Raw genomic sequence first — 56455 nt, 5'->3', positions numbered from 1 at the left:
ATACCATCGAGCAGCGCCAGGGTTTGAAAGTGGCCTGTCTGGAAGAGATTGCCTACTACAACGGTTGGATTAGTGCCGATCAATTGCGGAGTCAGGCACAGACACTCGGTAAAACCGGTTACGGTCAATATTTAAGCAAGCTCCTGCCTCCTGCTGGAAATAAGGAAAATGCCCCGCCGAAAACCTCGAATTGATTGCATGTCGATTCGGGGCAGACACAAGCGCAGTTTCAGGATGAATATAAAGGGGAATTGAGTGAATAAATCCAGGGTGCTTGTGACAGGTGCAAGCGGATTTGTAGGGCGTGCGCTGAGCGAAAAACTGCTGGCGAGTGAAAGTTTCCTCCCTGTTTGCGCTGTTCGTGACCTGGCTTCGGGACCCTTGCAGGCCGAGCGAATTGTTTACGAGTTGGAAAGTGGGCTTTCGGTTGAGGCGATGCGTGGCGTCGACACTATCATTCATGCCGCTGCGCGCGTACATGTCATGAAGGCGGCGCAGTCCGATGATCTGACTGCGTTTCGCAAGGCAAATGTCGAAGGCACTTTGAAGCTCGCGCGCAGTGCTGCGCAGGCGGGGGTTCGACGGTTCATTTTTATCAGCTCGGTCAAGGTCAACGGTGAGCAGACCCTTCCCGGTAAACCTTATCTGGCCACTGATGTGCCCGCACCAGTAGATGCATACGGCATTTCCAAGTCGGAAGCGGAAACCGCGTTGCGCGATTTGGCCGCAGAGACCGGACTGGAAGTCGTGATTATTCGACCGCCCCTGGTCTATGGGCCTGGTGTGAAGGCCAACTTTCAAAAGATGCTGGGTTGGGTTGATTCCAGGCTGCCATTGCCGTTCGGCTCGATTACCAATCAGCGCAGTCTCGTTGCGCTGGAGAATCTGCTGGACCTGATCGTGCATTGCATCAGGCATCCGGGTGCGCCGGGCAACACCTTTCTTGTCAGTGACGGCGCAGATTTGTCCACGACTCAATTGCTTCAGGGCGTGGCTCGAGCGCTGGGCGTGCGTTCGGCATTGGTACCCGTTCCTCAGCGGCTGTTAGCCGCCGGGCTGATCCTTCTGGGTCGGCGAGCGCTGGCGACACGCTTGTGTGGGTCGCTGCAGGTCGATATCAGGCACACCTGCGAACTGTTGGGATGGGCGCCGCCGGTTGGAAGTCAGCAGGCGTTGGATCGTGTAGCCAAAGACTATCTGGAAACTAAAAAGAAATGAGTTGGTTATTGCTGGTTGGGGTATTCCTCGCTTCTTGGTCGCTCACGTTCGTCCTGCGCAGCTACGCACTGCGCAACAAACTCATGGATGTACCCACTGCGCGCAGTTCCCACAGCATCCCGACGCCCAGAGGCGGCGGTGTTGCCATCGTGGTTTCATTTTTGGCGGCGTTGTCGGTCTGTGTGCTGACTGGAGTGTTGCCTCAAGGGCAGTTCATTGGTTTGTTTGGTGCGGGTATCGCTGTCGCCCTGATTGGTTTTGCCGATGATCATGGGCACATTGCCGCGCGCTGGCGATTGCTTGGGCATTTTGCTGCGGCTATCTGGATTCTGATTTGTTTTGGTGGGTTGGCCCCGCTGGATATGTTCGGTTTCAAAATCGACCTCGGATGGTTTGGGGCGGTTCTGGCATCGATTTATCTGGTCTGGGTGCTCAATCTCTACAATTTCATGGATGGCATTGATGGCATCGCCGGCGCCGTGGCGATTTGCGTGACGGTGGCCGGAGCCATTCTGTATTGGTTGTGTGGGTTCACTCAGGAAGTCTGGGCGCCGCTGCTGCTCGCGAGTGCCTGTGCCGGATTTCTGGTCTGGAATTTCCCGCCAGCGAAGATTTTCATGGGCGATGCAGGGAGTGGTTTTCTCGGCATAGTGCTCGCAGGCATGGCGCTTCAGGCTGGCTGGGTCGAGCCGCAACTATTCTGGAGCTGGCTGATATTGATGGGGGTGTTCATCGTTGATGCCACCTACACCATGCTGCACCGACTGATTCGTGGCGAGAAAATCTACGAGGCTCATCGCAGTCATGCCTATCAATATGCTTCTCGCCAACACCTCAGCCACAAGAAGGTAACGGTGGCGGTCATTCTGATCAACGTCCTTTGGCTGACGCCTCTGGCTTTTTGGGTGGGGAAGGGCGGAATGGATGGCGTAAGCGGCCTTTTGCTCGCCTATCTGCCATTGATTGTGCTCGCGATCCGATACAGCGCTGGCAAAGCGGAAGCTTGACTGGGAGCGACGGGCTTGGCCGCCTATTCTTAAAGCGCTGCAATGGGTGTAACCACCGTGCAACACGGTGTGCTGCATGAATGGCAAGCGGTCGCCCGGCGCTCAATAATGGAAAATTGTATGGTAAACTTCGCTGGTTTTTATAAGGTGATGGCATAAGGCTAGCAGCTGGTGCGATTTTTTCCTTGTAAGACCCCGGCAGCGCCGCTGCCGGCATGGGTTTGTGTGTGTATTCGGCAGTACCTCTTTGCAGGCGTACTCGAAGCCTGAACCGCATTTCCTGGGCTGCATGGATGAACAGCGGGTTCCTGGCAGGCGTTTCCGGGGCGTGATTGACCTGAGTTCTGGTGTTTCCGGAGCCGGGTCGATTTTTTTGGTTACCGGATTTGCCGAGGGGGCTCTGCCTCGCATTGAGTAGAGATTCGCGATACGCCCTCCTTTGGAAGCAGCGCATCAAGACGTCCAACTGATGAGTAGGAACCAGGTCACGAACAGCAGTTCTGGCCTGGGAAGTGAGGAGTAAGGTAATGAAAGTTTTGGTGTTGGGTGTTTCCGGAATGCTGGGTAACGCAGCCTACCGAGTCTTGTCCGCTAACCCCGAGTTGAGGGTTTTCGGTACGGCTCGAAGTGAAGGTGCCCGCAAGTTTTTTTCACCGGCCTTGGCCGAGAACATCGTACTGGGCGTTGATGTCGAAAGTCAGGACTCTCTTATCAAGGCTTTCGGTACGGTCCGTCCCGATGTCGTGATCAACTGCGTAGGTCTGGTCAAGCAACTGTCCGATGCCAACGATCCACTGATGGCCGTGCCGATCAATACGCTGCTCCCGCATCGTCTTGCCGCATTGTGCAAGGCCGGTGGCGCCCGACTGGTGCACATCAGTACCGATTGTGTCTTTTCCGGGAAGAAGGGCGGCTATCTCGAATCCGATTTTCCGGATGCCTATGACCTCTATGGTCGCTCCAAATTGTTGGGCGAAGTGGATTATCCACACGCGATTACTTTGCGCACATCGATCATCGGTCGCGAATTGTCCGGCGCCCGCAGCCTTGTCGGCTGGTTCCTCGCGCAGCAAGGCAAGGTTGACGGTTTTACCGGTGCCGTGTTCTCCGGTCTGCCGACCATGGAGCTGGCGCGAGTGATCAACGAGTTCGTCCTGCCACGACCGCACTTGCACGGCTTGTACCATGTAGCCGCCAAACCGATTAATAAGTACGACTTGCTAAAGCTTGTAGCGAGCACTTATGGGAAAGACACGGAGATTGTCCCTTCCGATAGGCTGACAATTGATCGTTCGTTGAATGCAGACCGTTTTGCGGAGGCGACAGGCTACGTTGCCCCGGAATGGCCTGTATTGATCAAAAACATGCATGACTTCAATTAAGCGCAAGGTTTAGACAATGTTTGATAATAAAGTATTGATGATTACCGGTGGCACAGGCTCATTCGGTAATGCTGTTCTTAATCGTTTTTTGAAAACCGACGTCAAAGAAATCCGTATTTTCAGTCGTGACGAGAAAAAACAAGAGGATATGCGGATTGCGCTGAACAATCCGAAGCTCAAGTTCTACATTGGTGACGTTCGCAACTTCGACAGCATTCGTGGCGCGATGAAGGGCGTTGACTACGTTTTTCACGCAGCAGCATTGAAACAGGTCCCATCGTGCGAGTTTTACCCGATGGAAGCTGTGCGCACCAACGTACTCGGTACCGAAAACGTCATGCAGGCAGCGATCGAGAACAATGTCGAGCGCGTTATCGTGCTCAGCACGGACAAGGCTGTCTACCCGATCAATGCGATGGGCATTTCCAAGGCAATGATGGAAAAGCTCATGGTTGCCAAGGCGCGCATGCAGTCGGAAGGCGAAACCGTTTTCTGCGCTACCCGTTACGGCAACGTCATGGCTTCCCGCGGCTCGGTAATTCCGCTGTTTATCGAGCAACTGCGCGATGGCAAGCCGATCACCATCACCGATCCGACCATGACGCGCTTCCTGATGTCCCTGGAAGACTCCGTCGATCTGGTACTGCATGCATTCGAACACGGCGAACAGGGCGATATCTTCGTTCAGAAAGCGCCTGCATCGACCATTGAAGTGCTCGCACAGGCACTTAAAGAACTGTTCCAGAAAGACAACGAAATTCGCATCATCGGCACTCGTCACGGTGAAAAACTGTTCGAGTCGCTGGTTGCACGTGAAGAGTTGGCGAAAGCCGAAGACATGGGTCAGTACTACCGTGTGCCGGCCGACAATCGCGATCTGAACTACGCAAAGTACTTCGTGGAAGGCGAGGCCGAGGTTTCCGCGCTCGAAGATTACACTTCCCACAATACCGAGCGCCTGGATATCGAAGGCGTGAAGAAGTTGCTGTTGAAGCTTTCCTACATTCAGGAGCAACTTAATGCTTAAGGTAATGACGATTGTCGGGACCCGTCCTGAACTGATCAAGATGTCGCGTGTGATCGCCGAATTTGACGAGCACACGAAGCATATCCTCGTCCACACCGGGCAAAACTTCGACTACGAGTTGAACGAGGTATTTTTCGAGGAAATGGGTATCCGCAAGCCGGATCACTTCCTCGGGGCCGTCGGCGCCAACGCCGCGCAAACCATCGCACGCGTCATCGAGAAAGCCGATGAAGTGCTGGAAGCCGAGAAGCCGGACGCCTTGATGCTCTACGGCGATACCAATTCCTGCCTGGCCGTCATTGCTGCCAAACGCAGAAAAATCCCCGTCTTCCACATGGAGGCCGGTAACCGCTGCTTCGACCAGCGTGTTCCGGAAGAGCTGAACCGCAAGGTTCTCGACCATTTGAGCGACATCAATCTGGTGTTGACCGAGCATGCTCGTCGCTATCTGCTCGACGAAGGCATTCCACCGGATCGCATCATCAAATCCGGCTCCCACATGGAAGAAGTGCTTAATCACTTCATGCCACAGATCGAGGCATCGCCGATTCTCGACGAGCTGGGTCTGAAGTCGAAGCAATTCTTCGTCGTGAGCACTCACCGCGAAGAAAACGTCGACACGCCGGCAAACCTGCAGGATCTGCTGGACACCCTGAAGGCGCTGGTTGAAACCTACGACATGCCGGTTATCGTTTCCACCCACCCGCGTACTCGTCAGCGTCTGGAGGCTCTGGGCCTGGACGGCCTGGATTCGCGAATCCGGTTCCTCAAGCCGTTCGGTTTCTTTGCCTACATCAAGCTGCAGAAGGAAGCGTTCTGCATCCTGTCCGACAGCGGCACCATCACCGAAGAAGCTTCGCTGCTCGGTTTGACCGCAGTGACCATCCGCAACGCCCACGAGCGTCCGGAAGGCATGGACCAGGGCACGCTGATCATGAGCGGCCTGAAGTCGGAGCGGGTTCTCGATGCCGTGCGTATCGTGACCAGCCAGGATCAGGCAGGTGCCGTGCGTCGCGTGGTTCCAGACTACGAAGGTGGCCTGGTATCGCAGAAAGTTTTGCGAATTGTTTTGAGTTATACAGATTTTATCAATCGGACTGTTTGGTCGAAGTAAACGTGGGGGCATCTACTCCTGCTGTACATGTGACGTTGTAGATGCCCTGGTTTTTTGTTTGATGAGTTTGTACCGATCAACACTGATTAATAATCAGCTCGGCAAGCGGTAGTGTTTGTTAAAGCTTGTTAGATGCTAAAGGATGAAGAAACGTGAATACGACTGTCGATGCAAGTGTTGTCTGGTGTGATCGGGATGAGTTCCATAACAAAGCTGCCGGTTTTATCAAGTCCGTATCCACAGTCCTCGATATCGGTTGTGGCATCCGCCCGCAACAGTACATCACCCCGGAATTGTTGATCTGTGTCGAGCCGCACCTTGAGTACGTTGAAGTGCTCAAGACAAGCCTCAAGGACGCGAACGCAGTCATTATCCCTCTGGACGCCAGCAAGGCGTTGGCCGGGATGCCGGATCGCTCGATCGATTCGATTTTTCTCATCGACGTTATCGAGCACATGGACAAAGACGTGGGCGCTCAAGTGCTGCTTGAGTGTCAACGTGTAGCGCGTCAGCAAGTCATTATCTTCACTCCCTTAGGCTTCATGCCTCAGGAAATTCACGCTGGCGATGTGGATGGCTGGAACCTTCACGGCGGTGAGTGGCAGGATCATAAATCCGGTTGGTACCCTGAAGAGTTCGCTGGCTGGGATGTCATTGCCTGCAAGCATCTTCATCTGCGGGATTACCTCGGACAGGACATTACTCCTCCGTACGGCGGTTTCTACGCTGTTAAAAATATCCAGAAAGTGGCCAATCACTTCAACGATCTTTATTCCAATGATGTGGTGGAGAGTCAAACTTCTAACCTGCCTTGGTTGCTGGAGTCCTTTCCGCTTCTGGGTGAAAAGGTCGTGGCCCGTGACATCAGCACCAGCCATCTGAAATGTGGGATTGCATCCTGTCAGCGCACGACTGAGCTGTTCATAGAGCTCGGTGCAACCGAGCCTCAGGATGTCATTTTCGCGAAGGCCGCTCAGGAAAAATCTGAAGCGCTATTGCGAGAGACTCGTCAGCACAACGAACGTATCAAGGCGTTCTCCGAGCAATTCGCACGTTTGAATGACTTGGGGGCCGAATTCGCTGGTTTGTCTGCTCAGGCTGCAGAGTTGTCTGCTCAGGCTGCAGAGTTGTCTGCGAAGAGCGAAGAGCTTGCATTCAAAGAGAGTCAAATTCAGGCAAGAGAGAATGAACTCCAGCAACAGGCAACTGCATTGTCTGCACGCGCCGAGCAGTTAAACGCTTTGGAACGAGGCATTACTGAAAGCCTGTGTTGCAAGGTCAGCCGTAAAGTAAGAGCTCTGTTTAAATGAAAGTTCTTCAGGTCAATGGCTACGAGTCCCCTGGTCGTCGCTTTAATGGTCTTTCCATTACGCCGCTGCTAAAAAAATACGATGTCGAGTCTCGGCATCTTATTTGGGAAAAGGACACTCAGAACCCGGACGTGCTGACGTTCGAGGGGAAAAATACAAGGAAAATCAACCGGATCCTCAATCGGGTTGAGCGTTTGACCTCGATGCAATCAGTGCTTTACACGAATGCCAAGCAGATGATGAAAATGCCAGCGTTCGAGGAAGCGGATGTGCTGCACCTGCACATTATCCACTCGGGCTATCTGAGCCTGGGCGACTTGCCCGAGATCACTCGGCGCAAGCCTACAGTGTGGACACTGCATGACCCGTGGGCGATGACAGGTCATTGCGTCTATCCGTTCGAGTGCAAACGCTGGATGACCGGTTGTGGCAAGTGCCCCGACCTGGATATCCACTTCCCGCTGTTGATGGACACCACACGTTTTTTGTTTCAGTACAAAAAACGTGCGTACAACAAATCGAAGTTCGATGTCATCGTGGCCTCCAAGTGGATGCGCGATATGGTCGAGGCTTCTCCTCTTTTCGAGGATGTTGATATCCATCAGGTGCCTTTTGGCCTGGATCTGGACTTTTTCAATCCGAATGCTTCGCCGGATGCACGCAAGCGCTTCGGCATTCCCGATGATGCCTTGGTCATTTGTTTCCGGGCGGTCGATAACCAGTTTAAAGGCTTGCCTTACATCATCCAGGCGCTGGAGCGCATCAGCGCCAACCAGCCGGTATGTCTGTTGACTCTCAACAGCAAAGGTTTGATGGAGCAATTCAAGGATCGATTCCAGCTTGTTGAGTTGGGTTGGACCAATGATGAAGAACTGGCCCGTGATGCGTTCGTTGCATCCGACATCTTCCTCATGCCTTCGATTGTGGAAGCCTTTGGCGTCATGGCCATTGAAGCGTTCGCCTGCGGCAAGCCGGTGATCGTGTTCGAAGGCACATCGTTGCCGGAAGTGACGTTTGCACCGGAAGTCGGGGTGTCGGTGCCGATGCACGATGGCGAAGGGCTTTATCGCGCTCTGCAGCATCTGATCGACAATCCGGCGGAGCGTGAAGAACGCGGTCGCAAGGGACGAGAGATCGCCGAAAAGCATTATGGCGACGACTTGTACGCACAGCGGCTGGCGGAGATCTATAAAACGGTTGCTGCTAAATGAAAGTACTGCTTTTAACTGATATACCACCGTGCCGTAACTTTACAGCAGGTCTGGTGCTGGATCGGTTGGTCGGCTTTTTGCCCAAGGATCAGGTTGCCATCTGCGCAGTGGTTAACCCTGCGCTGAACCCGGAGATTCCTGCGGAGCTCGACGAAGTCCCCAAGCTTCTTCTTCGCAAGCCGCGGGAAGCCGCGGTACGTGTATTGCCGCGCAAGGCCGGGATTCTCTCGGCTTTTCCGTTCGAGCTGGTCCAGGCCAATCGTGTTCAACGCGAGCTGCTTCCGCAGATCGTCGAATTTGCCAAAACGCAGAAAGTCGATGCTGTGTGGGTTGTTCTGCAAGGGCAGACCATGGTGCGCCTGGCTCGCCAGGTGACCCAGGCACTCAATGTGCCACTCCTGACTCAGGTCTGGGACCCGTTCGGCTGGTGGCTGCAAGCGAATCTCATCGACGGTTTTACCCGTCGCCGCTTGCTCAAGGAGTTCGACCAGGTCATCAAAGGCAGTGCGTCCTGTGCGACCGCATCGTGGGCGATGTCCGAGAATTACACGAACAAATACCGTGTCGTGAATGCTCCGGTGATTGCGGGGTTGCCTCGTGAACTGGCCTTGCAGCCGGCTACGAAAGTGCATGATCGCGATGAGTTCATCATTGCCATGGCCGGTCAGTTCTACGCGCAGACGGAATGGGAATGCCTGCAACATGCATTGAATGCCTGTAACTGGAAAGTTGCAGGCAAGCGTATTCGTGTGCGGGTGATGGGGGGCGCGTTCAAGGTGTTTACCCAAAGTCCTTCGAATTTCGAGTATCTGGGCTGGCAAACTCAGGACGAGACGATTCGACTGCTGGCCGATTCTGATCTTCTCTACATGCCTTACTGGTTCTCCGGTGAGTACCACGAAGAGTCGAGCAACAGTTTTCCATCGAAGCTTGTTACTTATTTCGCTTCAGGCCGGCCGGTGTTTTGTCATGCGCCGAGTTACGCCTCTCCGGCGAAGTACATCAAGGCCAATGATGCCGGTTTCCTGTGCGAGTCGCTGGATACCTCCGTCATCATCAGTCAGTTGGAAAGGGCTGTGCAGGACAGCGAGGCTTACGCTCGTTTTGCCGCCAACGGCTATTCATGCTTCATGAAGGATTTCACGCTGGAGCGCATGAAAGAGTCATTTCTTGCGTTTCTGGGAAATCACACCAAAGCATCAATAGGGCTTTCTAATTGAGTCAGAATATCTTTACTGCTCATTTCCGGCATTTCGATCTCATCAAGCAACTCATCAAACGCGATGTGGACATGCGATTCAAGGGCGCCCTGCTGGGTGTCCTGTGGCCGCTGATCACGCCGCTGCTGACGTTGGCGATGTACGCGGTGGTGTTCGGATATTTCCTGCCTTCTCGCTGGCCTGGCGTTGAGGGAATTACCGGTTTTGCATTAATGCTGTTTCCCGGTCTGATTGTCTTTACGTTCTTTGCCGAATGCGTAAACCGTGCGCCCAACCTGATTACTTCGAATCCCAACTTCGTCAAGAAAGTGGTGTTTCCGGTCGAGTTGCTGGTCTGGGTACCTATCGGCTCGGCGGTTTTTCAGTTGTGCCTCAGTATCGTCGCATGGGCGGCCATTGCACTGTTCGTCAACGGCAGCCTTCAGTGGACCATCGTGTTTCTGCCAGTCGTCATTGCGCCGCTGGTGCTTTGCCTGTTGGGCATTACCTGGTTCCTGAGCGCGCTTGGAGTGTTCCTGAGAGATATTGCGCAACTGACGATCGTCATCACCCAGGCATTGATGTTCTTCTCGCCGGTTCTGTATCCGCTCGACAAGCTGCCGCAGTGGGCCAGTCACCTGATCATGCTCAATCCGCTGTCGTTCATTGTTGAACAGGCGCGGTTGGTGATGATCAACGGCGCGATTCCCAATTTTCCGGGCCTGTTGATCTACACCTGCGTCAGTCTGGTCGTTTGCTGGCTCGGCCTGCGTTTCTTCAGATCTGTCAGACACGGCTTTGCGGACGTTTTATGAGTATGGACATGACTACAGAAGTAAAGCCGCAGCCCGTCATCGAAGTGGTTGGTCTGGAAAAGGCATACCACATCTACGATGCGCCACATGATCGTCTGAAGCAGATCTTTCTGGGCTGGAAGCGCAACTACTATCGAGACTTCCTGGCGCTGAAGGATGTCAACTTCGAAGTGCTCAAAGGGCAGTCAGTAGGTGTTATCGGTCGAAATGGTGCCGGTAAAAGTACTCTCTTGCAGCTGTTGACCGGCACCCTGACACCCACGAAGGGCTCGGTGAAAATCAACGGTAAAGTCGCGGCAGTCCTTGAACTGGGTTCGGGTTTCAACCCTGAATTCAGCGGGCGCGAGAACATCTATCTGTATGCCAGTCTGTTCGAGTTGAAGAAGTCGTGCATCGAAGAGCGCTTTCAGAAGATTGTCGATTTTTCCGAACTTGGCGACTTCATCGATCAGCCGGTAAAGGCGTATTCCAGTGGCATGCAGGCGCGTCTGGCGTTTTCGGTCATCGCCCATGTCGATGCAGATATTCTGATCATCGATGAAGCGTTGTCTGTAGGGGACGCATTTTTCGCACAGAAGTGCATGCGTTTCCTGCGGCAGTTCCAGGAGCGCGGCACGATTCTGTTCGTCAGCCATGACCTGGCCGCTGTCACCGCTTTCTGCGATCACGCGATCTGGCTGGAAGGTGGAGTCGTTCGCGATGCCGGCACGGCGAAAGATGTCTGCGAAAAATACTTCGCCCAGCTTTACATGCAGCATACCGGCGCCGAGGGCGCAGCCCCCGTTGCAGAAGTTGCAGTAGAAGACGAAGAGTTTGAAGAGGTCATCGAGGAGGAGCCGGAAGGCGAGATCATCGAGCAGCGCATCGTCATGCAGGATGATGAAACGATTTACAACGGTGCTCAGGAAATTGAATCTTTCGGTTTCAATCCGCAGTCATCGACGTTTGGCACAGGTGGCGCAGAAATTCTCAACGTCAGCTTTACCAATGCAAAAGGACGTCAGCTGACCGTTTGTGAAGGTGGTGCGGACGTTGTTGTGAAAGTTACGGCCAAGGCCACTCACGACGTTGATTTGCCGATTATCGGCTTCATCATCAAAGACCGGCTGGGGCAGCCGTTGATCGGTGGCAACACCTATCACTCCTACAAGGAGTCGCCTATCAGAGTCCGGGCCGGTAAACGGGTCGACGCTGCGTTTCATTTCAAGTTGCCAATACTGGCGGTGGGTGATTATTCGATCGTTGCAGCGATTGCCAACGGCACGTTGCATGAGCATGTGCAGCTGCACTGGATGCATGACGCGGTCCTTTTCAAAGTAGTTGCTACCAGCATCGACGGCGTGATCGTCGGGGCACCACTGGACAAAATCATTCTTACCTCCAAGGATTGAGCCAACAATGACTCAACAACAAGATCCAGGACGTTTAGCCTGGGCGGATGCATGTCGACTGATTGCAATGTTCGGCGTGTTGATCATTCATATTTCGGCGCCGATTTTCTACGACTTCAGAAATATCGAACTGAACAGTTTTCTGGTGGCCAACGCACTTGACTCGATTGCACGTGTAGCTGTTCCTCTGTTTGCGATGCTTTCTGGTGCGCTTCTACTGGGCCGGGACATGTCCAAAGGACTTGGAGGGATTGTTTCCAGAGTTCTAAAGGTTGCCATTCCATTAGCCTTCTGGAGCGTATTGCACGTTTTCTGGATCAACTACTGGACCGGCAAACCGATGGATATTCCGAATGCGCTGACTCAAGCCCTGCGCGGGCCGGTGATGTATCACCTGTGGTTCGTCTACATGACTATCGGTGTCTACATCCTTCTGCCGGTCCTGCAACCCATTTCCGTGGCACTGTTGAGCAGCAAGCGGCTGGCCGCTTACTTCTTCGGAGTTTGGTTCCTGATCAACTCGGCGACGGTCTATTTCCCGGTCAGCATCCTGCCTCACCTGACGTTGACGAGCTTCCTCAATTGGCCGGGTTATTTCCTGCTGGGGTTCTATATCGTACGTTCGGATATCCTGAACAAAATTCCCGCGTGGTGCAGTGCTCTGGTCTTTTGCCTGGCAAGCCTGGCGACATTCCTGCTCAGTTGGCGCTTCAACTCGCTGTCGCCGACTCCGGACGAAACCGCATTCCTGTACTTCAGTCCTAACGTGCTGATTGCATCGTGTGCCGCATTTCATTTGATCCGGAAAATTCGCGTAGCCCCGCTACTGGTGCGGCCGGTTGCGTTCTTGTCCAGCATCGTTTTCCCGGTCTACTTCATGCACCTGCTGGTAATTGATCTCATCAAGGCCGGGATGTTCGGGTTTACGTTGAATCTTGCATCGATGTCGACATTCTCCGCGATTTTCAGCCTGTCGTTGTCCACGTTTGCGGTGTGCCTGATTCTGGCTGCACTGACTCGTGTGATACCGTACTCCGCAAAACTGGTTGGTTAACTATTTAATTCTGATAAAAGCCGCACTTAGACGGCTTTATTTGAGAGAGCAAAATGACCGTAAACGCAGCTATTCCTTCATCGCCCGACAACGTCCAGTCACCGAACGCTTCGGTAGAAGACCCGATCGACCTCACGATCGTTATTCCGTGCCTGAACGAAGCGGAAAACATCGTGGGTATCCTCGATAGCGTGAAGGCAGCGGTCGCCAATCAGGCGTTCACTACCGAAGTCATCGTTGTCGACGATAAAAGCGACGACGAAACCTACAGTCTGGCGATGGCGTGGGGCAATGCGAACAAGGACGAATTGCCGGTTCGCGTGATCAGCCGTTCTCTGCATCGTCGTGGTTATGGTGCAGTGGTCCGTTTCGGTGCAGCGCACGGTATCGGTCGCTACTGCATCTTTGTCTCGGCGGACGCTGTTGACCCGATCCATTTGATCCCGGCGCTGTACAACGAGATGGAGAAGGGTGCAATTCTTGCTCAGTGCTCTCGTTACATTCAGGCAGGCGATGACGGCACCATTCCGTTCAAATACAAATTCTTCCAGTTCTTCTTCCGTATCGGAGTGCGCATCGCACTGGGTCAATACATTCCCGATTCGACTTACGCATTCAAGATGTTCCGTCGTCGGGAAACCCTGGGCGTAGGTCTGAGCCAAAACCGGTTCAGCATCAGTCCTGAAATTACCTTCAAGTCGATCTTGATGGGTGGGGAAGTCAAATACATCGCGGGCGCTCAGGGTGTACGTGAACGTGGTGTATCAAAGTTTATCTTCCGCAAGGAAGGTCTTGGTTTCGGGTATTGCTTGATCCGGGCGTTTTTGCATAAAACCAAATTGGTTTACTGGTTCTGATACCTATAAATTAAGAAAATGGAAGTCCCGTGTATAATTTTTTTGCTGCTGTAAAAGATCGAATCAGAGTTAGTCGTAAAACTGTTGAAGCTTGCCTGGTTGCCTTGTTGCTGTTGTTGGCAGCATTTCCAGACGTGATATTCAAGGATGCCAGTCTGCGATTGACCGATCAGATTACGGGAGCGTACACGGCAGTTCCCCTTAAACCCTTCTACACCATCCCCAATACAACGGGATGGTGGGCTGGGTATAACGATAATGGTGGCGCGACCTATCAATCTGAACCCATGATGCAATTCATGGTTAACAGTATTCGCGATGGCCAAACTCCTTATTGGAACCCGTATTCAGCAGCCGGAGCACTGGGGCCAGAGGCGCTTGTAGATCAGAAGTTTTCTGCAATGACCCTGGTAAATGCTCTGCTGGGAGGCGGGTCGCTTACCTATAACATTGTTATCTTGCTGGCACTTTATTTCGGGGTGTTCTTCACTTATCGAATTGTCAGGGAGTTATTGGGGCTTTCCGCAGTTGCGGCACTCGCCGCGAGCGTCTTTTATCTGTTAAACGGATACATAACGGCGAATCTCGGTTCGAACGTAACGCAAAGTTATCTGTATGTACCGATCTGCCTGTATGCGGCGATGGCGTTTGTCTCGCGGCTCTCGGTACTCCGCTGGTGCATGGCGGTTCTTGCGTTTTCGCTGTTTTTCTCCTGTACTTTCATGCCGACCACCATTACGTCCCTGATTGCGATGGGCTGTATCATCCTCGGCTTCTTGGTCAACTGCGTGCAAAGTGGGAATTACTCCGCGAAGACCGCGGTAGCTGCCTCGTTTTTTCTGGGTATGAGCCTGTTCGGGGCATTTCTGCTCCTTGCACCACTCTATTTTCCGTTCCTGGAAAACCTGAAAAGCCTTGGCACTCTTGAGGACTATTCCAAGCGGTACTTCTGGGGATTGCGTTACCCCAACGCCATCATGTCGTTCTTTTCGTCGTCGCATCTGTTCGAATCGTATAACGCAGCTGAACCGCTGGCAGCGTCCTTCAATGGACACGGTTCATTCATCGGCAATACGGTTTTCCACAGTGGTGTTGTTGCAACCGGGCTTGCAGGGTGTGCGCTTGCCAAGCGCATGCCGCAATTCAAGTGCCTGGTCGCGATCTGCATTGCCGTGGCGGGTTTTGTCGGCGTACGGCTTTTTGATCCGGTCTGGATTCAGGTTCTGTTTGCCCATCTACCCATCATCGGGCATATCGGGAGCCAGTACTGGTGGCCGGTCATCATGTTCCCGCTGATCATCCTGGTCGCATTTGGGGCGCATAACCTGCAGGCGAAGAATGTCCGCATTCTGCCTTGTCTGGCGCTGATGGCGTTTGGTATCTGGGCGTTTATCAAGATCTACGGCGTTTTCGGCCTCCAGGAGCCACGCCTGGAATACAAGATTCAATCGCTGGAGTTATTGGCAGCGGCGGTGACGCTTATCGTCGCTGTAGCGTTGTTCGCCAGATTCATATCGAGTCCGACGATTCTGCGCGCGGTGCTGGGTAGCGTAGTGGTCGTCATGTTCGTTGAACTCATGCTCATGGGTAAGATGGTACGTTTCGAAAGAAATGACCTGTTTTCCAACATGCCGCCCGCTCTGCAGTTTGTAAAAGACAACATTGGCAATTACCGGACAATGAACTTCGGCCAGGGTGGACTCTATCCGGAGTTGGGTTCGGCGTTCAAAATCCAGGAAGTCAGCACGCTCAATCAGGGCGGCTTGCCGGAATTCCGGGATTTCTTCTACGCGTCGATCAATCTCGAGAACTCGCAGCGACTGGGTTATCACGAAACCACCCCGCTGGGCTCGTTTCCATCTCTGATCCTGATTCAGGACAAGCCGCAAACCAACACGATCAATTGGGATGCGATGAATTTCCTCGGGGTCAAGTATGCGCTTTTGCCTTTGACTTACACGGCATACGAAACGGAACTGAAAGCGCGCGGTTTCGAGGAGGTTTATCACAGCCTGGCCACTCGAGTGATGGAGAACAAGCGTGTGTTGCCGCGTGCATTTGCCATTAGCGCAAACGATATGGCGGGGAACGATAGTGTTGATCTGCCTTCCGACTATGCACAGCACCTTGCGCCGGTTTCCATAGATTCCTATCGAAATGGCGAGGTGATTCTTTCCGGGGAAGCGGATCACGAGTCGCTGGTGGTTCTGTCGGACACCTGGCACTCCAACTGGACTGCGGTTCTGAATGGGAAAAAGGTGCCTATTCTCAAGGTGGACAAGGCATTCCGTGGAGTAGTTGTACCCGCCGGCAGCTTCTTTATTCGAATGGAATATCAACCCAAGTCACTGCCTTGGGCGATTGGCTCTTCAATCATGATGATTGCGCTGCTGTTGTTCCTGACGTTACGCCGCAAGCGCTTCAACTCTAAAATCAACGCGCTGTTGCTTAAAACTGTCTGATTCTGGATTTATCTCATCTCGTGTCGGCGAGAACGCCGTACACTTGAAAGACAACAAGGTTAAGAATGATGTTTCGTTCGCTGTTCAAGAAGAGTCACGTTTTGCTTTTGATCAAACTATCGCTTGCGGTGGTTCTGGTCTGGGTTTTGCTGAACAGCGGGCAACTCGACTTCCGTTCGATCCTGGTGGTTTTTGATAATCTGGATTTGTTCATTCCGGCGCTGGTCTGTCTTTTTCTGGGTATCGTCATCAGTGGCTTTCGCTGGTGGTTGCTGCTGCGCGCCACGGGCAACAATATTCCTTTGAGCACGGTTCTGAACCTCCAGCTGATTGGTAGCTTTTTCTCTACCTGGTTGCCTGGCGCGGCGGGTGGGGATGCGATCAGAGGCGTACAAGTTTTTCGCTTGTTGAAGAATGGTAGATCGACCGCATTGCTGTCGATTGTTGCTGATCGTGTTTTTGCAATGATCGGATTGATTTCCATCGCCGTGCTGGTTTCGTTTCTTCTGCCGAAGGCCATTTCACCAGATGCCGAGATTTTTCAATATGCAGGGCTGATTCAGACGTTGGCTTACGTATTGATTGGCGGGATGGTTTTCGGATTACTGGGGATCTATCTGGCTCTTCGTTTTTCCGTCATTGACTATCTGCCCATCAAGATTCGTCATTACCTGCATCCGTTCGGAGTTACGATTCTCATGTACCTTCGTGCGTGGCCGACTTTGCTCCTGTGCCTGGCGGTATCGGTGCTTGCAACGGGTATTGTGATTATCGGCATGATCACCATCGCTTCGATATTTCCCTACGCGGCCAATCCCCAGATCACTGCCATCGCCGGAGTGTTTGGCAACCTGTTTTCCGTGATTCCGATTACGCCCGGCGGTGTAGGCGTGGGTGAGTCGGTTTTTTCCAGAGTCTGTGCAGAGCTCGCCGCTCGGGCCGCGCCGTTCGCTACCATCTACTTCAGCTTTCGAGTCGGCATGTTGATCGTCAATATTCCAGGCATGATCGTATCGTTGTTCTACAGCACCGCGAGGCACCGCAAGAAAGCGGACACACTGAATTGATCGTTGGGTACGCTGATTTCGAAATGCGGTAAAAAATACGGGTGCCGTGATGAGTCTATCCAACAGCGATAAGTTGATAACTGAAGAGTTCAAGCCTCGGGTGTCGATCGTTATACCTGTGTACAACGGTGCGGACTTTTTGGCCGAGTCAATCCAGAGTGCCCTTGACCAGACGTATGCTGATGTTGAAGTGATCGTTGTCAATGATGGCAGCAACGATGGTGGTGCGACCGAGCGCATTGCCCGGTCTTTTGGCAGTGCGATACGTTATCTTGAGAAAAACAATGGTGGTGTAGCGTCTGCGCTGAATCTGGCAATCCAGCATATGACAGGCGAGTACTTTTCCTGGCTGAGCCACGATGACCTGTATGTCGAGGATAAGATTGCCAGACAGATTGCTTTCCTGTCCGGTCGTGAGCCTGAGCACACAATTGTCTATTCCGATTATTTCATTTTTACGGGCCTCGAAAAGAACAGGGCCGCCCGGATCTACATGCCGAGTGTGCAACCCGAGTTTTTTCGGTACTGGATCACTGCGCAAAGTGCATTACATGGCTGCAGTCTGCTGATTCCGCGGACTGCATTTGATGTGGCTGGCTCATTTCACGAAGGATTGCGAACCACTCAAGACTACGAGTTGTGGTTCCGGATGGCGGGCAGATATCGTTTCCTTCATCTACCTGAAGCACTGATCAGTGCCCGCAGCCATGAGAATCAGGATACCAACCGAATCGCCGACGTTGCCTTCCGCGAGGCGGGGGATCTTTATCTCGGGTTTGTGAAGTCGATGAATCCTTCAGAAATTCCAGGGAAGTCGCCTTCAGAGATTGGAGCCAGCTACCTGCGTCTGGCCTCGGGTCTATGGCAGCGAGGCTTTAACGATGCGGCGGCTTACAGCGTCAAAATGGCGCGTCAGTACGGTGTTTCTTTCGCGCATGTGCTTGCCTCACAATTGATCGCGGTTTTTGCCAGGAGCTTGCGGCGATACGCCCGTGCCATGCTTACGCCTCAGAGCCGGCAGGTCATTCGCAAGGCCGTCACGTGTTTAGTGCCCTCCCACAGAGGCCGTTAGTTCTCTTGAATATTCCTAAAAGACTGTTTCTTCATGCACCGAATGTTCATGTCGGCGGGGGCCTGAACTTATTGCAGGCGTTCTATGGCGCGGCGGAGTCGAGTATTGATTTCGAGCAACTGGATGTCCGGGCAAAAGCCGGCCTGAAAGCGGGGCGCGCTGAACGGCATTGGGTGCGCCCGACGTTGTTTTCCCGGTTGGCTGCTGAGTGGCGTCTGCGCAACCGCGTGAAAGCGGGCGATGCAGTCTTGTGCTTTCACGGGTTGGTTCCGCTGTTTCCTTTGAAAGGGCAAGTGACGGTCTTCCTGCAAAACAGGATCCTTCTCTCCTCAGACAGCCTCAAATCCTATCCGATCAAAACGAGGGTTCGCCTCTGGGGCGAGCGCTTGATGCTGAGGGCGTTTACCACGCGTATCGACAAGTTCGTTGTACAGACGCCATCCATGGCGGAGCAGGTTCGCGGGTTTCTGGGCGAGCAAACCCCGGTGGTCGTCTGCCCGTTTGTGCTTGCTGAAGTTGATCAGGCTGATGTGTCTGCTGAAAAAATCTACGATTTTGTCTATGTGGCCAGTGCGGAACCCCATAAAAATCATCAGAAACTGATTGCCGCGTGGTGCCTGCTGGCAGAACAAGGGCTGCGCCCGAGCCTGGCGTTGACCGTGCCGTTCGATACTGCTTTGTCATTCCAGATCGAGGAGTTGAAGCGGAAGTGGGACTTGAATGTTTTCAATCTTGGCCAGTTGAGTTCCAGCGAAGTTTGCGCGTTATACGACCAGTCGAGCGCATTGATTTATCCCTCTACCACCGAGTCCTTGGGATTGCCGCTGATCGAAGCCAATGCACGTCAGCTGCCGATCATCGCCGCCGAACTGGATTATGTCCGGGATATCGTCGAGCCAGTGCAAACATTCGATCCATCTTCGCGCACGTCGATTGCCCGGGCGGTAAGACGCCACCTCGAGTCTGACGAGCCTGCACAGTTGATACATGGGCCCGAGGTGTTTCTGAGAGAAGTCATGCAATGAAGGTTCTGGTATGGACACAGTATTTCTGGCCAGAAAACTTCCATATAAATGAAGTGGTGGCGGAGCTGACAAGCCAGGGAGCGGAAGTCACTGTGCTGACAGGGAAGCCCAACTATCCCGAAGGCAGGATTTTTCCCGGATATCGTTCGCTGGGTTGTCAGGCCGAGGACTACAAGGGCGCGAAGGTCATACGCTTGCCCCTTTTTCCGCGCGGGAAAAATTCGGCCAAGGGACTGATACTGAATTATCTGTCCTTTATTCTTTCCGGCTACTTGCTGGCTCCTTGGGTATTGCGCGGATTGAAGTTCGACGTTGTCTTCGTTTATGCGCCGTCTCCTTTGTTGCAGGCGTTGCCGGCCATTTACGTGTCATGGCTCAAACGTGCACGTCTGGCCTTGTGGGTTCAGGACATCTGGCCCGAATCCTTGAAGGCGACCGGGTTCATTAACAATGACAAGGTCCTCAAGGGTATTGAGTACGTTGTACGTTACATATATCGATACTCCGACTCGATCCTCATCCAGTCAGAAGGCTTTCGTGATTCTGTTCAACGCCTCTGCCGTGATTGGTCGAAGATCAGGTTCTTCCCTAACTCTGCGCTGGAACCGGTTACCTCAAAGACGCCGGATAACTTCAATGTCAGTCGTCTCTGCGGTCACTTTTCGGTGGTCTTTGCCGGCAATATTGGCGTGGCACAGTCTTGCCAGACGATTGTCGAGGCGGCGAAGATTTTGCGGGAATACTCCGATATTCGCTTCTTTCTGGTCGGAAGCGGCAGTATGGAAGCCACCATTGCGCAAAAGATTCGTGATGAAAGGCTGGATAACGTCGAGTTGACGGGGCGTGTTTCTTCTGAAGAAATCACCAGCGTTTATGCTGCGTCTTCTGTTTTGCTGCTAACGCTGCGAGACGATCCTATTTTCGCCCAAACCATCCCCAGCAAGTTCCAAAGCTACCTCGCCGCCGGCAAACCCATTATTGCCAGTTGCAATGGTCAGACCGCTTTGATGCTGGCCGAGGCGGACGCCGGTTTGAGTTGTACCGCGCAGGATCCACAAGCGCTGGCTGATGCGGTTCTGGCGCTCTATAACACCAATCAGCAACGCCTTGCCGAGATGGGGCAGCGCGGACGCGAGTTTTTCCTCAACCACTTTTACCTGCCCGGTCGGGTCTCCGAACTGATCGAGTACTTCAATGACCTTTCGCTGCGCAGGTCCCGCTGAGCTTCGAGTTTTGCTCTGCTTGTTCGAATGGCGGAATAACGGCGACCTCGACCTCTTGTCATAATATATCTGTGACGTCGATCCTTACCTACGTACAATGCGTTCACCGATTGATGCAAGGAGTGGGGCACATTGGAACAGGGGCTTATGGATAGACTGCGCATGTTTTTGCTGAAACTACCGCGGCGACAAAAGCGGTTGATCCAGGTGCTGACGGACGTCGTTCTTGTCTGGCTGGCGCTGTGGATGGCATTTATCGTGCGTTTGGGCATTGATGAAATGATCAATCCCTTCAAGGTCCATGTCTGGCTGTTTATCTGTGCGCCGATCGTCGCGATCCCCCTGTTTATCCGCTTCGGCATGTACCGCGCAGTGATGCGCTACTTCGGCAATGATGCGCTGGTGGCCATTATCAAGGCTGTCAGTCTGTCATCGCTGATTCTCGCGTTGGTGGTGTATTGGTACAGCAACCACGAAGCCGTGGTTCCGCGCTCGATCATTTTCAATTACTGGTGGCTGAGCCTGGTCATCATCGGCGGCTTGCGCCTGTGCATGCGACAGTACTTCATGGGTGACTGGTTCACGGCTGCCCAGCATGTGCCTTTCACCAATCGCGATGACGGGCTGACCAAAGTGGCGATCTATGGTGCAGGCGTAGCTGGCAACCAGTTGGTGGCGGCATTGCGTATGGGGCGGGTCATGCGTCCTGTCGCCTTCATCGATGATGACTCGAGTATTGCCGATCGCTCCATTTCCGGATTGCAGGTCTACAAACCCAAGCATATCCAGCAGATGATCGATGTCACCGGCGCGCAGGAAATTCTCCTCGCATTGCCATCTTCCACCCGCGCGCGGCGCAGGGAAATTCTCAATCTGCTGGAAGGCTTTCCGCTCCACGTGCGCAGCGTGCCCAACTTCACCGATTTGGCTAGCGGCCGAGTCAAGGTGGAGGATATCCAGGAAGTCGATATTGCCGACTTGCTCGGCCGCGATGCGGTGCCCGCGCAACATGATCTGCTGGAACACTGCATCAAAGGCAAGATCGTCATGGTGACAGGGGCGGGAGGCTCGATTGGCTCGGAACTTTGCCGACAGATATTTTCACTGAACCCGACCACGTTGATTTTGTTCGAGCACAGTGAGTTCAATCTTTACAACATTCTTTCCGAACTGGAGCAGCGCGGGATTCGTGAATCGATAGGTGTTCGGTTATTGCCGATCCTCGGTTCCATTCGGCACGCGGACAAGTTACACGATGTCATGAAGACCTGGCGGGTCGATACTGTTTATCACGCCGCCGCTTATAAACATGTACCGATGGTTGAGCACAACATTGCCGAAGGCGTGTTGAACAATGTCATTGGCACTTTGAATACTGCGCAGTCGGCCCTCAAGAGTGGCGTTGCCAATTTTGTGTTGATCTCCACTGACAAGGCGGTACGTCCGACCAATGTCATGGGAAGTACCAAGCGATTGGCCGAACTCACCCTGCAGGCGTTGAGCCGTGAAATCGCTCCTGTGCTGTTCGGCGACAAGGCCAATGTGTCCAGGGTCAACAAGACCCGTTTCACCATGGTCCGTTTCGGCAATGTTCTGGGATCTTCCGGGTCGGTGATCCCGCTTTTTCACAAGCAAATCCGCTCCGGTGGGCCATTGACGGTCACCCACCCGAAGATTACCCGATACTTTATGACGATCCCGGAAGCCGCGCAGTTGGTGATTCAGGCAGGCTCCATGGGACAGGGTGGAGATGTTTTCGTCCTGGACATGGGCGAGCCGGTGAAAATTGTCGAACTCGCGGAGAAAATGATCCATCTTTCAGGTCTGAGTGTGCGCTCAGAGCGCAATCCTCAGGGCGATATCGCGATCGATTTCACAGGATTGCGTCCGGGGGAGAAGCTCTATGAAGAGCTGCTGATCGGCGATAACGTGTCTGCCACTGATCACCCTATGATCATGAGCGCTAGTGAGGATTACCTTTCCTGGGAAGTGTTGAAGGGCCGTTTGAGCGAATTGCTCGATGCCGTGGAGCTCGATGATTATGCGCGTGTCCGCCAGCTCCTGCGCGAAACCGTCAGCGGCTATACCCCCGACGGCGAGATCGTCGACTGGATTCACCAGCAGCGCCGTCTCGAACCCTGATTGTTTCACATCCTGTAACGGACGCATTTTTGACTTGTCCCGATCATCGCCTAAGTTTGGAGAGCAGCTTCGGAAAAGCTGCTTTCTCAATTGATGATGGAGCGTCACTTATGCGTACCGGATATTTCTACTCCCTGATTTTTGCCCTGCTGACCAGCGCCTCTATTGCTGCCATTGCTGCGCCTCTGGCTTCTTCAGAAGCGAACAAGGCAGCCGTGGTGATGGACGCGTCAGCCACTTCTGAAAATCAGAAGGTCGATCTGAACGGTGCCGACGCGGCCACTCTGCAAAAGGAATTGGCAGGCGTGGGCGAGGCCAAGGCGAAAGCGATTGTTGCTTATCGTGAAACAAATGGGCCGTTTGCGTCCGTGGATGAACTGCTCGAAGTGAAGGGTATCGGCAAGGCGATTCTGGATCGTAATCGCGACAAGCTGGAAGTGAACTAAGCTGATTGTTCAACGCCAAGGGGCCGGTCATTGACCGGCCCTTTTTGCTTCCAGGTGGAGCACAACACAGGAGGGTGACAGCCTTTCCGTCGGGAAATAGAAAATTATGGCTGTCATATTGGCTTGAGATTATGCCTATAATAATTTCAGTCGCCACTGAAGCCTTCTGCTTTTCAGCGGTCGTTCATTCCTCACGCATCCCAGGAGTATCGTCATGAATTCCCCGAAATCCCAAGGTACGGCGCTGGTCACGGGCGCTTCTTCCGGTATTGGTGCGGTGTACGCCGAGAGACTGGCGGCGCGTGGTTTCGATCTGCTGCTGGTCGCTCGTGACAAGGCGCGTCTGGAATCGGCTGCGAGCAAACTGCGAGACGTCCATGGCGTTGAAGTTGAAGTGCTCAAGGCCGATCTGACGCAAAAGGATGATGTGATCAAGCTTGAGCAGCGTCTGCGCAGCGATTCCAGCATCACGCTACTGGTCAACAATGCTGGCGTAGCGTCCAACGGATTGCTGGCCAACGCCGATCCCGATGAACTGGAGAAGCTGATCCAGCTGAATGTCACGACCCTGACCCGACTGGCTTCGGCCGCCGCCGCTGCTTTCACCAGCGCCGGGCGCGGCACGATCATCAACATTGCATCGGTGGTTGCCCTGTTTCCTGAGCGTTTCAATGCCACCTACAGTGCCAGCAAGGCTTATGTATTGAGCCTCTCCCAAACGCTGAATGCGGAACTCGAAGGCACTGGTGTCAAGGTGCAGGCGGTTCTGCCCGGAGTGACGCGCACCGAAATCTGGGAGCGTTCGGGTCTGGATGCCACCAATATTCCGGCGGAAATGGTCATGGAGGCGGGCGAGATGGTCGATGCCGCGTTGTCCGGTCTGGATCAGGGCGAGCTCGTCACGATTCCTTCGCTGCCCGATGCCGGGGAATGGCAAGCCTTCGTCGCCGCACGCCATGTGATGGCGCCCAATCTGTCCCATAGCTCGGCCGCCAGTCGTTACAAGTAAATCAAGTCGAGAGAGGTCAACCCGATATGGATCAGCGTCGAGTAGTTGTCACGGGTATGGGCCTGGTATCGCCCTTGGGAAGCAGCGTCGAAGTCGTCTGGCAGCGCCTGCTGGCCGGGCGTTCGGGATTGCGAAATCTGCCGGAAGCGGTGATTGCCGATCTGCCGACCCGGGTTGGCGGCGTGGTGCCGACGATGGAGGAGGACGCCGAAGCCGGTTTCGATCCGGATCGCGCCACACCGCCCAAAGAACAGAAGAAAATGGACCGTTTCATTCTGTTCGCGATGGAGGCTGCGCGGCAGGCGCTTGAACAGGCCGGCTGGCACCCGACCGAATCCGGCGCTCAGGAACGCACCGCCACGATCATCGGCTCCGGTGTCGGCGGCTTCGGCGCTATCGCCGATGCGGTACGCACCACCGACAGTCGTGGTCCGCGACGGTTGTCGCCGTTCACCATTCCCTCGTTTCTGGTCAATCTCGCCGCAGGGCATGTCTCGATCCAGCACGGTCTCAAGGGCCCGCTCGGTGCGCCGGTCACCGCGTGTGCCGCCGGCGTGCAGGCGATCGGTGATGCGGCCCGGCTGATTCGTGCCGGTGAGGCCGACATCGCGGTGTGCGGCGGTGCGGAAGCCTGCATCGATCGCGTCAGTCTTGCCGGTTTTGCGGCAGCGCGGGCTTTGTCCAGTGGCTACAACGACACCCCTGAACGCGCCTCGCGTCCATTCGACAGCGGACGTGACGGGTTCGTGATGGGCGAGGGCGCCGGGCTGCTGGTGATCGAGTCCCTGGAGCACGCATTGGCACGGGGGGCGCAGCCATTGGCTGAACTGGTCGGATATGGCACCAGCGCCGATGCCTATCACCTGACCGCCGGGCCGGAAGACGGCAGCGGTGCACGGCGGGCAATGGAATTGGCGTTGGCCCAGGCCGGTATCGCGCCGGATCAGGTGCAGCATCTGAACGCACATGCGACCTCGACACCGGTGGGCGACCTCGGTGAACTGGCCGCAATCAAATCAGTATTTGGTGTGCAAAACAGGATCGCCGTGACCTCGACCAAATCCGCGACGGGGCATTTGCTGGGGGCGGCTGGAGGTCTGGAAGCGATCTTCACGCTGTTGGCGATCCGCGATCAGATCGTTCCGCTCACCCTTAATCTGGAAAATCCCGATCCGGCCAGCGAAGGCGTGGATATCGTCCACTGTCAGGCGCGGTCGATGCCGATCGAGTATGCGTTGTCCAACGGGTTCGGCTTCGGTGGGGTCAATGCCAGCGTGCTGTTCAAGCGCTGGCAGGCTTAGTCTTCCGAGCGTTTGAGGTGTTCGCGGGTGACGTCCAGAATCTGCTGCGCAAATTCAGGATCCGCGACACTGCGTGACAGCAGGAGCGCCCCGGCCAGTGTCGCCATGATGACGATGCTGCGCTCGGCGGTGCTCTCGCCTTCAAGGGTGCCTTCGATCTGGCCCAGGCGCGCCTTGAGCACTTCATCGCTGGTCGGGCTCGGCTGGCCGCGCAACCCCAGCTCCGATGAAATGGTAACCAGCGGGCAGCCTTCATGCGGCGTGGTCTGATGCCACTCGGACAGGTAGGTGTCGATGAACAGCTCCAGCGGGTTTTCCTGGGCGAAGATCTCCGCACACAAGCCGGCCACTTGATCTCCGGCCGCTTGCAGTGCTTTTTCAACGAGTTCGTCCTTGGACTTGAAGTGCGAGTAGAAACCGCCGTGCGTCAGGCCCAGCGCTTTCATCAATGGCTGCAGTCCGGTCGCACCGATGCCGTCCTTGCGAAACCGCTCGGACGCTTCCTTGATAATGCGCTGATGGGTCTGGGCTTTATGATCCTGCGAGTAACGCATTTAAACTCTCCGCAACAAGATCGCCATCTTAACCAATGCAAATTGAATGGTGACTGTACTTCTACTTCTAAAAAAACGGCCGGTGACTCCGACATGTTCGTAACAGCCACTCGCGGTTGGCACGGATAGTGGTTGCAGCTTGCAAAGTTGCCATCGCTTGAGGAGCAGGAGAATCATGTACAAAGACTACCCGGCCGCCTATCAGGTCAGCAAAGGCTCGGCGTTGCAGGTCGATACACCTTTCTACGAACGGATTCGAGACCGCAAGGACGGGCGGACGCTGATCGAACAATTCGAAGTACCGATCCGCACCGGCCGTGCCTGGCATGTGCCGGCGGGGCATGTGTTTCGTGTCACCACACCGGTCGGGCCCCAAGTGGGCGATTTCAATGTGTGGAACGCACACGATCCGCGCGAACGGATGTGGGCGGCGCGCACCCGGCAATTGCAGGGTGCGCATGTCAGCACCCACGATCGCCTCTGGTCGAACCTGCCTTTCCTGCGACCTCTGGTGACCATCACCGATGACAGCCTGGCCGACTATGGCATCGACGAGCACGGCGGGCGCCTGCACGATTTGCTCGGCACGCGCTGCGATCCTTATGTGAACAAAATGCTCACCGGCGAGGATTTCCATCATCACTGCCATTCCAACCTGACCCGCGCCGTGTTGCCTCATGGCCTGACCGAGTTCGACGTGCATGATGTGCTGAACATCTTTCAGTGCACCGGCCTGAATCACGATGATCTGTATTTCATGAAGGCCTGTCCGGCGCAGAAGGGCGATTACCTGGAGTTCTTCGCCGAAATCGACTTGCTGTGCGCGTTGTCGACCTGTCCCGGTGGTGATCTGTCACTGGCGATGTGGGGGCCGGACGCGCAGGATCCGCTGACGGTATGCCGCCCGCTCGGGGTGGAGATCTATCGTCTGGACGATGCGCTGCTCGAAGGCTGGAGCCAGCCTGAACGTGCAGCGTACAAAGGCCTGCATGGCTTGCACATTGCCAAGGCCGACTGGGAAAAATAATCGCGACAAAAAACAAACCCCGCCGATTCAGGCGGGGTTTTTCGTTCAGCGGTCCTGCGCGTCCTTGATGTCCGCTTCGGCATTGCGTTCAGCGACGCGCTTGCGTTGTTCATCGGTCAGTTCGACCTTGTTGGCGGTGTCTCGCAACATCATCAGACCGCCGACGATCGAGCCGATTGCAACGACCAGAATCAACCAGGCATACCAGGGCATAACGGCTCTCCTTAAAGGCAGGTCGACGGGCGAGGGTTTCGCCGTGCGACGCTGCATACCACTTTGAGCGAAGTGCATTCGCAGTGGTTCCATTCTAGGCCGGTTATGCCCGTCGCGGTTTACAGTCCGGTGAGCATGGCGTCTGCCGGAGCGTTGGCGCGCAATTGGCCGGTCAACAGGAAGTAGCCGAAACCGACCGCCATGAAGCCGAGAAAGATCAGCCCGATCAGCGCATTGAACCAGGCCATCGCCACCAGACACACCACGGCCAGCGCCAGCGCGATCAATGGAATCAGCGGATAACACGGCGCGCGGAAGGTGCGCTCCAGATTCGGTTCGGACTTACGCAGTTTGAACAAGCTGAGCATGCTCATGATGTACATCACGATTGCGCCGAACACGGCCATGGTGATCATCGCGGCAGTGAGGGTCATGCCGCCGAGGTTGATCAGGCCGTCGCTGTAGATCGCCGCGATGCCAATCACGCCGCCGGCGATGATCGCCCGGTGCGGGGTCTGGAACCGCGAGAGTTTAGCCAGCGAGGCGGGCAGGTAACCGGCGCGGGCGAGGGCGAAGAATTGCCGCGAATAGCCAAGGATGATCCCGTGGAAACTCGCCACCAGCCCGAACAGACCGATCCACACCAGCATGTGCAGCCAGCCGGAGTTGTCGCCGACCACCGCTTTCATTGCCTGAGGCAGCGGGTCGTTGATGTTCGACAGGGTGCGCCAGTCGCCGACGCCGCCTGCAAAGAACATCACGCCCATGGCCAGCAACACCAACGTCAGAATGCCACTGATGTAGGCCTTGGGAATCGTGCGTTTAGGGTCTTTGGCTTCTTCGGCCGCCATGGCTGCGCCTTCGATGGCGAGGAAAAACCAGATCGCAAACGGAATCGCCGCGAACATCCCGGCAATCGCCGGAGCGCCGAAGATGTCCGAACCGGCCCAGCCGTTGAGGGCGAAGTTGCTGAAGCTGAACGCCGGGGCGACCACGCCCATGAACACCAATAGCTCGGCGACGGCCAGGACGCAGACGATCAATTCGAAGGTCGCGGCCAGTTTCACGCCAAGAATATTCAGACCCATGAACACGATGTACGCGCCGACCGCCGCGTGTTTCGGATCGAGCGCCGGAAACTGCACGTTCAGGTACGCGCCAATCGCCAAGGCAATCGCCGGCGGGGCGAAGACGAATTCGATCAGCGTCGCCAGCCCGGCGATCAATCCGCCTTTTTCACCGAAGGCGCGGCGACTGTAGGCGAACGGCCCGCCCGCGTGGGGGATCGCCGTGGTCAGTTCGGTGAAGCTGAAGATGAAACAGGTGTACATGGTCGCGACCATGAACGAAGTCACCAGGAAACCCAGGGTTCCCGCGACGCCCCAGCCGTAACTCCAGCCGAAGTACTCCCCGGAAATCACCAGCCCCACCGCGATGCCCCACAGGTGCAAGGTGCCCAGCGTGGGTTTGAGTTGTGTGTTCATGTGTTTGCTCCCTGAACGGTTTGGAAAGCTCGGGGAAGGGCGTGTGCAGTGGGCGTGCCATTTTGTATTGGCGGGTCGTAATGGGATGAAAGCTGTCGTATCGGGGATGTTCGCGGCTCGATGGCCACATTTGCGTGCGCCAGTCAGGTGCGCCTATAGCCGGATACAGTCGTAAAGAAGGCATAAACACAGTCTTTACGCTTTCTTTATGCCCCGCCCACACCCTCGCTCTCGTTCCTTTACGGCCTCCTTTCCGACAATGCCTCCACACGCGGCAATACGCCGTAACACGGAGATCTTCCATGAGCGTTCTGGACGGGGTGTCACTGCTGCTGGCAGTGGGGCTGTTCATTTATCTGTTGGTTGCGCTGTTGCGCGCGGATCGGACTTAGGAGCGGCTATGCACAGTTATGACTATTGGCTGATCCTCGCTTTCTTCGCGGTGGTCTTGCTGCCGGCGCCGTTCCTCGGGCGCTTCTACTACAAGGTGATGGAGGGCCAGCGTACCTGGCTGACGCCGATTCTCGGCCCGGTCGAACGTGGCTGTTACCGCATCGCCGGGGTCAATCCGCAGGACGAACAGAGCTGGCAGAAGTACACGCTGGCGCTGCTGGCGTTCAACCTCGCCGGTTTTCTGCTGCTGTTCGCGATCCTGCTGTTCCAGGATCACCTGCCGCTGAACCCGCAAAACCTGCCGGGCCAGGAGTGGACCCTCGCGTTCAACACCGCCGTCAGCTTCATGACCAACACCAACTGGCAGGCCTACAGCGGCGAAGCGTCGCTCAGCTACCTGAGCCAGATGGTCGGCCTCACCGTACAGAACTTTGTCAGCGCCGCCACCGGCCTCGCCGTGCTGGTTGCGCTGTGCCGTGGCATCGGGCGCAAGTCCACCAAAACCCTCGGCAACTTCTGGGTCGACATGACCCGCGCCACCCTCTACGGCCTGCTGCCGCTGTGCCTGCTGCTGGCGCTGTACCTGGTGTGGCAGGGCGTGCCGCAGACCTTCGCCCAATATGTGAATGCAGTGACGATGCAGGGCGTTGATCAGGTGATCCCGCTCGGCCCGGCTGCCAGCCAGATTGCGATCAAGCAACTGGGCACCAACGGCGGCGGATTCTTCGGCGTCAACTCGGCGCATCCGTTCGAGAACCCGACCGCCTGGAGCAACCTGTTCGAAGTCGCGTCGATCATCCTGATCCCGGTCGCGCTGGTGTTCACCTTCGGCCACTACGTGAAGGACCTGCGTCAGAGCCGCGCCATCATCGGTTGCATGCTCGCGCTGTTCATCATCGGCGGTGCCACTTCGCTGTGGGCCGAGTATCAACCGAACCCTGCCTTGAACAACATGGCCGTGGAACAGACCGCGCCGCTGGAAGGCAAGGAAGCGCGCTTCGGCACCACTGCCACCGTGCTCTGGTCGGTGACCACCACGGCGGCGTCGAACGGTTCGGTCAACGGCATGCATGACAGCCTCAACCCGCTCAGCGGCATGGTCGCGCTGGTCAACATGATGGTCGGTGAAGTGATCTTCGGCGGCGTCGGCGCGGGGCTCTACGGCATGTTGCTGAACGTGCTGATCGCGGTGTTCCTCGCCGGCCTGATGATCGGCCGAACCCCGGAATACCTCGGCAAGAAACTCCAGGCCCGTGAAGTGCAGTTGCTGGTTGTCACCCTGCTGGTGATGCCGGTCGGCGTGCTGGTGCTGGGCGCGATTGCCGCGAGCCTGCCGGGCCCGGTGGCGGCGGTGAGCAACCCCGGCCCGCACGGTTTCAGCCAGTTGCTCTACGCCTACACCTCGGCCAGTGCCAACAACGGTTCGGCATTCGGCGGCTTCGGCGCCAACACCGCGTTCCACAACCTGATGCTCGGCCTTGGCATGTTGATCGGCCGCTTCGGTTACATCCTCCCGGTACTGGCTTTGGCCGGCAGCCTGGCGATGAAGAAAACCGCTCCGATCGGCCAGAACAGCTTCCCGACCCACGGCCCGCTGTTCGTGACCCTGCTGACCGTGACCATTTTGCTGGTGGGCGGCCTGACCTTCTTGCCGACCCTCGCACTGGGCCCAATCGCTGAACACCTGAGCATGGGCTTCTAAGGAATCCATCATGAATATGCATGTTCCAGCTTCAAAACCAGCGGCAGCTGCCAAGTCGACAGAGGCGCCCAAAACCGCGATCAGCGCCCTTTGGCGTCCGGCGCTGCTGCAAGCGTTCGTCAAGCTCGACCCGCGCCAGTTGCAGCGCTCGCCGGTGATGCTGGTGGTCGAACTGACGGCGATCCTGACCACCGTGCTGTGCTTCATTCCCGACAGCAGCGTGCCGACCTTCGTCGCTGCGCAAATCGCACTGTGGCTATGGTTCACCGTGCTGTTCGCCAACTTCGCCGAAGCGCTCGCCGAAGGTCGCGGCAAGGCCCGCGCCGACAGCCTCAAGGCTGGCAGCGAAGGCCTCAGCGCCCGACGCAAACTGGCCAACGGCAGCTTCCAGGTCGTGCCGGCCACCAGCCTGCGCAAGGGTGATGTGGTGCGCGTCGAAGCGGGGGAGATGATCCCCGGTGACGGCGAGGTCATCGAAGGCATCGCGGCGGTCAACGAAGCGGCGATCACTGGCGAATCGGCGCCGGTGATCCGCGAGTCCGGTGGCGATCGTTCCGCCGTCACCGGCAACACTCGGCTGGTGTCCGACTGGCTGCTGGTGAAGATCACTGCCAACCCCGGTGAATCGACCCTCGACCGCATGATCGCGCTGGTCGAAGGCGCCAAACGCCAGAAGACCCCGAACGAAGTGGCGCTGGACATCCTGCTGATCGGCCTGACCCTGATCTTCCTGCTGGTGGTCGTGACCCTGCAACCGTTCGCCCACTTCGCCAACGGCAGCCTGCCGCTGGTGTTCCTGGTGGCGTTATTGGTCACGCTGATTCCGACCACCATTGGCGGGCTGCTGTCGGCCATCGGTATCGCCGGGATGGATCGTCTGGTGCGTCTGAACGTGATCGCCAAGTCCGGCCGTGCGGTGGAAGCAGCGGGTGACGTGCACGTGTTGCTGCTGGACAAGACCGGCACCATCACTTTCGGCAACCGTCGTTGCAGCGCGGTGTATGCGGCGCCGGGCGTGAATGCCCGTGAGCTGGCCGAAGGCGCGCTATTCGCCTCGCTGGCTGACGAAACCGCTGAAGGCAAGTCCATCGTCGAGTACCTGCGCGGCTCCAATCCGCAGCCGGAACCTTCGCCGGAAACCCTGACTGCCGTGCCGTTCAGTGCGGAAACCCGCTTGTCCGGTGTGGACTACCAGGGCCGTGTATTCCGCAAGGGCGCGGTGGATTCGCTGCTGGCCTTCCTCGGTCAACAACGCAAGGATCTGGCCCCGGCGCTGTCCCGGGAAATCGACAAAATCGCCCAGAGCGGCGGCACCCCGTTGCTGGTCTGCGCCGACGGCAAGCTGCTCGGTGCCATCCACCTGAAAGACGTGGTCAAGCCAGGCATCCGCGAGCGTTTCGCCGAGCTGCGCAAGCTGGGGATCCGCACGGTGATGGTCACCGGTGACAACCCGCTGACTGCTGCCGCGATTGCCGCTGAAGCAGGCGTCGATGACGTACTGGCCGAAGCGACGCCAGAGAAGAAACTGGCGCGCATCCGTCACGAGCAGAACGACGGTCGTCTGGTCGCGATGTGTGGTGACGGCGCCAACGACGCCCCGGCGCTGGCCCAGGCTGACGTCGGCATGGCGATGAACGACGGCACACAAGCCGCGCGTGAGGCGGCCAACATGGTCGACCTCGACAGCGACCCGACCAAGTTGCTGGACGTGGTGCAGATCGGCAAGGAATTGCTGGTGACCCGTGGCGCGCTGACGACCTTTTCCATCGCCAACGACGTGGCCAAGTATTTCGCGATCCTGCCGGCCCTGTTTGCCGCGATCTACCCGCAGCTCGGCGTGCTGAACATCATGCAGTTGAGCAGTCCGCAGAGCGCGATCCTGTCGGCCATCGTGTTCAACGCTTTGATCATCGTGGTGCTGATTCCGTTGGCCCTGCGTGGTGTGCGGGTGCAGGCGGCGAGCGCGGCGGCGCTGCTGCGACGCAATCTGCTGATCTATGGCCTGGGCGGGATTGTGGTGCCGTTCGTGGGGATCAAGGCGATCGACATGCTGTTGACGGCGTTGCATCTGGTTTGAGTGAGCGGTGTTTGCTGGATCTCTACACGGCTTGAGATCCAGCCCTCATCGGAACGCCGCCCGCCTAACCCTCTCCCGGAGGGAGAGGGGACTGACCGAGGTATTTGTAAGAGCTACATCGACCTGAGATATCGAGCCGAACTCAGGATTTGAAAAGCACAAAGATCGGTTCCCTTTCCCCCTCGCCCCCTTGGGGGAGAGCGCTGGGGTGAGGGGGAGGGATCTTCCTGACACCCCACCAAAGTTTGCCCAATGAATTCGAGGATTTTGAAATGTCCACAATGATCCGTCCGGCCCTGAGCCTGCTGGTGCTGATGACCCTGGTCACCGGCGTTGCCTATCCACTGGTGGTGACCGGCGTTGCCCAGGTCGCCTTCCCCGAGCAGGCCAACGGCAGCCTGGTGCGCGATGCCGAAGGCAAGGTGCGCGGCTCCTCGCTGATTGCTCAGGATTTTGTCGGCGATGCCTGGTTCCATCCGCGTCCTTCGGCTGGTGCCTTTGCCACCGTGTCGAGCAGTGCGAGCAACCTGTCGCCAAGCAATCCGGCGCTGGCCACTCGGGTGATCGACGACGCCAACAAGCTGCAGGTGCCCGGTCAGGGCCCGGTGCCGTTGGCGCTGCTGACCACCTCCGGCAGCGGTCTCGATCCGCACTTGCCACCGGCGGCGATTGCCTATCAACTGGCGCGTGTTGCCGCCGCGCGTAATGTGCCGGTAGCGACTTTGCAGCAACTGCTCGACGCGCACATCGAACAGCCGTTGGTGGGCCCGCCGGTGGTGAATGTGCTGGCGCTGAACATGGCGCTGGAAAAGCTCTGAATCGGTGGCGCGGCCAATCGCTGGCAAGCCAGCTCCCACAGGAGCACGCATTCCCCTTGTGGGAGTTGGCTTGCCAGCGATGACGGCAGTCCAGGCAATACACAAACATCAGGAAGAGAGCTTCAAGCATGAGTGACTCCGGCCGTGCCGACGCGCTGTTAGCAGACTTGCCCCGCGACGGACGCGGCCGGCTCAAGGTTTTCCTCGGCGCCGCGCCGGGCGTGGGCAAGACCTACGCGATGTTGCAGGCGGCCCACAGCCAATTGCGCCAGGGCGTGAAAGTCATCGCCGGGGTGGTCGAAACCCACGGCCGCGCCGAAACCGAAGCGCTGCTTGGCGGCTTGCCGCAACTGCCGCTGGTGCGCTCGGAATACCGTGGCGTGACGCTGGAGGAAATGGACCTCGACGGTCTGCTCGCCGCCAAACCGAAACTGGTACTCGTCGACGAGCTGGCCCACAGCAACGCCCCCGGCAGTCGTCACGCCAAACGCTGGCAGGACATTCAGGAACTGCTCGCCGCCGGCATCGACGTGTACACCACGGTCAACGTCCAGCACCTGGAAAGTCTCAACGATCAGGTGCGCGGCATCACCGGTGTGCAGGTTCGTGAAACCCTGCCGGACTGGGTGTTGCAGGAAGCCTATGAGCTGCTGCTGATCGACCTGCCGCCCCGCGAACTGCTCGAGCGCCTGCGCGAAGGCAAGGTCTACGTGCCGGAGCAGGCACGGGCGGCGATCGATGCATTTTTTACCCAGACCAACCTCACCGCGCTGCGCGAACTGGCGATGCAGACCGCTGCCGCGCAAGTCGATAACGATCTCGCTCAGGGCTATCGCCAGCTCGGCCAGGCCGCGCCGGCGGTACGCGGGCGCTTGCTGGTCGGCGTCGATGGCGATGCCCAGGCTGAACGGCTGGTGCGTCACGCCAGTCGGGTGGCCCAGCGTCGGCATTTGCCGTGGAGTCTGGTGCACGTCGACAACGGCAGCGTGCGCGACGAGCAATCGCGCCTGCGCCTGCAAAGCGCCCAGCAACTGGCGGAACGCCTCGGCGGCGAAGTGGTGCTGCTGCGGGCCGGCGAGGTGGCGAAAACCCTGATCCAGCATGCGGCGGAACGGCGGGCGAGTCTGGTGCTGGTCGGTCAGTCGCGGCCGCGCCTGCGCAGGCGTCTGTTCGGTGGTGGGCTGGCGGCGCGTTTGCTGCGTCAGGCCCATGGCCTGGAAATCAACGTGCTGGACAGTGATCAGGAACAGCATCAACCGCGCCCGCGTGTCGCGCCGACGCTGGTGTGGTTCGACTACGCGCTGGCGCTGGTCGCGACGCTGTTGGCCAGTGCACTGGCGTGGGCGGTCTCCAGCGTGCTGCCGTTGCCGAATATCTCGCTGGTGTTTCTTGCGGCGGTGCTTCTGGTGGCGGTGCGCAGCAGTCTCGGCCCGGCGCTGGCCTGTGCGGCGCTGTCGTTTCTGACCTATGACTTTCTGTTCATCCCGCCGAATTTCTCCTTCAGCATCCAGCGCGAAGAAGACGTGCTGACCTTGCTGTTCTTCCTGCTGATGGCGGCGCTCACCGGCAATCTCGCGGCGCGTCAGCGGCGGCAATTGCAGGCGCTGCGCGATACCCAGGAAGAGACCACTGAACTGCTCGACCTGTCGCGCAAACTCACCGCCGCCACCGACCGTCAGGCCGTGGTCAGCGCCGCAGCCCAACACCTCAATGGCTGGAGCGATCTGCAGCTGTGCCTGCTCAATCGCGACGGGCAGGGCGGCTGGAAAGTCGAAACCGGCGGGCCGCTGCAATTCACTGAATCCGAGCGCGCCGCCGCCGACTGGGCCTGGCAACACGATCAACCGGCGGGCATGGGCACCGGCACCTTGCCGTTCGGGCGCTGGTGGTGGTGGCCGCTGTCAGTGGAGGACGGACCGCTGGCGCTGCTCGGTGTATGCGCCAAAGAAGGCCAGACCTTGAGCGGCCAACGCCGTCGTTTGCTGACCGCGTTGAGCCAGCCCCTGGCTCAAGCATTGGCCCGGGCGCAACTCGCCGATGACCTGGAAGCCGCGCGTCTGCACGGTGAAACCGAACAATTGCGCAGCGCCTTGCTGGCCTCGGTGTCCCACGATCTGCGCACGCCGCTGACCTCGATGCGCGGCAGCATCGACAGCCTGCTGGCCCTCGGCGAAGCGATCCCGCTGGAGGATCGCCGCGAGCTGCTCGAAGGCACCCGCGATGAAGCCGAGCGTCTCGACCGCTACATCCAGAACCTGCTGGACATGACCCGTCTCGGCCACGGCGCCCTGAAGCTGGCGCGGGACTGGGTGTCGCCGGCGGACATCGTCGGCAGTGCGCTCAATCGTCTGCGGGCGGTGCTGTCGTCGTTGCAAGTGAGCACCGATGTACCGGCCGAGTTGCCGCTGCTGTACGTGCATGCCGCGTTGATCGAGCAGGCACTGGTGAACGTGCTGGAAAACGCCGCCCGATTCTCGCCATCCCACGGTCGTTTGCAACTGCGCGCCGGGGTGGATGACAGCGAAGTGTTTTTCTCGGTCAGCGATGAAGGGCCGGGGATTCCGGTCGATGAGCGAGCGAAGATTTTCGACATGTTCTACACCGCCGCCCGGGGTGATCGCGGCGGGCAGGGCACGGGGCTGGGGCTGGCGATCTGTCAGGGCATGGTCGGCGCCCATGGCGGGCGGATCAGTGTCGGCGACGGCATCGACGGGCGCGGCACTTGCATCACCCTGCACCTGCCCCTGCAGACGCAACCGGGGATGGACGGTGAAGCCTGATCCGCGCTGCGCTACTCTCTTGCCACTCTTTTGTGTTGATGTGAATTCATGAGCCAGACCGCGACCATTTTGGTCATCGATGACGAACCGCAGATCCGCAAGTTCCTGCGTATCAGCCTCGCTTCCCAGGGCTACAAAGTGCTGGAGGCAGGCACCGGCGCCGAGGGCCTGGCCCAGGCGGCGCTGAATAAACCCGATCTGCTGGTGCTCGACCTCGGCCTGCCGGACATGGACGGCCAGCAAGTGCTGCGCGAGTTTCGCGAATGGGCCACGGCGCCGGTGCTGGTGCTGTCGGTGCGCGCCAGCGAAGGGCAGAAGGTCCAGGCGCTGGATGGCGGCGCCAATGACTACGTGACCAAACCGTTCGGCATTCAGGAATTTCTCGCCCGGGTGCGCGCGTTGCTGCGTCAGGCACCGGCCGGGGAAGCGCAGCAGGCCGCGTTGAATTTCGGCCCGCTGACCGTGGACCTGGCGTATCGCCGGGTGCTGCTGGACGGCGTTGAAGTTGCCCTGACCCGCAAGGAATACGCAGTGCTGGCGCAACTGGCGCGGCATCCGGGGCGGGTAATCACCCAGCAGCAATTGCTCAAGGACATCTGGGGCCCGACTCACACCGAGGACAGCCACTACCTGCGGATCGTGGTCGGGCATCTGCGGCAGAAACTGGCGGACGATCCGACCCGGCCCCGGTTTATCGTGACCGAGGCCGGCGTCGGTTATCGCTTGTTGAGCGAGAGCAGCCTTTAGTTCTGTTCGCTCTCATAGCGGTCGAGGGTATCCCGTGCGATCTCGCGACCCAGCGCGATCAATTCAGGCGCCTTGTAGAACTCGAAGAACCGGCACACTCGCTTCGGCACGTTGATCAGGATGTCCGGCGGATACCCGGCGATCTTGTACTGCGCCAGCGAGGTCTGCATCACCTCGAAACTCTGGTTGATCAGATCGAGCAATGAAGCCGGCCCGACGTTATCGACGATGAACGATCCGGTGGCGGATTTCGGTGCGCCGTCGCGTTCAGGCGCGGCGGCGGGTTGCTGGGCTTCCGGCTCGGCACTTTCGACCCACGGATTGATTTCCGCCGCTTCGGCACGCAACGCTTCCTGTTCCAGCAACAGCAATTGCTCGGCCTGTTTGCGGCGGAACGGCATCTTCGAACCGAGTGAACTGATCAGACTGTCGAAGCGCGTGCGGAACGCGGCGGGGCGCTGGATCACCGGCAATTTGTAATGGCGCTGGTTGGTCGAGTTGAGATTGACCGCGATGATCAGGTCGCAATGGCTCGACACCACCGGCACGATCGGCAACGGGTTGAGAATGCCGCCGTCCACCAGCATCCGGTTGCCCTGCATCACCGGAGTGAACAGGCTGGGAATCGCCGCCGAGGCGCGCATCGCCTGATGCAGGCAGCCTTCCTGGAACCAGATTTCCTGTTGATTGGTGAGGTCGGCGGCCACCGCCGTGTAGGGGATGCGCAGGTCTTCGATGTTGATTTCGCCGACGATCTTGCGGATCTGGCCAAAAACCTTTTCGCCACGGATTGCGCCGAGACGAAAGCTGACGTCCACCAGGCGCAGCACGTCGAGATAATCCAGGCTTTCGATCCAGTTGCGATACTCGTCGAGCTTGCCGGCGGCGTAGATTCCGCCGACCACGGCCCCCATGGAACAGCCGGCAATACAACTGATGTCATAGCCCCGTCGTTCAATCTCTTCAATGACCCCGATATGGGCATAGCCCCGGGCGCCACCGGAGCCCAGCACCAGCGCGACACGCTTTTTCATCAAACTTCCTCCCGACAAGGTTGCACAATGCACCCATCGAGGGCCGGGCTTCAATCGCCGGGGTCGTTCGGGGCGGCGATGGCGTCGTTTTTTCGATACTTCATGACCCGTCGGCGTTATCTTGGCCGTGCGGTGCAATTGCGGGACGCAAGGCACTTTTTCCCTGCCGCACCGTCTTACCTGCACGACTGTTGACCTATCTTTGAGGTGTGAGTGATGAAAGCCTGGATCTGTGTGCCGTTGATGGCTCTGGCATTGGCTGGTTGCGCCGGCAAGACCGCTTATCGTGACAGCTGCGGCAGCCAACTCGACGCGGCGTGGCATGAACTGGATCTGGCCAAGGCCGAAGGTTTTGCCGGCACCGTCAGCTATTCCAAGGCGCTGTCGCTGTTGACGGCGGCCAAGACCCAGCAGCAATTCGAAGGCTTCGAAGGCTGCACCAAGAAAGCCGAAAAAGCACGTTTCTACATTCGCGAGTCCCGCGCCGGGCGCTAAGCTGCTGACGTAGCGCAAGGGCAGGTCGCTTGCGCCGGCGCACACTCGTGCAAAGTCATTGAATTCAGGAGCAAGCGATGTCTGCGTTGGTTGATCGGCTGGTGGCCCATGTCCTGAGCCTGGAAGTGCGGCTGCTGGCCTGTCAGGCGCGTCTGACCGCGCGGACCGACCCTGAAGCGCTGCACGACCTGCGCACTACCGTACGGCGCTTGCGCAGTCTGTTGCGACCGTTGCGCGGCTTGCCCGGTGTCGAACAACTGGAAAGCGCGGCGGCCAGCGTCGGGCAACTGACCACGCCGTGGCGCGACCGCGAGGTGCTGGCGGCCTGGCTGATCAAACATGATCAGCCGGAAGCTGCACAGCGCCGGATGGCGCAAATGGCCGAGGCGTACCCGACGCTGGCGGCCAGCGCCGAAGTGGCTTCGCTGCTGATGATCATCGATGCCTTTCCACGTTTTCTGCGTGCGTCCCAGCGCCAGGGATTGCTCAAGCGCCTGGACAAACGCCTCGAAAAACGTCTGGGCAAACAGTGGAAGCACCTCGACGTGGCGCTGCACGACCCGGCCCACGACCGCCATCGCCTGCGCCTGCTGATCAAGCGTGTGCGCTACGGCATTGAGGCTTACCCGGAACTCGATCGACTGCCCGAAGCCGCATTACCCCGATTGAAATCCGCACAAGGCGCCCTCGGTGACTGGCACGATTGCTGGCAATGGCTGGCACGCGCCGAACTGGAGCAGGATCTGCAACCCTGCGTCGCCACGTGGCAGGCAACCATGGCCAAGGCCGAAGTCAAGGCCGACCGGGTGCTGGAAAAACTCAGCGTAGCCTGCTTCAAGTCCTGAAACTCGCTGGCGCGCAGCATCGCTGTCTTATCTGTCAGTCTCTTTGACCGGAATGGACGCTGCGCCGCTCTGCCGCGCTGGTTAAGATCCGGTCATTCCCTTTTTCGTGTCCGAGGTTTCCATGCGCTTTTGCGATCTGATCGATGCTGTCCGTCGTCAACCGGAGGTCACGATTCCGGCGGAGTGGGGGCAGGGCCGGGCCAGTTTTGGCGGATTGGTGGCCGCGCTGCAGTTTGAAGTGATGCGTACGAGGGTGCCTGCCGATCGGCCGGTGCGTTCGCTGGCGATCACTTTCGTCGGCCCGGTCGAGCCCGAAGTGCCGGTGAGCTTTGAAGTCGAGGTGCTGCGCGAAGGCAAAGCGGTGAGCCAGGTGCTGGGGCGTGCGGTGCAGAACGGTCAGGTGGTGACGATGGTGCAAGGCAGCTTCGGGGCTTCGCGGCCATCGGAAGTGGCGGTTGAAGCCTATCCCGCACCGGAGATGAAACACTGGGACGACTGCCAGGAGCTGCCGTACATCAAAGGCGTAACCCCCGAGTTCATGCGTCATCTGGCGATGCGCTGGAGTGTCGGCGGCATGCCGTTCACCGGCACTCAATCGCGGCTGATGGGCGGCTGGGTGCGTTTGCGTGGGGATGTGAAGGAAGAGCCGGTCAACGAGGCGCATCTGCTGGCGCTGGTCGATGCCTGGCCACCCGCGCTGTTGCCGTACCTGAAGAAACCGGCACCGGGCAGCACCCTGACCTGGACCATCGAATTCGTTCAGCCGTTACGGGATTTGAGCACGCTGGATTGGTGCCAGTATCTGGCGGACATCGAATATGCGGCTGACGGTTATGGCCATGTCGCCGCCAAGCTGTGGAGCGCGAAGGGTGAACTGATTGCCATGAGTCGGCAGACGGTGACGATCTTCGCCTGACTCAATGGCGGCGATGGCGTTCACGCCAGGCGCGATACCAGCCGCCACTGAGGAAGAACCGCGGAAACGTCAGGAACTGCTCGACCAGCAGCCGCGAAACGGCGTCCTTGCGATCACTGAACGGCTCGGAGGCTTGCGCCTCCAGGCTGTGACCGTGACGCTGCAGACCCAGCGCCGCGATGATGCCGATCACGCCGATCGCCACGCTGGCCAGACTCACGCTGAACACACCTGAGACGATCAACAGAAACGCAACGATGAACAGCGGCACGGCAATCAGGTGCAGCACCAGATTGGTTGGGTGCTGATGGTTGTTCGGGTACGCGCGCCATTGCCACGCGGGAAGGTTGGGGTGACGTTTGCCCATGTTGCTGCTCCTCGATCCATGTTCAGTACATGGTTGAAGAATAGGCCCGGGCAGCGAGGGCGGCGAATCAAGGTTGGCTATTGAAGTGATAGGAACAATGGCCAATCTTGATGTTGTCTCCTAGAGCTTCAATTGGCCGATCGCCTTGTTCAGTTCCCCGGCCAGCGTCGCTAACTCGTTGCTGGTAGTCGCCGAATCCACGGTCTGTTGCACGGTGTTCTCGGTCACATCGCGAATGCTCACCACCGCGCGGTTCATCTCTTCAGCCACCTGACTCTGCTGTTCCGCCGCCACCGCAATCTGCGTGTTGCTCTCGCGCATTTGCGCCACCGCTCCGGTAATTTCCGCGAGCGCTTCTCCCGCCTCTTGCGCCTGCTGCACGCAGTCGTCGGCCTTGTACGAACTCTCCTGCATGAAATCCACCGCATCGCGGGTGCCCGCCTGCAATGCCGAGACCATGGTGGTGATTTCATCGGTGGAGGTCTGTACGCGTTTGGCGAGGTTGCGCACTTCATCGGCGACCACCGCGAACCCGCGACCCATTTCCCCGGCACGGGCCGCTTCGATGGCGGCATTGAGCGCCAGCAGATTGGTCTGCTCGGCGATGCTGTGGATCACGCTGACCACGCCGTTGATCTTCTGGCTGTCCTCGGCCAGGCGCTGGATCATCTCGGCAGTCTGCTGCACGCCGCTGGACAGGCCGGCAATCGAATGCTGGACGCGAGTGACCACTTGCTGGCCGCTGCCGGCCAGGCCATCGGCGGTCTGCGACAGGTCGCGTGTGGCGCCGGCGTGCTGGGCGATGTGGTAGACGGTGGCGGTCATTTCGTTGATCGCCGTGGCGGCCTGATCGGTTTCGCTCTGCTGGCCGAGCATGCCGTGACGCACCTCGTTCATGCTCGACGCCAGTCGCGCGGCGCCGACGTCCAGTTGCCGCGCAGTGTTGGCCACGGTGGTCACCACTCGCTGATAACCGGCCTGCATCGCATTGAACGCGTTGGCCATCTGCCCGACTTCATCCTTGCAGGCCAGTGGCACCCGGGCGGCGAGGTCGCCGGTTTTCTCCACGTGCAGCATCACGTCCTTGAGAGTGTTGAGCTGGCTGAGCAGGAAACGGATCAACAACTGTGAAGCGCCGAGCATCGCCAGCATCAGGATGAACACCGCCACCGCGTAGTTGGCGAATCGCTCGCTGAACACCTGGCTGAGGCTGGGGGCGTAGGCGATCACGGCGACTTGCTGGCCATCGGCGCGGCTGAAGACCTCGGCGCCGAGCAGCGGGTTTTCACCAAACAATGGCAAGTGACTGATCTCGATCCAGCCGCTGCTGTCGGTGATTTCCAGCAGCGGTTGATCGTTGAGGCGCGGCGCTTCACCGCGTTTGAAGGTCAGTACCTGATCGGATTTGGGTAAGGCCTGTCCGGCCGGCCACGCTTTGAGCAACTGCGCCTGGGCCTGGGCCGAGGTTTGCGCGGCATGGCTGCGGGCCTGTTGTTCGAGTTGCACGGCGTACAGCACCAGCAACAGGGTGGTGACAAAGGCGACCGCGTTGACCGCCCAGAATTTGTATTTCAGCGAGATATTGCTAAGCCAGGCACCCATGGAGGTCTTCTCTGATAGCGGAAACAGTTTTGGCAAGGTGCCATTATTGTGCCGCTACCCAGGTGCCCGGTTCTTGATGTGCATCAACAACCGATGCATCTGCCTCTTTCAGGGCAGGGTAGGTAAACCGTAGAACGCCCGCGCGCAGGCGGTGGTGTGGGCCGCCAGATCTTCCTCGGTTTCGCCTCGATGCAGCGCAACCTCACGCAGCACTTCGGTCAGATACGCCGGCTCGTTGCGCCCGTTCTTCGGCTTTGGCCGCAGTGTGCGTGGCAGCAGATACGGCGCATCGCTTTCCAGCATCAGGCGACCGCGCTTGATCTCCTTCACAAGCGGATGCAAATGGGTGCCGCGACGCTCGTCACAGATCCAGCCGGTGATGCCGATGTGCAGGTCCAGATCGAGGTAGCTGAACAAGGCTTTCTGCTCGCCGGTGAAGCAATGCACCACGGCGGCAGGCAATCGGTCGCGGAAGTCACGGAGGATTTCCAGCAGGCGCTGGCTCGCATCACGCTCGTGCAGGAACACCGGCAATTGCAGTTCGGCGGCCAGCGCCAGATGTTCTTCGAGGACTTTTTCCTGCTGCGGGCGCGGCGAGAAATCGCGGTTGAAATCCAGTCCGCATTCGCCCACCGCCACCACGTTCGATTCCAGCAGCAGACTGCGCAGACGCCGTGCGCTGTCGGCGTTCCAGTCGCTGGCCGAATGCGGGTGAATGCCGGCGGTGGCAAACAGTCGCTGGCCGTCCGGATCCAGTTGCTGGCACAGTTCCAGCGCCTGTTCGCTGCCCTCGACACTGGTGCCGGTCAGCACCAGTTGGCAGACCCCGGCAGCGTAGGCGCGGTCGAGCACGGCCTGGTGTTTGTCGGCGAAACTGGGGTTGGTCAGGTTGACGCCGATATCGATGAGTTGCATGGTGCTACCTCGGGCCGAAGGCCGGAAAGCATATCAGAGCTGTAGATTTATAAGAAAAGCCAAGAACTACAACGGCTTATGGCTGTCTGTTGAGGCCGCGTAGCAGGCCGGGTTGGCAGAATTGCCATCACTGTGCCAGTCTCTCGCACTTTATCAGCGCTCCAGGCGCTCTGTTTTCGTCGGTGTTTTACGACCGCTCAGCGGTGAAACGCCCCGTATTCTTTCCGGAGAGTGGATGATTCGTCCCTCGGTTTTGCTCCTGCTGTGTGGTTCGCTGCTGTTGCCGATGACGGCGGTCGCGCGGCTGCCCGGACCACTGCAAGCCGTGCCGGCCGCCAAGGTTCGCGACCTGACCGAAATCCGCAGCAGCCGCGTCTTGCGGGTGCTGGTCAACCAGAGCCGCAACAGCTCCGGCGAAGTCCAGGGCCAGGCCATCGGCATCGAATACCACCGGCTGCGCGCCTTCGAGCAATACCTCAACGGCCACGCTCGCGACGGCCAGGAAATCACCCTCAAGATCATCCCCAAAGCCAAGGATCAATTGCTCGGTGCGTTGCAGCGTGGCGAAGGCGATCTGGTGGCGCCGGGCGAACTGCTCGAGCTGCAACCGGGCCACGCAGTCGCCAGTAGCGAGCCGATTGCCAGCAACGTGCCGCTGGTGCTGGTCGGCATCAAGGGTGAAAAGCGCTACACCAAGGTTGAACAACTGGCCGGCAAAACCCTGGCGTTGCCCACCGGCAGTGCGGCGGGGGAGGCGGTCAGCCAGCTCAACCAGAAACTGGCGCTGCACAAACTGGCGCCGATCAAGATCGAATGGGTCGATCCAACGCTGGCGGTCGAGGATGTGCTTGAGATGGTTCAGGGCGGGATTTTCCACCTGACCATCGTCGAGCAACCGATTGCCGAGCGTTGGGGCAAGATCCTGCCCAAGCTGCGTTTCGACCGGCAGGTAATGATCAACGAGCCGGGCGAGGAATACTGGTTCGTGCGCCGTGATGCGTCGATGTTGCGGGCGAGCATCGACCGCTTCCTCACCGGCTACAAGAAGCCGGCGAACGAAGATGCGGCCTTCCTGCGGATCTACCGCCGTCTCTATCAAGTGCACTATCCGTTGGCCAAGGCTGACCGTCAGCGTCTGGAAAAACTGCGACCGACACTGCAGAAGCACGCCGAAGCGCAAAACATGGACTGGCTCAACCTGGCGGCGCTGGCCTTCAAGGAATCGGCGCTGCAGCCCAACGCGCGCAGCGGCAGCGGGCCGACCGGGCTTATGCAGATCACCCCGTCGGCGGCACAGCGGGTTGGCGTCAACAACATCCAGAATCTCGATGCGAATGTGCAGGCCGGGGCCAAGTACCTGGCGATGATCCGCCGCAAGTTCTTCAACAGTCCGAAACTCAATGAGCGCGAGCGCATGGCGTTCACCCTGGCGGCCTACAACATTGGTCCGGAGCGAGTGCAAGGCATGCGTGCCGAAGCGCGGCGTCGCGGCCTGAATCCCAACCAGTGGTTCTTTCAGGTCGAGCGCATCGCCATGGAGCAGGTGGGAATGGGCCCCGTCAGCTATGTTAATAGCGTGAACAAGTATTACTTGGCGTTCGACCGGGAGCGGGAGTCGTTGGAGCCCGGGGGGCAGAAAGTTGTCTCACGCAAATGATCAAATAAGTTGATTGTTATGGCGGAATTTTTGCGCTTTTAACATGAAAATAACTGATTAATATAGCGGCCAACCAACAAGCACTTCTGACAACAAGGAAACGCAACATGAGCTCTCTGATCAACAAGGTTCTGTTCACCCGCGCCGGCTACGGTCTGACCATTCTGCGCATTGCCGTCGGCGTGATCTTCGCTGCCCACGGCTCGCAGAAACTCTTCGGTCTGTTCGGTGGCTACGGTCTGGCAGGCACCGCGCAATACATGGAAAGCATCGGCCTGACCCCGGGTTACCTGATGGCCACCCTGGCCGGCGGTACCGAGTTCTTCGCTGGTCTGGCGCTGATCATCGGCCTGCTGGTTCGCCCGGCGGCGTTGGGTCTGACCTTCCTGTCTCTGGTGGCGATCTTCACCGTACACATCAGCAACGGACTGTTCATGGCCAACAACGGTTACGAGTTTGCCCTGGCTCTGCTTGGCGGCAGTCTGGCAGTACTGATCGAAGGTGCCGGCAAGCTCTCGGTGGATCGCGCCATCGCCGGTTGACCGCTCTGGCTCAAGCAAAAGGCCCGCATTCTGCGGGCCTTTTTTGTTGCGGCTGATTCTTGACACTGGGCGGTCACGTTCTCTAGGATGCCGCTCATGCGCCGATTTAAACAGCTACTTGCGGGGCGCCAGGTGACTATTCTTCAGTTGCCGTCAGAAGCCGGAACAGGGCTTCGAAATACCGCTAAAGCGCTGGTTCGGTGTTGCCTCTCACCTGCCATGCAGACTTTTGAGGCAGAGACACGACACGATGAATGCACTACGCCCTCCAGCACGTCCCGCGCCGATCACGGCACATATCACCCAGCGCAATCCGAAAATCCTGCTTGGCGGCAAACATCAGCCGACGCTGTTGCGTTATCTCGATGGCTGGCCACGTCGCAGCGGCGGTCCTGCCGCATTCCTGATCCAGTTCGTTGAAGACGGTGAGTCGCTGGCGCGTTTTGCCGATGACAGTTTCGATCTGGCCGTCATTCAGGCCCCGAGCCGTGAAGAGGCGCCGGAAATGATTCGCCAATTAACCCGCGTCGCACGCCAGGGCCTGATCACCCGGCGCTGAGTGTCAGGGATATTCGATCGCCACGATGTAGACGAACTGTTCGCCGGTTGGCGTCTGTACCCGAACTTCGGCATCCAGCGCCTTGCCGATCAAGGCGCGGGCCAGCGGTGAGTCGATGCTGATCAGGCCGAGTTTCAAGTCCAGTTCGTCCGGGCCGACGATGCGATAGCGCGACTGTTTGCCGTCCTCGTCTTCGATGGTCACCCAGGCGCCAAAGTAGACCTTGTTCGGGTCACTCGGTTTTTCGCTGACCACTTTCAACGCCTCAAGGCGTTTGGTGAGAAAGCGCACGCGGCTGTCGATCTCGCGCAGCATTTTCTTGCCGTAGGTGTACTCGGCATTTTCCGAACGATCACCCTGAGCCGCCGCTTCGCTGACCGACTGCGTCACCTGCGGTCGGCGCACATGCCACAGCTCATGGAATTCGGCGCGCATCCGCGCTTCACCCTCGGGGGTGATCAGCGCGGTGCCGGCGGTGCGGGGAGGGCGATAACGGCTCATGGCAACTTCTTTTGATGGAGATCGCTGGAGTCTATCAACCCTCGCGCAACACTGTCAGCGGGCTGGCGTTCAGCGCACGTCGCGTGCCGAACACGCCGGCGCCACCGATCAGCGCCGCGCCGATCAACGGCAACAGCAGCAACCACGGATGGGGATGCCATGGCAGGTCGAAGGCGAAGCGATACAGCACCAGACTCACCACTTCCGAACCGATCGCCGCGAGCAACCCGCTGACCGCTCCGAGCAAGCCGAACTCGATTCGTCGCGCCTTGATCAGCAACTGGCGCTCGGCACCCAGCGCACGCAGCAGTGCGCCCTGGCGAATGCGTTCGTCCAGCGTTGCCTGCAACCCGGAAAACAGCACCGCCATCCCCGCCGCCAATACAAACAACAACACATACTCCACCGCCAGGGTGACCTGGGCGAGGATGCTGCGCAGCTGTTCGAGCAAGGCTTCGACCTGCAGGATGGTCACCGCCGGGAATGTTCGCGACAGCTCGACGATCTGCTGATCGTGACCGGGCGCCAGATAGAAGCTGGTCAGGTAAGTCGCCGGCAGATCCTTCAGAGTGCCGGGCTGGAAGATCATGAAGAAGTTCGGCTGGAAGTTGTCCCAGTTGATCTCCCGCAGGCTGGTGACCTTCGCTTCACGATTGACCCCGCCGACGCTGAACACCATGTGATCGCCCAGTTTGAGCTTGAGGCTTTCGGCCACCTTGCCTTCCACCGAGACGCCCGGAACATCGTCCGAAGGCCGGCCGGTCCACCACGAACCGGCGGTGATCTTGTTGCCCGCCGGCAGATCGGCCGCCCAGGTCAGGCTCAGGTCGCGCTGGATCGCGCGGTCGCCGGCCGAATCCTTGCTGACAATCTGCTGCACCGCTTCGCCATTGATGCTGATCAAGCGTCCCGGCACCACCGGGTACAACGGCGCGGCCTGGGCCGAGACATTGATCAGGTGATCTGTGAAGGCCTGTTTGTCTGCCGGCAGGATGTTCAGGGCGAAATAGTTGGGTGCGTTTTTCGGCAACTGGTTCTGCCAGGTGTCGAGCAATTCGCCGCGCAGCAAGGCGATCAGCGCCATGGACAGCAGGATCAGCCCGAAGGCCAGTGACTGGCCGGCTGCCGCCAAGGGATGGCGCAACAACTGACCCAACCCGAGGCGCCACGGCAGAGACGCGCGAGCGAGCAGGCGACGCAGGCTTTGCAGCAGCAAAAGCAGCAAGCCGCCGAGTACCAGCGCGGCGACCACACCGCCGCCGAGCAGGGCGAACGTCAGCAGCAGGTCCAGACTCAGGCGCCACATGATCAACCCGAGCGCGCCGAGTGCCGCGCCATAGACCATCCAGGTGCTCGATGGAATCGGCAGCATGTCCCGACGCAATACCCGCAACGGCGGCACGCGGCCCAGTGCGGCGAGCGGTGGCAGGGCGAAACCGGCCAGCGCCACCAGCCCGGTGCCGATGCCGGCCAGTGCCGGCAGCAAGCCACCCGGCGGTACGTCGGTCGGCAGCAGATCATGCAGCAGCGCGAACAAGCCCAATTGTGCGAGCCAGCCGAGCAGGGCGCCGCCGAGGCTGGCGAGCAGGCCGAGCACCGTCAATTGCAGACTGAACAGCACCAGGGTTTCCCGGCGTGACAGACCCAGGCAACGCAGCAGGGCGCTGGCATCGAAGCGGCGACTGGCGAAGCGGTTGGCCGACAACGCCACCGCCACCCCGGCCAGAAGCACGGCGACCAGACTGGCCATGTTCAGATAGCGTTCGGCCTTGCCCAGTGCACCGCCGATCTGCCGGTTGCCATCGCGGGCATCTTGAATTCGCTGGTTGGCGGCAAGGCCCGGTTTGATCAGTTGGCGATAGGTTTCCAGCGCTTGCGGCTCACCGCGCCAGAGCTCGCGGTAGCTCACCCGGCTGCCGGGTTGCACCACGCCGGTGGCGGCGAGGTCGTCGAGGTTGATCAGCACCCGTGGCGTCAGGCTGTAGAAGTTACCGGCGCGATCCGGTTCGTAAGTCAGCACTCGCGTCAGTTTCAGCGTCTTCATGCCGACGTCGATGCTGTCGCCGATCTTCAGGTCCAGCGCTGTCAGCAGGCGCGCTTCGACCCAGGCTTCACCGGGCTGCGGCTCGCCTCCAGCCTCCTCTGTCGCGTAAGGGACGGGAGCGCTTTTCAGTTCGCCGCGCAGCGGATAGGCGCGGTCGACGGCTTTGATACTGGAGAGCTGAATGCCGTTGTCCGTGGCGATGACGCTGGAAAACTCCACCACCTGCGCATGATCCAGGCGCAGCTCGGTGCCGCTCCGGATTTGTTCCGGACGAGCCGGCGAGCTGCCTTCGAGCGACAGGTCGGCCCCGAGAAACTCGGTGGCGCGCAGCATCATCGCGCCGTTGAGGCGGGCGCCGAAATAGCCGATCGCGGTACTCGCCGCGACCGCCACCACCAAGGCGAAAAACAGCACCCGCAGTTCACCGGCGCGGGCATCGCGCAGCAGTTGGCGCAGGGCGAGGCTGAACAGACGCAACAGCGGCAGACGTGCCATCAAGGCTCCAGAGGGGCGACCAACAGGCCGGCTTCAAGACGGATCAGGCGCCGGCAACGATGGGCCAGGCGTTCGTCGTGGGTCACCAGCACCAGGGTGGTGCTGCGTTCCTTGTTCAATTCGAACAGCAAGTCGCTGATGCGCTCGCCGGTGTGGCTGTCGAGGTTGCCGGTGGGTTCGTCGGCGAACAGCACGTCCGGCTCGGCGGCGAAGGCCCGGGCAATTGCCACGCGCTGCTGCTCACCACCGGAGAGCTGACGTGGCGAGTGAGTCAGGCGCTGGCCGAGGCCGACCCGTTGCAGCAGTTCGGTGGCGCGGCTTCGGGCGTCTTTGCGGCCGTCGAGCTCCAGCGGCAGCATGACGTTTTCCAGCGCGTTCAGACTGTCGAGCAATTGGAACGACTGAAAGACGAAGCCCACGTGCTCGGCGCGAATGCGCGCGCGCTGGTCTTCGTCGAGATTGCTCAGGCCTTGCCCGGCGAGCGTCACTTCGCCGCTACTCGGCAGATCGAGGCCGGCGAGCAGACCCAGCAGGGTGGATTTACCGGAACCGGACGCGCCGACGATGGCCAGGCTGTCGCCCTTGTTCAGTTCCAGGCTGAGTTCGTGCAGGATGGTCAGTTCACCTTCCGCGCTGGGAACCACTTTGCTAAGGTTCTTCGCGGTGAGAATGCTTGCGCCCATGGAGAATCCGATGCGTGTGTGGTTTTTGAGTGCTGGCCTGGCCTTGATGTGCATGGCCCAGAACGCAGCGGCGGGTACAGTCCTGATCGTTGGCGATAGTATCAGCGCGGGTTTCGGACTGGATACCCGGCTTGGGTGGGTGTCGTTGCTTGAACAGCGGCTCAAGACCGAAGGTTTTGACGATAAGGTGGTCAATGCGTCCATCAGTGGCGACACCAGCGCCGGAGGCCAGGCGCGGCTGCCGGCGCTGCTTGCAGAGCACAAGCCGGAACTGGTGATCCTCGAATTGGGCGGCAACGATGGCCTGCGCGGAATGCCGCCGACGCAATTGCAACAAAATCTTGCTTCGATGATCGACAGCTCTCGCCAAAGTGGTGCCAAGGTGCTGTTGCTCGGCATGCAATTGCCACCCAACTACGGCAAGCGCTATACCGATGCCTTTGCCGAGGTCTACGGCAAACTCGCCGAGGAGAAGAAAATCCCGCTGGTGCCGTTTTTCCTCGACGGCGTGGGCGGGCATCCGGACCTGATGCAGGCCGACGGTCTGCACCCGGCGGCCGGGGCTCAGGGCAAGTTGCTGGAAAATGTCTGGCCGACGCTAAAACCGCTGCTATGAGGCTTTTCTAGCGGCAGGCTTTCGGCTAATGTGGCGCCCCCTTATTTGGAGCCCCCGATGCCGCGTCCTGCCTGGTCCCTGTTCGCCTACCAACTGATCGAGCCTGACGAACAGCTGGATCTGTTCGCCTGCCAGGAAGTGCGGGTGCATCTGGTGACCCGTCAACTGGAACTCGGTGGTTCGGCGGACCGCACCCTGTGCGGCAGTCTGCTGCCGGCGCAACCGCGCTGGTCGAGCGTGGATCGCCGGGTGTTCCAGGATCAGCGCCTGTGCTCGCTGTGCCGGGCGATCCTCGAATCGCAGAAGCGCGGCACTTCGCCTATCTGGCCTGAGCTGCGTTTCGAGCTCTGAGTCCTTTTTCGTCGATATCGCGGTCTATCGGCGCATCTCCCCGAATTCCCTGGGCGCGGTGTACAATCGCGCTCTTATACCCTTGTCGATCTTGCGAAGGATTCTCCGGATGTTGCCGCGTTTTCCTGCCGTCACCCGCTGCCTGTCTCTTGCCGCCCTGTGTGTGGCCGGTCCCGTTGCCGCACTGGAGTTTCCCCTGCCACCACCCGGTGAGGACATCATCGGCCAGGTGCAGGTGATCAAGGCCAAGTACGAAGACACTTTTGCCGATCTGGGCACCACCTACGATCTGGGTTATTCGGAGATGGTCGCGGCCAACCCGGGCGTCGATGCCTGGTTGCCGGGTGCCGGTACCGAAGTGGTTTTGCCGACCCGCTTCATCCTGCCGCCGGGGCCGCGTGAAGGCATCGTGATCAACCTGGCCGAATACCGTCTCTACTACTACCCGAAGGGCCGGAACGTGGTGTACACCTTCCCATTGGGAATTGGTCGTGAGGGCTGGGGTTCGCCGATTGCCCACACTTCGATCACTGCCAAGACTCCGAACCCGACCTGGACGCCGCCTGCCTCGATCAAGGCCGAGCACGCCGCCGATGGCGATCCGTTGCCGAACGTGGTGCCCGCCGGTCCCGACAACCCGCTGGGCCCGTTCAAGTTCACCCTGGGGACTCCAGGCTACCTGATCCACGGTTCGAACAAGAAGTTCGGCATCGGCATGCGCACCAGCCACGGTTGCTTCCGCATGTTCAACAACAACGTGCTGGAAATGGCCAGCATGGTGCCGGTGGGTACGTCGGTGCGGATCATCAACGATGCGTACAAGTTCGGTCGCAGTGGCGGCAAGGTCTATCTGGAAGCGCACACGCCGATTGACGACAAGGGCAACCCGTCGGTGGTCGACAAGCACACCGCCGTGATCAATGCGATGCTCAAGCGCGAAGACATCACCAACAATCTGCGCATGAACTGGGATGTGGTGCGTGATGTGGTGGCGGCCGAAGATGGCCTGCCAACTGAAATCGGCACGCCGAACACTTCGGCGCCGATGGTCTCCAGCGCACCGATCGACCTCCAGCAATAAGCTGTAAGACAGAACCCGCCGAGGCTATTGCATCGGCGGGTTTTTTGTCGCCCGTAGAAAACAGCGGGCACAAAAAAGCCGACCCAAAAAATGGGTCGGCTCGATAACAATCCCGGAGGATTATTACTTGCGGCTAGCTTTGTCCAGCATGCGCAGAGCACGCTCGTTAGCTTCGTCGGCGGTCTGTTGTGCTTTTTGAGCAGCAGCCAGAGCTTCATCAGCTTTACGGTAAGCTTCATCTGCACGAGCCTGGGCGCGAGCAGCTGCGTCTTCAGTAGCGGTCAGACGTGCTTCGGTTTCTTTCGATGCGCTGCTGCAACCGGTAGCCAGAACTGCGGCCAGAGCCAGAGCAGAGAATTTCAGAACGTTGTTCATCGTGTTCCCCTTCAAGGACTTTCAATTAAGTGGCTGTCTCCTCCGATTGAGGAAATAGCCGGCGTACATACTACCCATTACTTGTAGTAAGTAAACTGACGTAAGGCAAGAAGCAAAAAAAATTGTAGGCGTTGATTCTTTTTCGAGCAACTTTTAACTGCGCTGTATAAAAAATATCCAGCTGTAAGCCGCGAGATGAGCGAGTTAATGAGAAAAAGTTCCCGGTGCCGTGCGCTGTTTTGCAGGTAGTGGCCAAAGTCTGTCTATATGGATTCGTCCACACTTTTGTTGCGAATTTGCGCAGCGCCTCGCATATCTTTGTCCATGTTGAGGTGACTTTAAAACAGGCGGCTCGTCTTAAGTCTCAACATCCGGCGATGTTCAGCCTTTCGGCTCGGGAAGATCGTCTCCCGAACCGGCCCTGAGTCCACCGGAACTGCCCCGTCAATTCGCACGATGACGAGCGTACCTTGAGCATTTTCGCCAATGGTGCCTACTATTTGATACGTGCTCGGGTTGCGCGAGATCGGTGCAGTTCTTCTCGGTGTCCATCAGGCACGGGGTGGCGTAGATGTTCCTTCGCCGGGAAAACATCGGTAAGGTAGGGGTCAGAATTCGAGACCCGCGAGGAGTAGTGATGAGCGAGGCGTTGTCCATCCACCATGACCAGGCTGGTCATCAGTTCGAGACCAATGTGGACGGTCATCGTGCCTACCTGACCTACATGGATCTGGGGAAACAGACCCTGGATATCTACCGCACCTTCGTGCCCAACGCGCTGCGTGGCCGAGGCATTGCGGCAGCCCTGACCGAGCGGGCGCTGCAATACGCCGATGAAATGGGTTACACGGTCATTCCTTCGTGCTCCTACGTGGAGCGCTACATGGAGCGTCATCAGCGGCGCACCGCCAAGATCTGACTGACCTCACCGCACACACAAAAACGCCGGGCAATGCCCGGCGTTTTTTTGTGCCTGCGAAACGGCTCTCAGCTGCGCTGACGTTTGGGCAGTACATCCTTGAGCTTGGCGTGCATGCTGCGCAAGGTGTTCTCGGTAGCAGACCAGTCGATGCAGGCATCAGTGATCGACACGCCGTATTGCAGGTCGGCGAGGTCTTTCGGGATGGCCTGGCAGCCCCAATTCAGGTGACTTTCGACCATCAGGCCGATGATCGACTGATTGCCTTCGAGGATCTGGTTGGCGACGTTCTCCATCACCAGCGGTTGCAGGGCCGGATCCTTGTTGGAGTTGGCGTGGCTGCAATCGACCATGATGTTCGGCTTGATCTTCGCCTTGTTCAGCGCCTGCTCACACAGGGCGACGCTCACCGAATCGTAGTTCGGCTTACCGTTGCCGCCGCGCAGCACCACGTGGCCGTAGGCGTTGCCCTTGGTGGTGACGATCGACACGCCACCTTCCTGGTTGATGCCCAGGAAACGGTGCGGGCTGGAGACCGACTGCAAGGCGTTGATCGCCACGGTCAGGCCGCCGTCGGTGCCGTTCTTGAAGCCGACCGCCGAGGACAGGCCGGAAGCCATCTCGCGGTGGGTCTGGGATTCGGTAGTCCGTGCGCCGATGGCCGACCAGCTGATCAGGTCCTGCAGATACTGCGGGGAGATCGGGTCGAGGGCTTCGGTCGCGGTCGGCAGGCCTTTCTCGGCCAGGTCCAGCAGAAGCTGGCGACCGATGTGCAGACCGTCCTGGATCTTGAACGAGTCATCCAGGTACGGGTCGTTGATCAGGCCTTTCCAGCCGACGGTGGTCCGTGGCTTCTCGAAATACACGCGCATGACCAGATACAGGGTGTCCGAGACTTCTGCCGCCAGCACCTTCAGGCGATCGGCATATTCATGGGCAGCCTTGATGTCGTGGATCGAGCAGGGGCCGATCACCACGAACAGACGATGGTCGGTGCCATCGAGAATGTTGCGGATGACTTCGCGACCCTTGGTGACGGTGCGCAGGGCCGCGTCGCTCAGAGGGATATCACGCTTGAGCTGATCGGGAGTGATCAGGGTCTCGTTGGAAGCGACGTTCAGGTCGTTGATCGGTAAATCAGCCATCGTTTACTCGTCAGGTCACGGGTGCCGGCCGCCAGCGATCCCCGCGCGGCGGAGCACAGCGGATTTAAGCGCGTCGGGGAGCCGAACCTTATCGCGTTAGGCGCCTGCTAGACAATGGGCAAGTCACTGTTCAGTCCAGCACAGGCTGCGCGAAAGCCTTGCGAACGGTGTCGTGGGAGAACTCGTCGGCGTGTTGTTCGACCCATTGCAGGGCCAGGGCCTGAATATCCTGGAGGTCTTCGTGGGCGTAGTTGAGTCGGCAATAGCGTTCGATCTGACACACCTGCTCACCCATTCGGGCGCTGAACAGCGTCTGTTCGTCGGTGAAGGCGATGCCCACCAGATAGCCTTTTTTACGTCGCAGGCACCAGGCCACGTAGCCCGGATAACAGATGTCGGCGTTGAGGGTGGGCATGCGCACTTGCAATGCGGTGCCATGGCGCCAGGCACGGTGGTAATTGCAAGCGATGCCGCCGAGGCTGATAGTGTGCAGCCGTTGACGCGAAATACACTCCGGTGTGAGCAAGGTCAACTCAACGGGTACTTCATCCGGATGAGGAATAAACCGTCCCATGAGCACAGACTCCCTGTGTCGGCCATTTGACATTGTTTCCCCCAGTATAGTGGTCGAATCGCAGCTGACCGATTTCGACGCCGACCAGCGGCTGCTGACGATGAGCGGCGTTTCGCTGGTGATTTTCACCAGCGTCGGCTGCGCCAGTTGCCGCTATGCCCGCGAAGTGTTGCCGGGGCTCGATCTGGTCGTCGATCGCGTGTGCTGGATCGATGCCGGTGACAACGGCGGACTGGTCGAGCGTTATCAGGTCTTTCATTTGCCGGCGCTGTTTGTGGTGCGCGACGGCGAGTTCTTTGGGGCGGTACACACGCGCCTGAATGCCGATGAGCTGAACGCAGCCGTGGCGCAGGCGCTGGGTCGAATTGCAGAGGAGTTGCCGTAATGGGAGCAGTGAACAAACCGGTGGTGGGGATCATTGGCACCGGCGCCATCGGCGGGTTTTACGGGGTGATGCTCGCCCGGGCCGGGTTCGATGTGCACTTTCTGTTGCGCAGTGAATTTTCCGCAGTCGCCGAACGCGGCTTGCAGGTGGACAGTGCCGTGCATGGTGCGTTGACGCTGAGCCCGGTGCAGGCCTATTCGTCGGCTGAAGACATGCCGCCCTGCGACTGGCTGCTGGTCGGCGCCAAGACCACCAGCAATGCCGGGCTGGCGCCGTCGATCATTCAGGCGGCGAAACCCGGCGCGAAAGTGCTGGTATTGCAAAACGGCCTCGACGTCGAAGACAGCTTGCGGGCATTGCTGCCCGACTCCCTGCATTTGCTGGGCGGCTTGTGCCTGATCTGCGTCCACCGCGAAGGGCCGGGCCAGGTCACCCACCAGGCGCTGGGGGCGGTGAACGTCGGTTATCACAGCGGCCCGGCAGCGGATGACGCGGCGCGCATGGCAATCGTCGAGGAGGGCGCCAGTCTGTTTAGGGCCGCCGGTCTCGATTCCCAGGCGATGCCGAACCTGCATCAGGCGCGCTGGCAGAAACTGGTGTGGAACATTCCCTATAACGGGCTTTCGGTATTGCTCGGCGCCGGCACCACGCCGTTGATGGCCGACAATGACAGTCGCGCATTGATTCAGGCACTGATGGCTGAAGTGGTGCAGGGCGCCAAGGCCTGCGGCCACGACATGCCGCCCGGTTACGCCGAATACCTGTTCATGATGACCGAGAAAATGCCCGACTATTGGCCGAGCATGTATCACGATTTCCTGCACAAGCGACCGCTGGAGCTGGAGGCGATCTACGCTCGTCCTTTGGCGGCGGCAAAAGCGGCAGGCTGCGAGTTGCCGCGTATCGAATCGTTGTATCGCACATTGAGCTTTATCGACCGGCGCAACGTTTAAACCGGTCGCATTGGGGGAAAGGCATGGCCAAGAACATCGATGACAAACTGGTGCTGGCGATCTCGTCCCGTGCCCTGTTCGACCTCAGTGAGAGTCACAAGGTCTACCTGTCGAGCGGCGTCGAAGCCTATCGGCAATATCAGATCGAACACGAAGACGAAATCCTCGCGCCGGGTGATGCCTTTCCGCTGGTGGAAAAACTGCTCAATCTCAACAGTCGCCTCGGTCGCGCCCGGGTCGAGGTGATTCTGGTGTCGCGCAACAGCGCCGACAC

55 protein-coding genes (2 of these 55 running past the window's edge) are annotated in these 56455 nt (G+C 58.5%); 42 read left to right on the top strand and 13 right to left on the bottom strand.

Annotated features, from left to right (window positions below; all coding sequences use genetic code 11):
* The 22 genes from rfbA to fabF form a co-directional block, all read left to right on the top strand.
* Positions 1-194: the end of a glucose-1-phosphate thymidylyltransferase RfbA gene (gene rfbA, locus CAF80_RS26465; RefSeq protein ID WP_052266588.1), read on the top strand. The gene continues 727 nt to the left of window position 1, outside the view; the window shows 194 of its 921 coding nt (coding positions 728-921); the start codon falls outside the window, past its left edge; its stop codon occupies positions 192-194.
* A gap of 61 nt (positions 195-255) precedes the next feature.
* Positions 256-1218: an SDR family oxidoreductase gene (locus CAF80_RS26460; protein WP_039770543.1), complete on the top strand. Its 963-nt coding sequence runs from the start codon at positions 256-258 to the stop codon at positions 1216-1218.
* Positions 1215-2225 carry a glycosyltransferase family 4 protein gene (locus CAF80_RS26455; RefSeq protein WP_085668127.1) on the top strand — a complete coding sequence of 337 codons (1011 nt, stop codon included), beginning with the start codon at positions 1215-1217 and terminating at the stop codon, positions 2223-2225. The genes CAF80_RS26460 and CAF80_RS26455 overlap by 4 nt, the downstream gene beginning before the upstream one ends.
* Positions 2226-2752: 527 nt before the next feature.
* On the top strand, positions 2753-3607 hold the full coding sequence (locus tag CAF80_RS26450; protein WP_074688022.1) for an SDR family oxidoreductase: 855 nt from the start codon (positions 2753-2755) through the stop codon (positions 3605-3607).
* A gap of 16 nt (positions 3608-3623) precedes the next feature.
* On the top strand, positions 3624-4634 hold the full coding sequence (locus CAF80_RS26445; RefSeq protein ID WP_039770539.1) for a polysaccharide biosynthesis protein: 1011 nt from the start codon (positions 3624-3626) through the stop codon (positions 4632-4634).
* Positions 4627-5748, top strand: a complete 1122-nt coding sequence (gene wecB / locus CAF80_RS26440) for a non-hydrolyzing UDP-N-acetylglucosamine 2-epimerase (RefSeq protein WP_039770538.1) — start codon at positions 4627-4629, stop codon at positions 5746-5748. The genes CAF80_RS26445 and wecB overlap by 8 nt, the downstream gene beginning before the upstream one ends.
* A 152-nt stretch (positions 5749-5900) precedes the next feature.
* On the top strand, positions 5901-7058 hold the full coding sequence (locus CAF80_RS26435; RefSeq protein WP_074688020.1) for a methyltransferase domain-containing protein: 1158 nt from the start codon (positions 5901-5903) through the stop codon (positions 7056-7058).
* Positions 7055-8269: a glycosyltransferase family 4 protein gene (locus CAF80_RS26430; RefSeq protein WP_039770536.1), complete on the top strand. Its 1215-nt coding sequence runs from the start codon at positions 7055-7057 to the stop codon at positions 8267-8269. Before CAF80_RS26435 ends, CAF80_RS26430 begins: the two co-directional genes overlap by 4 nt.
* Positions 8266-9489, top strand: a complete 1224-nt coding sequence (locus tag CAF80_RS26425) for a glycosyltransferase (protein ID WP_039770534.1) — start codon at positions 8266-8268, stop codon at positions 9487-9489. The genes CAF80_RS26430 and CAF80_RS26425 overlap by 4 nt, the downstream gene beginning before the upstream one ends.
* Positions 9486-10283, top strand: a complete 798-nt coding sequence (locus CAF80_RS26420) for an ABC transporter permease (RefSeq protein ID WP_074688018.1) — start codon at positions 9486-9488, stop codon at positions 10281-10283. The genes CAF80_RS26425 and CAF80_RS26420 overlap by 4 nt, the downstream gene beginning before the upstream one ends.
* Positions 10284-10291: 8 nt before the next feature.
* On the top strand, positions 10292-11674 hold the full coding sequence (locus CAF80_RS26415; RefSeq protein ID WP_039770728.1) for an ABC transporter ATP-binding protein: 1383 nt from the start codon (positions 10292-10294) through the stop codon (positions 11672-11674).
* 7 nt (positions 11675-11681) lie between these two features.
* A complete protein-coding gene (locus tag CAF80_RS26410) occupies positions 11682-12728 on the top strand; it encodes an acyltransferase (RefSeq protein ID WP_081353093.1) in 1047 nt (348 codons plus the stop codon).
* Positions 12729-12781: 53 nt separating this feature from the next.
* Complete coding sequence (locus CAF80_RS26405; RefSeq protein ID WP_080770644.1) at positions 12782-13585, top strand: glycosyltransferase family 2 protein; 804 nt, start codon at positions 12782-12784, stop codon at positions 13583-13585.
* Positions 13586-13614: 29 nt separating this feature from the next.
* Positions 13615-16047: a hypothetical protein gene (locus tag CAF80_RS26400; protein ID WP_074688014.1), complete on the top strand. Its 2433-nt coding sequence runs from the start codon at positions 13615-13617 to the stop codon at positions 16045-16047.
* 68 nt (positions 16048-16115) lie between these two features.
* Positions 16116-17114: a lysylphosphatidylglycerol synthase transmembrane domain-containing protein gene (locus tag CAF80_RS26395; protein WP_052266585.1), complete on the top strand. Its 999-nt coding sequence runs from the start codon at positions 16116-16118 to the stop codon at positions 17112-17114.
* A 49-nt stretch (positions 17115-17163) separates the two neighbouring features.
* Positions 17164-18186, top strand: coding sequence for a glycosyltransferase (locus tag CAF80_RS26390; protein WP_074688012.1), 1023 nt, complete (start codon positions 17164-17166; stop codon positions 18184-18186).
* Between the two features lie 5 nt (positions 18187-18191).
* Positions 18192-19211, top strand: a complete 1020-nt coding sequence (locus CAF80_RS26385; RefSeq protein WP_039770527.1) for a glycosyltransferase — start codon at positions 18192-18194, stop codon at positions 19209-19211.
* Entirely contained in the window at positions 19208-20434 is a 1227-nt protein-coding gene (locus CAF80_RS26380) for a glycosyltransferase family 4 protein (protein WP_085668128.1), read from the top strand. Before CAF80_RS26385 ends, CAF80_RS26380 begins: the two co-directional genes overlap by 4 nt.
* A 147-nt stretch (positions 20435-20581) precedes the next feature.
* The gene (locus CAF80_RS26375) at positions 20582-22576 is read left to right on the top strand and encodes a nucleoside-diphosphate sugar epimerase/dehydratase (RefSeq protein ID WP_085668129.1); all 1995 of its coding nucleotides are present in this window, start codon (positions 20582-20584) and stop codon (positions 22574-22576) included.
* 110 nt (positions 22577-22686) lie between these two features.
* The gene (locus tag CAF80_RS26370) at positions 22687-23022 is read left to right on the top strand and encodes a ComEA family DNA-binding protein (RefSeq protein WP_039770521.1); all 336 of its coding nucleotides are present in this window, start codon (positions 22687-22689) and stop codon (positions 23020-23022) included.
* A 214-nt stretch (positions 23023-23236) separates the two neighbouring features.
* Positions 23237-24031 carry an SDR family oxidoreductase gene (locus CAF80_RS26365; RefSeq protein ID WP_085668130.1) on the top strand — a complete coding sequence of 265 codons (795 nt, stop codon included), beginning with the start codon at positions 23237-23239 and terminating at the stop codon, positions 24029-24031.
* A gap of 26 nt (positions 24032-24057) precedes the next feature.
* On the top strand, positions 24058-25332 hold the full coding sequence (gene fabF / locus CAF80_RS26360; RefSeq protein ID WP_085668131.1) for a beta-ketoacyl-ACP synthase II: 1275 nt from the start codon (positions 24058-24060) through the stop codon (positions 25330-25332).
* Here fabF and CAF80_RS26355 read toward each other — a convergent pair.
* Positions 25329-25886 (bottom strand): TetR/AcrR family transcriptional regulator, encoded by a 558-nt coding sequence (locus tag CAF80_RS26355; protein WP_085668132.1) that lies wholly within the window; start codon positions 25884-25886, stop codon positions 25329-25331. The two genes, fabF and CAF80_RS26355, sit on opposite strands and share 4 nt — an antisense overlap.
* Before the next feature lie 175 nt (positions 25887-26061).
* Here CAF80_RS26355 and CAF80_RS26350 point away from each other — a divergent pair, with 175 nt between their 5' ends.
* A complete protein-coding gene (locus tag CAF80_RS26350; protein ID WP_085612191.1) occupies positions 26062-26913 on the top strand; it encodes a DUF1989 domain-containing protein in 852 nt (283 codons plus the stop codon).
* A gap of 45 nt (positions 26914-26958) precedes the next feature.
* Here CAF80_RS26350 and CAF80_RS26345 read toward each other — a convergent pair whose 3' ends face one another.
* Positions 26959-27126, bottom strand: coding sequence for a DUF2897 family protein (locus tag CAF80_RS26345; protein WP_007950938.1), 168 nt, complete (start codon positions 27124-27126; stop codon positions 26959-26961).
* Positions 27127-27245: 119 nt separating this feature from the next.
* Positions 27246-28610: an ethanolamine permease gene (gene eat / locus CAF80_RS26340; protein ID WP_039770512.1), complete on the bottom strand. Its 1365-nt coding sequence runs from the start codon at positions 28608-28610 to the stop codon at positions 27246-27248.
* Between the two features lie 302 nt (positions 28611-28912).
* On the opposite strand from eat, the gene kdpF reads away from it, so the two are divergent.
* The 6 genes from kdpF (at position 28913) to CAF80_RS26310 (ending at position 37127) form a co-directional block, all read left to right on the top strand.
* Positions 28913-29002 carry a K(+)-transporting ATPase subunit F gene (kdpF, locus tag CAF80_RS26335; protein ID WP_007950940.1) on the top strand — a complete coding sequence of 30 codons (90 nt, stop codon included), beginning with the start codon at positions 28913-28915 and terminating at the stop codon, positions 29000-29002.
* A gap of 8 nt (positions 29003-29010) precedes the next feature.
* Positions 29011-30705, top strand: coding sequence for a potassium-transporting ATPase subunit KdpA (gene kdpA / locus CAF80_RS26330; protein WP_085668133.1), 1695 nt, complete (start codon positions 29011-29013; stop codon positions 30703-30705).
* Between the two features lie 10 nt (positions 30706-30715).
* Entirely contained in the window at positions 30716-32782 is a 2067-nt protein-coding gene (gene kdpB / locus CAF80_RS26325; RefSeq protein ID WP_085668134.1) for a potassium-transporting ATPase subunit KdpB, read from the top strand.
* 272 nt (positions 32783-33054) lie between these two features.
* Positions 33055-33600, top strand: coding sequence for a potassium-transporting ATPase subunit KdpC (gene kdpC / locus CAF80_RS26320; RefSeq protein ID WP_039770506.1), 546 nt, complete (start codon positions 33055-33057; stop codon positions 33598-33600).
* Positions 33601-33728: 128 nt separating this feature from the next.
* Positions 33729-36380: a sensor histidine kinase KdpD gene (locus CAF80_RS26315; protein WP_064598368.1), complete on the top strand. Its 2652-nt coding sequence runs from the start codon at positions 33729-33731 to the stop codon at positions 36378-36380.
* A gap of 48 nt (positions 36381-36428) precedes the next feature.
* The gene (locus CAF80_RS26310; protein ID WP_039770498.1) at positions 36429-37127 is read left to right on the top strand and encodes a response regulator; all 699 of its coding nucleotides are present in this window, start codon (positions 36429-36431) and stop codon (positions 37125-37127) included.
* Here CAF80_RS26310 and CAF80_RS26305 read toward each other — a convergent pair.
* Positions 37124-38161 carry a patatin-like phospholipase family protein gene (locus tag CAF80_RS26305; protein ID WP_011335324.1) on the bottom strand — a complete coding sequence of 346 codons (1038 nt, stop codon included), beginning with the start codon at positions 38159-38161 and terminating at the stop codon, positions 37124-37126. The two genes, CAF80_RS26310 and CAF80_RS26305, sit on opposite strands and share 4 nt — an antisense overlap.
* A gap of 216 nt (positions 38162-38377) precedes the next feature.
* On the opposite strand from CAF80_RS26305, the gene CAF80_RS26300 reads away from it, so the two are divergent.
* The 3 genes from CAF80_RS26300 to CAF80_RS26290 all read left to right on the top strand — a co-directional run bounded on the left by CAF80_RS26300 (position 38378) and on the right by CAF80_RS26290 (position 40417).
* Positions 38378-38656 (top strand): hypothetical protein, encoded by a 279-nt coding sequence (locus CAF80_RS26300; protein ID WP_007950948.1) that lies wholly within the window; start codon positions 38378-38380, stop codon positions 38654-38656.
* Positions 38657-38733: 77 nt separating this feature from the next.
* Positions 38734-39501, top strand: a complete 768-nt coding sequence (locus CAF80_RS26295; RefSeq protein WP_085668135.1) for a CHAD domain-containing protein — start codon at positions 38734-38736, stop codon at positions 39499-39501.
* A 121-nt stretch (positions 39502-39622) separates the two neighbouring features.
* On the top strand, positions 39623-40417 hold the full coding sequence (locus CAF80_RS26290; protein WP_039770494.1) for an acyl-CoA thioesterase II: 795 nt from the start codon (positions 39623-39625) through the stop codon (positions 40415-40417).
* A 1-nt stretch (position 40418) separates the two neighbouring features.
* Here the strand turns inward: CAF80_RS26290 and CAF80_RS26285 are convergent, their stop codons facing one another.
* From CAF80_RS26285 to CAF80_RS26275, 3 genes are all read right to left on the bottom strand, one after another.
* Positions 40419-40784, bottom strand: coding sequence for an Mpo1-like protein (locus tag CAF80_RS26285; RefSeq protein WP_085668136.1), 366 nt, complete (start codon positions 40782-40784; stop codon positions 40419-40421).
* Between the two features lie 120 nt (positions 40785-40904).
* Positions 40905-42386 (bottom strand): methyl-accepting chemotaxis protein, encoded by a 1482-nt coding sequence (locus CAF80_RS26280; protein ID WP_085668137.1) that lies wholly within the window; start codon positions 42384-42386, stop codon positions 40905-40907.
* A gap of 108 nt (positions 42387-42494) precedes the next feature.
* Entirely contained in the window at positions 42495-43301 is an 807-nt protein-coding gene (locus tag CAF80_RS26275; RefSeq protein ID WP_085668138.1) for a TatD family hydrolase, read from the bottom strand.
* Positions 43302-43536: 235 nt separating this feature from the next.
* On the opposite strand from CAF80_RS26275, the gene CAF80_RS26270 reads away from it, so the two are divergent.
* The 3 genes from CAF80_RS26270 to CAF80_RS26260 all read left to right on the top strand — a co-directional run bounded on the left by CAF80_RS26270 (position 43537) and on the right by CAF80_RS26260 (position 46059).
* Positions 43537-44958 (top strand): transglycosylase SLT domain-containing protein, encoded by a 1422-nt coding sequence (locus CAF80_RS26270; RefSeq protein WP_074687998.1) that lies wholly within the window; start codon positions 43537-43539, stop codon positions 44956-44958.
* A gap of 107 nt (positions 44959-45065) precedes the next feature.
* Entirely contained in the window at positions 45066-45500 is a 435-nt protein-coding gene (locus CAF80_RS26265) for a DoxX family protein (RefSeq protein ID WP_007950955.1), read from the top strand.
* 250 nt (positions 45501-45750) lie between these two features.
* Positions 45751-46059 carry a hypothetical protein gene (locus CAF80_RS26260; RefSeq protein ID WP_011335317.1) on the top strand — a complete coding sequence of 103 codons (309 nt, stop codon included), beginning with the start codon at positions 45751-45753 and terminating at the stop codon, positions 46057-46059.
* 3 nt (positions 46060-46062) lie between these two features.
* Here the strand turns inward: CAF80_RS26260 and greB are convergent, their stop codons facing one another.
* Genes greB through CAF80_RS26245 form a run of 3 tightly spaced genes read right to left on the bottom strand, consistent with a single transcriptional unit; the run spans position 46063 to position 49782 of the window.
* Positions 46063-46560, bottom strand: a complete 498-nt coding sequence (gene greB, locus CAF80_RS26255; RefSeq protein ID WP_039770483.1) for a transcription elongation factor GreB — start codon at positions 46558-46560, stop codon at positions 46063-46065.
* A gap of 34 nt (positions 46561-46594) precedes the next feature.
* Positions 46595-49099 (bottom strand): ABC transporter permease, encoded by a 2505-nt coding sequence (locus CAF80_RS26250; protein WP_074687994.1) that lies wholly within the window; start codon positions 49097-49099, stop codon positions 46595-46597.
* Positions 49099-49782: an ABC transporter ATP-binding protein gene (locus CAF80_RS26245; RefSeq protein ID WP_074687992.1), complete on the bottom strand. Its 684-nt coding sequence runs from the start codon at positions 49780-49782 to the stop codon at positions 49099-49101. The genes CAF80_RS26250 and CAF80_RS26245 overlap by 1 nt, the downstream gene beginning before the upstream one ends.
* Before the next feature lie 10 nt (positions 49783-49792).
* Here CAF80_RS26245 and CAF80_RS26240 point away from each other — a divergent pair, with 10 nt between their 5' ends.
* The 3 genes from CAF80_RS26240 to CAF80_RS26230 all read left to right on the top strand — a co-directional run bounded on the left by CAF80_RS26240 (position 49793) and on the right by CAF80_RS26230 (position 51830).
* A complete protein-coding gene (locus tag CAF80_RS26240; RefSeq protein ID WP_007955652.1) occupies positions 49793-50398 on the top strand; it encodes an arylesterase in 606 nt (201 codons plus the stop codon).
* Between the two features lie 57 nt (positions 50399-50455).
* The gene (locus tag CAF80_RS26235) at positions 50456-50749 is read left to right on the top strand and encodes a hypothetical protein (RefSeq protein WP_003226812.1); all 294 of its coding nucleotides are present in this window, start codon (positions 50456-50458) and stop codon (positions 50747-50749) included.
* Between the two features lie 109 nt (positions 50750-50858).
* On the top strand, positions 50859-51830 hold the full coding sequence (locus CAF80_RS26230) for a L,D-transpeptidase family protein (protein WP_039770479.1): 972 nt from the start codon (positions 50859-50861) through the stop codon (positions 51828-51830).
* A 123-nt stretch (positions 51831-51953) separates the two neighbouring features.
* On the opposite strand, the gene oprI is transcribed toward CAF80_RS26230, so the two are convergent.
* Complete coding sequence (gene oprI, locus CAF80_RS26225; protein WP_025113130.1) at positions 51954-52205, bottom strand: outer membrane lipoprotei OprI; 252 nt, start codon at positions 52203-52205, stop codon at positions 51954-51956.
* A gap of 637 nt (positions 52206-52842) precedes the next feature.
* Between oprI and CAF80_RS26220 the strand changes: the two genes are divergently transcribed.
* The gene (locus CAF80_RS26220) at positions 52843-53124 is read left to right on the top strand and encodes a GNAT family N-acetyltransferase (protein WP_007955658.1); all 282 of its coding nucleotides are present in this window, start codon (positions 52843-52845) and stop codon (positions 53122-53124) included.
* 68 nt (positions 53125-53192) lie between these two features.
* On the opposite strand, the gene CAF80_RS26215 is transcribed toward CAF80_RS26220, so the two are convergent.
* Entirely contained in the window at positions 53193-54269 is a 1077-nt protein-coding gene (locus tag CAF80_RS26215) for a 3-deoxy-7-phosphoheptulonate synthase (RefSeq protein ID WP_007908583.1), read from the bottom strand.
* A gap of 130 nt (positions 54270-54399) precedes the next feature.
* The gene (locus tag CAF80_RS26210) at positions 54400-54843 is read right to left on the bottom strand and encodes a PilZ domain-containing protein (protein ID WP_039770477.1); all 444 of its coding nucleotides are present in this window, start codon (positions 54841-54843) and stop codon (positions 54400-54402) included.
* Here CAF80_RS26210 and CAF80_RS26205 point away from each other — a divergent pair.
* The 3 genes in view from CAF80_RS26205 to CAF80_RS26195 are tightly spaced (at most 23 nt apart) and all read left to right on the top strand, a layout consistent with a single transcriptional unit that may run on beyond the window.
* Entirely contained in the window at positions 54842-55228 is a 387-nt protein-coding gene (locus tag CAF80_RS26205; RefSeq protein ID WP_039770475.1) for a co-chaperone YbbN, read from the top strand. The genes CAF80_RS26210 and CAF80_RS26205 overlap by 2 nt on opposite strands.
* Complete coding sequence (locus CAF80_RS26200) at positions 55228-56181, top strand: putative 2-dehydropantoate 2-reductase (protein WP_074687990.1); 954 nt, start codon at positions 55228-55230, stop codon at positions 56179-56181. The genes CAF80_RS26205 and CAF80_RS26200 overlap by 1 nt, the downstream gene beginning before the upstream one ends.
* A 23-nt stretch (positions 56182-56204) precedes the next feature.
* Positions 56205-56455, top strand: partial view of a 5'-nucleotidase gene (locus tag CAF80_RS26195; RefSeq protein ID WP_039770472.1) — the 5' portion only. The gene runs 655 nt beyond the window's last position; the window shows 251 of its 906 coding nt (coding positions 1-251); its start codon is at positions 56205-56207; its stop codon lies off the right edge, out of view.

This window comes from Pseudomonas sp. B34(2017), from assembly GCF_002112915.1.
GTDB lineage: Bacteria > Pseudomonadota > Gammaproteobacteria > Pseudomonadales > Pseudomonadaceae > Aquipseudomonas > Aquipseudomonas pharyngis.
Note: the sequence above shows the minus strand (reverse complement) of the source record. Positions and strands in the feature narration are given on the sequence as shown.

Excerpts from the sequence above, each read along its gene's own strand:
- CAF80_RS26350 (WP_085612191.1), top strand. The coding sequence starts at position 26,062 with ATGTACAAAGACTACCCGGCCGCCTATCAGGTCAGCAAAGGCTCGGCG.
- CAF80_RS26345 (WP_007950938.1), bottom strand. The coding sequence starts at position 27,126 with ATGCCCTGGTATGCCTGGTTGATTCTGGTCGTTGCAATCGGCTCGATC.
- kdpF (WP_007950940.1), top strand. The coding sequence starts at position 28,913 with ATGAGCGTTCTGGACGGGGTGTCACTGCTGCTGGCAGTGGGGCTGTTC.
- CAF80_RS26260 (WP_011335317.1), top strand. The coding sequence starts at position 45,751 with ATGAATGCACTACGCCCTCCAGCACGTCCCGCGCCGATCACGGCACAT.
- CAF80_RS26205 (WP_039770475.1), top strand. The coding sequence starts at position 54,842 with ATGAGCACAGACTCCCTGTGTCGGCCATTTGACATTGTTTCCCCCAGT.
- CAF80_RS26365 (WP_085668130.1), top strand. The coding sequence starts at position 23,237 with ATGAATTCCCCGAAATCCCAAGGTACGGCGCTGGTCACGGGCGCTTCT.
- CAF80_RS26395 (WP_052266585.1), top strand. The coding sequence starts at position 16,116 with ATGTTTCGTTCGCTGTTCAAGAAGAGTCACGTTTTGCTTTTGATCAAA.
- CAF80_RS26310 (WP_039770498.1), top strand. The coding sequence starts at position 36,429 with ATGAGCCAGACCGCGACCATTTTGGTCATCGATGACGAACCGCAGATC.
- wecB (WP_039770538.1), top strand. The coding sequence starts at position 4,627 with ATGCTTAAGGTAATGACGATTGTCGGGACCCGTCCTGAACTGATCAAG.
- CAF80_RS26210 (WP_039770477.1), bottom strand. The coding sequence starts at position 54,843 with ATGGGACGGTTTATTCCTCATCCGGATGAAGTACCCGTTGAGTTGACC.
- CAF80_RS26415 (WP_039770728.1), top strand. The coding sequence starts at position 10,292 with ATGACTACAGAAGTAAAGCCGCAGCCCGTCATCGAAGTGGTTGGTCTG.
- CAF80_RS26455 (WP_085668127.1), top strand. The coding sequence starts at position 1,215 with ATGAGTTGGTTATTGCTGGTTGGGGTATTCCTCGCTTCTTGGTCGCTC.
- CAF80_RS26300 (WP_007950948.1), top strand. The coding sequence starts at position 38,378 with ATGAAAGCCTGGATCTGTGTGCCGTTGATGGCTCTGGCATTGGCTGGT.
- kdpB (WP_085668134.1), top strand. The coding sequence starts at position 30,716 with ATGAATATGCATGTTCCAGCTTCAAAACCAGCGGCAGCTGCCAAGTCG.
- CAF80_RS26370 (WP_039770521.1), top strand. The coding sequence starts at position 22,687 with ATGCGTACCGGATATTTCTACTCCCTGATTTTTGCCCTGCTGACCAGC.
- CAF80_RS26280 (WP_085668137.1), bottom strand. The coding sequence starts at position 42,386 with ATGGGTGCCTGGCTTAGCAATATCTCGCTGAAATACAAATTCTGGGCG.
- CAF80_RS26355 (WP_085668132.1), bottom strand. The coding sequence starts at position 25,886 with ATGCGTTACTCGCAGGATCATAAAGCCCAGACCCATCAGCGCATTATC.
- CAF80_RS26295 (WP_085668135.1), top strand. The coding sequence starts at position 38,734 with ATGTCTGCGTTGGTTGATCGGCTGGTGGCCCATGTCCTGAGCCTGGAA.
- kdpA (WP_085668133.1), top strand. The coding sequence starts at position 29,011 with ATGCACAGTTATGACTATTGGCTGATCCTCGCTTTCTTCGCGGTGGTC.
- CAF80_RS26250 (WP_074687994.1), bottom strand. The coding sequence starts at position 49,099 with ATGGCACGTCTGCCGCTGTTGCGTCTGTTCAGCCTCGCCCTGCGCCAA.
- CAF80_RS26450 (WP_074688022.1), top strand. The coding sequence starts at position 2,753 with ATGAAAGTTTTGGTGTTGGGTGTTTCCGGAATGCTGGGTAACGCAGCC.
- oprI (WP_025113130.1), bottom strand. The coding sequence starts at position 52,205 with ATGAACAACGTTCTGAAATTCTCTGCTCTGGCTCTGGCCGCAGTTCTG.
- CAF80_RS26405 (WP_080770644.1), top strand. The coding sequence starts at position 12,782 with ATGACCGTAAACGCAGCTATTCCTTCATCGCCCGACAACGTCCAGTCA.
- CAF80_RS26425 (WP_039770534.1), top strand. The coding sequence starts at position 8,266 with ATGAAAGTACTGCTTTTAACTGATATACCACCGTGCCGTAACTTTACA.
- CAF80_RS26445 (WP_039770539.1), top strand. The coding sequence starts at position 3,624 with ATGTTTGATAATAAAGTATTGATGATTACCGGTGGCACAGGCTCATTC.
- CAF80_RS26290 (WP_039770494.1), top strand. The coding sequence starts at position 39,623 with ATGCGCTTTTGCGATCTGATCGATGCTGTCCGTCGTCAACCGGAGGTC.
- greB (WP_039770483.1), bottom strand. The coding sequence starts at position 46,560 with ATGAGCCGTTATCGCCCTCCCCGCACCGCCGGCACCGCGCTGATCACC.
- CAF80_RS26390 (WP_074688012.1), top strand. The coding sequence starts at position 17,164 with ATGAGTCTATCCAACAGCGATAAGTTGATAACTGAAGAGTTCAAGCCT.
- CAF80_RS26220 (WP_007955658.1), top strand. The coding sequence starts at position 52,843 with ATGAGCGAGGCGTTGTCCATCCACCATGACCAGGCTGGTCATCAGTTC.
- CAF80_RS26315 (WP_064598368.1), top strand. The coding sequence starts at position 33,729 with ATGAGTGACTCCGGCCGTGCCGACGCGCTGTTAGCAGACTTGCCCCGC.
- CAF80_RS26410 (WP_081353093.1), top strand. The coding sequence starts at position 11,682 with ATGACTCAACAACAAGATCCAGGACGTTTAGCCTGGGCGGATGCATGT.
- CAF80_RS26305 (WP_011335324.1), bottom strand. The coding sequence starts at position 38,161 with ATGAAAAAGCGTGTCGCGCTGGTGCTGGGCTCCGGTGGCGCCCGGGGC.
- CAF80_RS26380 (WP_085668128.1), top strand. The coding sequence starts at position 19,208 with ATGAAGGTTCTGGTATGGACACAGTATTTCTGGCCAGAAAACTTCCAT.
- CAF80_RS26240 (WP_007955652.1), top strand. The coding sequence starts at position 49,793 with ATGCGTGTGTGGTTTTTGAGTGCTGGCCTGGCCTTGATGTGCATGGCC.
- CAF80_RS26235 (WP_003226812.1), top strand. The coding sequence starts at position 50,456 with ATGCCGCGTCCTGCCTGGTCCCTGTTCGCCTACCAACTGATCGAGCCT.
- CAF80_RS26430 (WP_039770536.1), top strand. The coding sequence starts at position 7,055 with ATGAAAGTTCTTCAGGTCAATGGCTACGAGTCCCCTGGTCGTCGCTTT.
- eat (WP_039770512.1), bottom strand. The coding sequence starts at position 28,610 with ATGAACACACAACTCAAACCCACGCTGGGCACCTTGCACCTGTGGGGC.
- CAF80_RS26215 (WP_007908583.1), bottom strand. The coding sequence starts at position 54,269 with ATGGCTGATTTACCGATCAACGACCTGAACGTCGCTTCCAACGAGACC.
- CAF80_RS26270 (WP_074687998.1), top strand. The coding sequence starts at position 43,537 with ATGATTCGTCCCTCGGTTTTGCTCCTGCTGTGTGGTTCGCTGCTGTTG.
- CAF80_RS26285 (WP_085668136.1), bottom strand. The coding sequence starts at position 40,784 with ATGGGCAAACGTCACCCCAACCTTCCCGCGTGGCAATGGCGCGCGTAC.
- CAF80_RS26375 (WP_085668129.1), top strand. The coding sequence starts at position 20,582 with ATGGATAGACTGCGCATGTTTTTGCTGAAACTACCGCGGCGACAAAAG.
- CAF80_RS26230 (WP_039770479.1), top strand. The coding sequence starts at position 50,859 with ATGTTGCCGCGTTTTCCTGCCGTCACCCGCTGCCTGTCTCTTGCCGCC.
- CAF80_RS26245 (WP_074687992.1), bottom strand. The coding sequence starts at position 49,782 with ATGGGCGCAAGCATTCTCACCGCGAAGAACCTTAGCAAAGTGGTTCCC.
- fabF (WP_085668131.1), top strand. The coding sequence starts at position 24,058 with ATGGATCAGCGTCGAGTAGTTGTCACGGGTATGGGCCTGGTATCGCCC.
- kdpC (WP_039770506.1), top strand. The coding sequence starts at position 33,055 with ATGTCCACAATGATCCGTCCGGCCCTGAGCCTGCTGGTGCTGATGACC.
- CAF80_RS26200 (WP_074687990.1), top strand. The coding sequence starts at position 55,228 with ATGGGAGCAGTGAACAAACCGGTGGTGGGGATCATTGGCACCGGCGCC.
- CAF80_RS26265 (WP_007950955.1), top strand. The coding sequence starts at position 45,066 with ATGAGCTCTCTGATCAACAAGGTTCTGTTCACCCGCGCCGGCTACGGT.
- CAF80_RS26275 (WP_085668138.1), bottom strand. The coding sequence starts at position 43,301 with ATGCAACTCATCGATATCGGCGTCAACCTGACCAACCCCAGTTTCGCC.